A 57,165-nucleotide genomic window follows, 5' to 3' on the forward strand; every position below is an offset into this window, starting at 1 on the left:
CCAGCTGTTCGAAGGAGTCGAGGATCGTGGTGATCCCCTCCTTGACCCCCTTGATGTTGCGGGCGAGCTGGTAGCGTCCGTCGTCCCACTCGGAGTGGAAGTGGTCGGCCGCGTTCTGGAAGACGCCGGGCCCGATGTTGTCGAACCCCCCGGCGGGCTCCTTGTCGTCGGCCTCGGTGAACGCCTCGTGGATCCGGGTGAGGTGGGATTTCAGTTCTTCGAGGTCGTCGATCGGGATGTAGACGGTCATGTCGATGCGGCTCCTTCCCGAAGGGGCGTCCGCGCCGGGAGGCCGGCGCGGACGGGGACCACTACTGCACCTGGGCGCACTTGCTCTGGTTGCAGTCGATGACGACGAGCGGGGAGTAGTCGGCGGCCGAGACGATGATCCGCGCGGTGGTGAACTGTCCCTCGCCGGTGGGCTTGGCGAACTCCAGGGGACCGAATTCGAAGGTGGTGCCGCTGACGGCGCCGGCGGAGACCTGCTCCATGTCGATGACGCTCTTGTCGGCGGCGTGGTTGTACCTGAGGATGTCGACGTAGGCGCCGCCGGCGGGCACCTCGACGGTGCCCTTGTGGATCATGGAGGCGTCGTCCCAGGTGGCGGAGCCGGCGATCGTGCTGCCGGTGGCCGCGTTGGTGACGTCGTAGGTGACGGTGGCGGGCTCGGGCTCGGCGGGGGCCGCCGCGGCCGGGACCGCGGCCAGGGTCAGGCCGGCGAAGCCCAGACCGGCCACGGCCAGGGCGCGAAGGGTGGTCGAAATACGCATTGCCAGCTTTCCAGAAGTTCGGGGAAGGATGAATGCGCGTGGGACCCGCGATGGGGAGGGTTCCCGGGGGATGTCCACTCCGGGATCAGGGGATGAGGACCCTGGCGGATTTTACCAGGATTCCCTTTCTGCGCCGATGTTTCCCCCTTTTCTAGACCCACCGTTTTCCCATGAGGGCCATCGCCAACCTCTCCCTCCGCACACACCACGGTGCGTCACGGGTCACACTTCACATACCCTGAGGCTGCACGGACCGAATCCGGTTCTCTACTATCACCGTCATGAGGGTGCCCGAGAAGAACGCGAACGCGTCGCAGGACGGAACCACCTCCGGCGCGGAGTTCCCGCCGGCCACACGCGACCGTTGGCGTGAGCTCGTGGCCGGGGTCCTGCGGCGTAGCGGGCTCGACCCCGACACCTCCCCCGGCGCACCCGAGGACCTGCTGGCCACCACCACCTATGACGGGGTGGTCCTCCGCCCGCTCTACACCGAGGAGGACGGGCTCGACTCCGGCTATCCCGGGCTTGCCCCCTTCACCCGTGGACGCCGGCCGCAGGGGGCCGTCACCGACGGCTGGGACGTCCGGCAGGCCCATGCCGACCCCGATCCCGGGGTGACGCGCCGCGCGATCCTGGCCGACCTCGAAAACGGCGTGTCCTCGCTGTGGCTCGTCACCGGCGAAGGGGGTGTCGCGGTCGACGACATCGGGGAGGTGCTCACCGACGTCCTGCTCGGCGTCGCCCCCGTCACCCTGGACGCCGGCGCCGACTACGTCACCGCCGCCGACGCCCTCCTGGCCGCGCACGCCGACGACGGCGTCCCCGCCACGGCCGTCACCGGCAACCTCGGCATCGACCCCATCACCGTCGCCGCCCGCTCGGGCGAACCCGCCGACCTCGACACGGCCGCCCGGTTCGCGGTCGAGAAGGCGGCCGACCACCCCTCCCTGCTGCTCGTCACCGTCGACGCCACCCCCTATCACGAGGCCGGCGGCTCCGAGGCCCAGGAGCTCGGCGCGGCCATGGCGTCCGGAGTCGCCTACCTGCGGGCCCTCACCGGAGCCGGGATGGACCTCGCCGAGGCCGCGGCGCGGCTGGAGTTCCGCTTCGCCGCCACCGCCGACCAGTTCCTGACCATCGCGAAGCTGCGCGCCGCCCGCGCCATGTGGAACCGGGTCACCGAGGTCTGCGGCCTGGCCCCGGCCCAACGGACGATGCGCCAGCACGTGGTCACCTCGGCCGCGATGATGACCCGGCGCGCCCCCTACGTCAACGTGCTCCGCACGACCCTGGCCTGCTTCTCCGCGGGGGTCGCCGGCGCCGACGCGATCACGGTCCGCCCCTTCGACTCCGCGCTGGGCCTGCCCGACCCCCTGGCCCGGCGGATCGCCCGTAACACCCAGTCGCTGCTGGTCGAGGAGGCTCACCTGGCCCGGGTCACCGACCCCGCGGGCGGCTCGTTCTACGTCGAACGGCTCACCGCCGACCTGTACGCGCGGGGGTGGGCCTTCTTCCAGGAGCTGGAGGGCGCCGGCGGCATGGTCCGCGCGCTCGCGGACGGCGTGCTCGCCGAGCGGATCGAGGAGGTGTGGCGGCAGCGCCGCGCCAACCTCGCCCACCGCCGCGACCCGCTCACCGGTGTCAGCGAGTTCCCCGACCTGGCCGAACCCGTACTGGAGCGCCGGCCCGCCCCCGCGCGGCCCACGGGGCCCGGCGCGCTGCCGCAACGGCGCTACGCCGAGGACTACGAGACGCTGCGCGCCCGCTCCGACGCCCACCTCGCCCGCACCGGGGAGCGTCCCCGGGTGTTCCTGGCGACGCTGGGCCCGCTCGCCGCGCACACCGCCCGCGCCGGTTTCGCCGCGAACCTGTTCGCCGCGGGCGGGATCGAGCCGGTCCGGGCCGGCGTGGTCGACGGGGCCGACGAGCTCGCCGCGCGCTTCCGCGACAGCGGGACCACCGTGGCCTGCCTGTGCTCCAGTGACGCGGTCTACGCCGAGCAGGCCGCGGCGGCGGCCCGGGCGCTACGGGAGGCGGGGGCCACCCGGGTCCTGCTCGCCGGGCGGCCCGAGGGGACCGCCGACGTGGACGGCCACGTCTTCACCGGCTGTGACGCGCTCGGCCTGTTGGAAGAACTCTGCGACCACCTGGGGGTGGCACGATGACCCGTCCGGTGATCCCCGACTTCAGCACCGTCGCCCCGGGCACGCCCGCGGCCGGCTCCGGTGACGGGGAGCGGTGGCGCGCGGAACTCCTCGCCGCCACCGGCAAGGGGCCCGACGCCCTGGTGTGGGAGACACCCGAGGGCATCGGTGTCAAACCGCTCTACGTCCCCGACGACCGCGCCGACCTGGACTTCGTCCGCTCCTATCCGGGGATCGCCCCCTTCCTGCGCGGTCCCTATCCGACGATGTACGTCAACCAGCCCTGGACGATCCGCCAGTACGCCGGGTTCTCCACGGCCGAGGAGTCCAACGCCTTCTACCGCCGCAACCTCGCGGCGGGCCAGAAAGGGCTGTCCGTCGCCTTCGACCTGGCCACCCACCGCGGTTACGACTCCGACCATCCGCGGGTGACCGGCGACGTGGGCATGGCCGGCGTCGCGATCGACTCCATCCTGGACATGCGGCAGCTGTTCGACGGCATCCCGCTGGACCGCATGAGCGTGTCGATGACGATGAACGGCGCGGTGCTGCCGGTGATGGCGCTGTACATCGTGGCCGCGGAGGAGCAGGGGGTCGCGCCGGAGAAGCTGTCGGGGACCATCCAGAACGACATCCTCAAGGAGTTCATGGTCCGCAACACCTACATCTATCCGCCGCAGCCGTCGATGCGGATCATCTCCGACATCTTCGCCTACACCTCGCGGCGGATGCCGCGGTTCAACTCCATCTCCATCTCCGGCTACCACATGCAGGAGGCGGGGGCCACCGCCGACCTGGAGCTGGCCTACACGCTGGCCGACGGCATCGAGTACATCCGGGCCGGCATCGACGCCGGGCTGGCCGTCGACTCCTTCGCGCCGCGTCTCTCCTTCTTCTGGGCCATCGGCATGAACTTCTTCATGGAGGTGGCCAAGCTGCGGGCGGCGCGGCTGTTGTGGGCCGAACTCGTCTCGGACTTCGGCCCCGACAACCCCAAGTCGCTGAGTCTGCGCACGCACTCGCAGACCTCGGGCTGGTCGCTGACCGCCCAGGACGTGTTCAACAACGTGGTGCGCACCTGTGTGGAGGCGATGGCCGCGACCCAGGGCCACACCCAGTCGTTGCACACCAACGCGCTGGACGAGGCGCTGGCCCTGCCCACGGACTTCTCCGCGCGCATCGCGCGCAACACCCAGCTGCTCCTCCAACAGGAGTCGGGGACCACCCGGGTCATCGACCCCTGGGGCGGCAGCGCCTACGTCGAACGGCTCACGGCCGAACTGGTCGCCCGGGCCCGGGCGCACATCCGCGAGGTGGAGGAGGCCGGGGGCATGGCGCGGGCCATCGACGCCGGCATCCCCAAGATGCGGATCGAGGAGGCCGCGGCGCGCACCCAGGCCCGCATCGACTCCGGCCGCCAGCCGGTGATCGGCGTGAACAAGTACCGCCCCGCCGAGGCCGACGAGATCGAGGTCCTCAAGGTCGACAACTCCCGGGTGCGCGCGGAACAGCTGGAGAAGCTGCGCCGGCTGCGCGCCGAACGCGACCCCGAGGCGACGCGCGCCGCGCTGGAGCGCCTGACCGCGGCCGCGGCGGCCTCCTCCGACGGCGCGACCCTGGAGCACAATCTGCTCGCCGCCGCGGTGGACGCGGCCCGGGCCAAGGCCACCGTCGGAGAGATCTCCGAGGCGATCGAGAAGGTCTTCGGGCGCCACGCGGGCCGGATCCGTACCATCTCAGGGGTGTACCGCGACGAGGCGGGGACGGACTCCGCCACCATGGACTCCGTGATCGAACGGGTGGCCCGGTTCGAGGAGGACGAGGGGCGCCGTCCGCGCATCCTCGTCGCCAAGATGGGCCAGGACGGCCACGACCGTGGACAGAAGGTCATCGCCACCGCGTTCGCCGACCTCGGCTTCGACGTGGACGTGGGCCCGCTGTTCCAGACCCCGGCCGAGGTCGCGGCGCAGGCCGCCGAGGCCGACGTGCACGTGGTCGGGGTGTCGTCGCTGGCGGCCGGCCATCTGACGCTCGTTCCGGCGCTGCGCCGGGAACTGGCCGACCTGGGCCGTGACGACATCATGATCGTGGTCGGCGGGGTCATCCCGCCCGCCGACTTCGCCGCGCTGTACGAGGCGGGGGCGGCGGCGATCTTCCCGCCGGGCACGGTCATCTCCGAGTCCGCGCTGGAACTGCTGGACCGGCTGGCCGAACGGCTCGGCCACGCCTCCTGACGACCTTCGACACCTGGATCCGGATGCCCCGCACCATCGACATCGACGGCTACGTCGACGGCGTTCTCGCCGGTCACCGACCGACCCTGGCCCGCGCGATCACGTTGGTCGAATCACGCCGGCCCGACCACGCCGAGCTGGCCCAGCAGATGCTGGTCCGGTTGCTCCCCCATAGCGGCCGGGCGCACCGCGTCGGGGTGACCGGGGTGCCCGGTGTCGGCAAGTCGACGTTCATCGACGCGCTCGGCAGCCACCTCACCGGCCGGGGGCATCGGGTGGCGGTGCTGGCCGTCGACCCCTCGTCCACACGCAGCGGCGGCAGCATCCTCGGGGACAAGACGCGGATGGAACGGCTGTCGGTGGACCCCGCGGCGTTCGTCCGCCCCTCCCCCACGTCGGGGACGCTGGGCGGCGTCGCGCGCGCCACGCGCGAGACCATGGTCCTGATGGAGGCGGCCGGCTTCGACGTGGTGCTGGTCGAGACCGTGGGGGTCGGGCAGTCGGAGGTCACGGTCGCCGGCATGGTCGACTGCTTCCTCTTCCTCACGTTGGCCCGCACCGGCGACCAGCTCCAGGGGATCAAGAAGGGCGTGCTGGAGCTGGTGGACGTGGTCGCGGTGAACAAGGCCGACGGTCCCTACGCGGCGGACGCCCGCAAGGCGGCGCGCGAGTTGGCGCGGGCGTTGCGGCTGCTGCGGCCGGTCAGCCCCTCCTGGACCCCTCGCGTCCTGACGTGCAGCGGTCTGACCGGGGACGGTCTGGACGAGGTGTGGGAGGCGGTCCTGGCCCATCGGGCCGCGCTGGAGGGGACCGGGGAGCTGGCGGAGCGCCGCAGCCGCCAGCAGGTCGAGTGGATGTGGGCCCAGGTCCGCGACCGGATGATGGACCGCCTGCTGCGCCATCCGGGGGTGCGCGAGCTCGCCCCCCGCCTGGAGGAGGGGGTCCGCGCGGGCGACCTCACCGCCACGTTGGCGGCCGAGCGGCTGATCGCGGTCCTCGGCGCGGACGGCCCGGCCGCCTAGGGCGTGGGAGGACCGGGCCGGGGCGAACTCTTGACACCACCCGATGTTTTTGCAGGTCAGAACCTGTTTTGACGGAGATCTCGACGGCTTTCGGTTTGAGTTCGACGCGGCCGGGAAGCTGGTTCATCCGCGACCCCGAAACACTCTCGCGGTCCCCGTCCGGCCGCGAGAGGTGACGGGCCGGGATCATCCCCCCTTCACCGCAACGTCGAGAAGGAAGTCACGATGCCCCGCAAAGAGCAGGTTCTCTCCCCCTCTCGCCAGCCCTCCGTGCGCGACCGCGCGCGTCGCGTCCAGGACTTCCGGTTCCGTCAGGCGCGGCGGACCGTTCCCGCGGGATTCCGCAAGACCCGAACGACCCTCGACGCCATCTGGAACGCCGCCGCGGACGAGACCACGCGCACCGAGCTGCACGCGCTGTACCACGCGCTGGGCGCGGCCGAGCGAGCGCTCGCCTACGATCCCGTGTCCGCCGGCGAGCGTCTGGCCGAGCTCCGCCGGACCGTGGCCGGGCTGATCGAGGCCGACCCCACGGGGGACGACGAGGCCGCCGCGATCGCCCGCCCTGGCTATACCGGCCTGTCCGATCTGGACGCGACGATGGCCCGGCTGTTGCAGCGCCACTATGGGGCGCTCGCGGCCTAGGCGATCCCCCGCCACGAACCCCCATGGTGGGGCCGGGAGGCCGGTCCCGTTGTAGCCGCACTAATCATTCGAATAAGGATGACCGTTTCCAGGACACGCAGCGGAGCTGGACTTCCCGACCCGCTCCCCCGACACCAGACCCGACGTACCCCCCGCGCCGGGTACCGCCTCCCTCCACCATGTGGGATGGAGCCCTCCACCTCCGGAGCAATGGGACAGCTCGCCGGAGGCGGAAACTCCACATTCGGCCGATTCGTTACCCTGTCGGGAACCGACCACATCCGGTTATCAGGCGCAATCACCTCACGTGGGAAAAAATATCTGCCGCTTCTGCATTCCCGAGGCCCCCTTCGCCTAATACCGTGTGTGCCCAGAGCCTTACGGGACCCAGTGGATCCGGAACCCGCACGGCCGTGGCCGCCCCACCCAGGTGGGTCTCAGGTTCCCGTGCGACGGTGGGTCGAGCACCCAGACGGCGCACCGGCCGGATTCCACCACTGCCTTATGGTTATCAAGGGGACCCCTCGATTGACGTGGGGCCGGGAGGAGTGAACGTGCACAGGCTTGGGCTGAGCACCCGGGTCGAGAACCACAGCGTGATCGTACGGGTCGAGGGCGAACTCGACATCGCGACCGCTGGCGACCTCCAAGAGCATGTCCTGTCCGCCATCCAGACGCACGGGCCCTGGCTGATCCTTGATCTGTCCGCGTTGGACTTCATGGATTCCAGCGGCCTCAACGCCGTCATCAGCGCCTACCGCGCCGTCAACGAGCGCGACGGCAGTCTGGCACTTGCCGCGCCGAACGAGCGCGTCACCAAGGTGATCCGGCTCGTCGGTCTGCACCGCCAGGTTCCGGTCCACCGCACCGTCGCCGCCGCCATCATCGCCATGGAGGCCCTTGAGGCCAAGAAACAGGTCGGCTGACCTCCCCCGGCGATTCGGCTTCCCGGGGCGTCCCACCGCGCGGCGGTGGGACGCCCCTCCCCTGTCCGCTGCGATCCGGACACCGACACCATCGCACCGGCGGACCCCGCGGGCGTGGACGGGAGCGGACCTCCCCTTGGGGCCGCGGTGCCCGCTCTTTATCGTGGCGGGTGCCACCGGCCGGCTCTTGACGTCGGCCACGGGGCCGGACGCTTCGCCCGCTCCGCCGGGCGCCGGTGCCGGACCAGAGGCCGGCGCCGGTGTCCCGGTCATCGCCGCCCTCCGCCCACACCCTCCGAGGAGACGGTCCACCCGTTACGGCGTCCCGGCCCTGGACGGTCCTCCCGGTGTCCCTCGGTCCGTACCGGCGGGAGGAGCGCACCGCGAGCGTGGTCGCGGCGCCTCGATGGGGCTTTCGGCCCCGCCACGGGCCCGGGCGCGGTCCGCGTGGCGGCCCACCGCCTCCCCGCCCCCGTCCACGCCGCCGGCCGTTCTGGCGTTACCCGCCCCTCCACGTCGAACCGGGGATCCGGCCCACAATGGGGGCATGACCGATTCGGGTATCGAGGCCGTCGGCGCGCTGAGCGAGCCGCTGCGCCGCCGGTTGTACCGCTACGTGGTCGAGCACGGCGGGGAGGTGAGCCGGGCCGAGGCGGCCGAGGCGACCGGCGCGCAGCGCAACCTGGTCGCCTTCCACCTGGACAAGCTCGTCGAGGTGGGCCTGCTGGAGGTGACGCGGCGCAAGGTGTCGGGCCGCGAGGGGCCGGGTTCGGGCCGTCCCGCCAAGTTGTACCGCAGGTCCGCGCGCGAGCACGCGGTGCGGCTGCCGCCGCGCGACTACGAGACGGCCGCGCACCTCCTCGCCGAGGCGGTGGAGCGGCACGGGGCCGAGGAGGCCCTGTACGCGGCCGCCCGCGCCGAAGGGGCGCGCAGGGGCGCGGCGCTGGCCGACCGCGGGCACGGCCCCGCCTCCCCCGATCTGGGCGAGCTGCGCGCGCGCCTGGAGGAGGAGGGGTACGAGCCGGTCATGGAGGGGCCCGGGCTGCGGCTGCGCAACTGCCCGTTCCACTCCCTCGCCGCGGCCTTCCCTCCCCTGGCCTGTGGGATGAACCTCGAACTGCTCCGGGGACTGCTCTCGGGGGCGGGCGCGGACGACGTCACGGCGTCGATGCGGCCGGCTCCCGGGTGGTGTTGTGTCCACATCTCTAAAAACAATAAAGATTGACTTAGAAGCCGGCCCTGTGGTCTGCTCATGAGCCATGAGCGACCACCATCTGGCGCAACTCAACATCGGACTGCTCCGCGCCCCTCTCGACTCCCCCGCCATGGCCGGCTTCGTCGCCCTCCTCGATCCGATCAACGCCCTCGCCGACACCAGCCCCGGCTTCGTCTGGCGCCTGCGCGGAGAGGGCGCCGACGACGCCACGGGAGTACGCGTCTTCGGCGAGGAGATCCTGGTCAACCTGTCGGTCTGGGAGACCTACGAGGCGCTGTGGAACTTCACCTACCGCAGCGACCACCTGGAGGCGATGCGCCGCCGACGCGAGTGGTTCACCCGCATGCGCGAGGCCTTCCTCGTGCTGTGGTGGGTGCCCGCGGGCCACGTTCCCGACGTCGAGGAGGCACGCGACCGCCTCGCCCTGTTCCGCGAACGCGGCGCGTCCCCCGCCGCGTTCTCCTTCCGGGACCCGATGCCGGCCCCCTCGGCGGCCCCGCGCGCATGACCCGCCGCGCCTGCGCGTGCGCGAGCGACTACTTTCGGTAGCGTAACGGTCGTAGGTCCGCTCCCGACCCGTCTTGGAGTCCTCGCATGCGCACAAGCCCCGCTGTGATCAGCCTGGCCCTGTCCTCCCTGCTCCTGTCCGGCTGCGGCGGAGGAGAACAGGAGCCGACCCGCGAGACGACCAACACGCCACAGGCCACCGGACAGTCCCCGGGACAGCCCACGGCACAGCAGACCACCGCGGCGAGCCCGCGGCCCACGTCGATCTCGGAGACGTTCGAGGCCTACTCCGCCGGGGCCGCGGCCGTGACCTACGACGAGGAGGCCGTGCCCGCGGGCTCCCGGGTGGAGGTGAACACGGAGGCCGAGGACGGCGGCACGGCGTTCACCCTGCGGGTCTCCGGGCTGCAGCCCGACCGCGACTACGGCGCCCACGTGCACACCAAACCCTGCGGGGCCGCCCCCGACGACTCCGGACCGCACTACCAGAACGAGGAGGACCCCCAGCAGCCCTCCACCGACCCCAAGTACGCCAACCCCGACAACGAGGTCTGGCTCGACTTCACCACCGACGCCGACGGCTCCGCCGAGGTCGACACCGAGGTCGACTGGGTGCCCCGCCAGGGCGAGGCCAACTCGATCGTCATCCACGCCGAGCACACCCATACCGAACCCGGCCACGCCGGCCAGGCCGGCGACCGCCTCGCCTGCGTCAACGTCCCCTTCTAGGCCGCCCGGCGCCCTGGGCGCCCTCTGGACGCCACCGTCCCTTGCGGGAACCGGACGTGATCGCGCGGATTATCCGGGTAGCGGTCCCCGGTCTCGACGAATCCGAATCCTCTGGGGGTTACCGTCGTGCGGAGCACATCCACCGCCCTGGGCCTGGCGGCCCTGACCGCGCTGCTGCTGTCCGGATGCCAGATGGAGGAGGCGCCGCGCGACGCCGGCGCCCCTCCCGACCCCACCCCCACCGACCGGCGCACCACGGAACCCGGGGCGGTCACCGGGGACTTCCAGAGCTACAGCGAGGACGCGACCGCCGTCACCTACGACCCCGAGGCGGTCCCCGAAGGGGCCTCGGTGAACGTCTCCGTGACCTCCAAGGGGGCTCCCCCCACCATCGTCACCATGGGGATCTCCGGGCTACAGCCCGACCGCGACTACGGCGCCCACGTACACACCAAACCCTGCGGGGCCGCCCCCGACGACTCCGGACCGCACTACCAGAACGAGGAGGACCCCCAACAGCCCTCCACCGACCCCAAGTACGCCAACCCCGACAACGAGATCTGGCTCGACTTCACCACCGACGCCGACGGCTCCGCCGACGCTTCGGCCAGTGTGGACTGGGTGCCCCGCCAGGGCGAGGCCAACTCGATCGTCATCCACGCCGAGCACACCCACACCGAACCCGGCCACGCCGGCCAGGCCGGCGACCGCCTCGCCTGCATCAACGTCCCGTTGTAGGAGTCCCCGAGGCGGCCGCTCCCGCACACCGGGAGCGGCCGCCTCACACGCGCACGAGCCGGCGCAGCACCAGCCGCTCGGCAACGGTCCACACCGTGGTGGCCGCGAGGTAGAGCCCGGCCGCCAGTGGGACGAACATGGTCACCACAACCGTTATAAACGGCAGGTAGGTCATGACGGACATCCCGGGCAGCTGCTCCTGCCCGGACTGTTCGGCGCGGCGCATCGCCGGCAGGGTCAGCCACTGCCGTGACGCCCACGCGCCGGCCGCGATCACCAGGGCCACCACCCCGAACACCCACAGCCCGCTCCCACCCGCGGCGAGGACCTCGCCCGGAAGCGCGCCGAGCGGCACGCCTCCGAAGGTGCGCGCCAACAGCTCGTTGGGCCTCCCGCCGACCTCGGGAACGATGAACAGGCCGTACAGCACGATGAAGACCGGCGTCTGGGCCAGCATCGGCAGGCAACCGGCGAGGGGAGAGGTCTTCTCCTCCGTGTACAGCCGCATCATCTCGGTGCTGAGCCGCTCCGGATCACTGCCGTGGCGCGCCTGAAGTGCCCGCACCTTGGGCGCGAGACGCTCACGGGTCTTCTCCGCCCGCACCTGGAGGTAGCCCAGGGGAAGGACGAGAAGGCGGACGAGGATGGTCAGGCAGATGACGGCGGCACCGGCCGCAGCCGCCCCGAAGACGGGGGTGAGGACACCGGTGAGAGTGGTGAGAAGAATCGCGGCGAAACCGATCGCGGCCGCGATCGGAGGAATGGAGTACATGCGGAACAGGCCCCTCGGCTGGTCGGATCGGACGCAGACGGGGTGACCGCGCGGCGCGGAAAACCCGGGTTACGCGGCCACCGGGGCCGCGCCGGGGGCCCGTGGCCGGGTCTTCCCCGGGGCATCGGGATCGCGTGAGGGGATCGTCGTGGCACGGCCGGCCCGCAGCCGCGCGGCCCAGGACTGGACCTGCACGTCGAGGTGGGAGAACGGCCAGGAGGCGCACCCCCGGGCGACGACCCAGACCAGCGCCACGCCCACCGCGGTGACGGCGAACAGCGCGAAGGAGCCGATGCCCGGGGTGCCGTCGAAGAACGGGTCGGTGATTCCGGAACCGAAGAACAGGGCCTGGAAGAGCGCGTAGATGTGAGCCATCGCGCCCAGCCTCCTCCCGTCTCGGTTCACCGCCACCCTACGCGATGCCGCAACGCCCTGTCCCGCGCGGGTCCCGGCCACGGGCGGGGAAGCCCGCCCAGGCGTGGGGCCGCGTCGATGAGGGCGCGGGCACCCTTGCGCAGCAGCTCGGTGGCGACGGTCGTCCCGAGCCGGGCCGGCCGGTCGGGGTCGTCCCGGCCGCTCGCCTCGACCACGTGGCGGCCGTCGCGGGTGAAGACCATGCCGCGCAGCGCGAGACGCCCGTCAGGGGTCGTATGGCAGTGAGCGGCGATGGGACTGCCGCCATGCCCCCGTAGGTTGTGCAGCAGCATCCGTTCGGCGGTGACGTGCGTGCGGGTGACGGCGTCGTCGATCTGGTAGAGGAGGTCGACGACCGTGGTGTCGTCGACCCTGCACTGGAGTCCGGTCACGCCCGCTCCCACCGGCGGGCACATGACGTCGTGGGACAGGACCTCGCGGATCCGGTCGCCCGCGCCGAGGCGTTCGAGACCGGAGCGGGCGAGGACGAGCGCGGCGTAGTGGTCCTGTTCGTCCAGGCGGTCGAGGCGGGCGGCGACATCGCCCTGGATCTGTTCCACCCGCAGGTCCGGCCGGAGCCGCAGAAGCTGGGCGGCGCGGCGGACCGAAGAGGCCCCCACCGTGGTGCCCTGCGGGACGTCGGCGAGCGAGCGCCACGGGGATCCCGAGCGGAACACGACCGCGTCGCGCACGTCCTCGCGTGGCAGGTAGGCGCCGAAGGTGGTTCCCTCGGGTAAGGGGACGTCGCCCGGGACGTCCTTCATGGAGTGGACGGCGATGTCCACCCTTCCCTCCAGCAGGCGACGGTCGATCTCGCGGAGGAAGCCGTCCTTGCCGCCCGAGGAGGCGAAGCCGCCGTCGCGGCGGTCGATCGGGACGTCGACGCCGACGATCTGGGTGACGATGTCCGGCGCGGTCTTGACGACGAGATCCTGCACGTGGCGGGCCTGGGCGAGCGCCACGGGGGTGGTACGGGTACCGATGCGTAACAGTCCGTTCGGGGGGATCACCTTCCAACGATAGGCGCGGGAAGAGGACCCGAGGGAGGTGAACGCCCATGCCGGAATTCCCGGATGTGGCCGACGGCCATGTCCGGCCACGAGAGCGCGGCGAAACGGCGACACACCGTGTCCACCTGACGCTCTTCACGCTCGGTAAGCGGTAAACAACCTTGAGTAAAGACAGCGTCATGAACCCGAGGAGCACGCCGGTGCCGATCCGTCCCTCCCACCTCGCCACGATGTCCGCCGCCATCGCCGGGGCCGTACCCCCGCGGGCGGGCCGCGGACCGGTGACCGTCACCTACGCTTCGGGCCACCGTCAGGTCGTGGAACGGGTCGGCCGGACCCCCCTCGACCCGACCCAGGGGGGCGTGGTGGCCTTGGACGCCGGAGCCGGTACCCGCTTCTCCCTGTTCGCCTCCGGCGAGCGGGAACTCGCATCAGGCGACGCTCCCATGACCTTCGACGCCCCGCTTCCGGCGAACTCCATCATCCTGTCTTGACCCGCCCCCGACCGGCTCCCACGGGCGCCCCGGGAGCACGGAAGCGGCGGGGCCCATGTCGAGGGGGTGTGGGCCCCGCCGTCCGGCCCGGCTAGTCCCGCGACCCGACGAGGTCCGCGAGAAGCTCCACCTGGGCCGGATCCGACAGCGCGGAGCCGACCGCGGCGACACGGGCGCCGGCGTCGAGGTAGGCCGGGGCCGAACGGGCGTCCAGCCCGCCGGTCGCCACGAACCGGACCTGCGGGAACGGTCCCCGCATGGCCGAGAACCAGGCGGTCCCCAACGCGGTCGCCGGGAACGCCTTCACCCAGCGCGCCCCATGACGCAACGCCTGCTGGATCTCGCTTGGAGTGGCGACTCCCGGCAGGTGGGGCAGCCCGGCGGCGGCCGACGCGGCGAGCACGGCCGGGTCGAACCCCGGAGCGACGGTGAAAGCCGCCCCCGCCTGGGCCACCGCCGCCACCTGCTCGACCGTGATCACCGTCCCCGCGCCGACCGCCCGGCCCCGCTGCGCCCCCGCGTCGATGGCCGCCCGCAGCGACGACAGCGCCTCGGGCGTCTGGACCGGCACCTCGACCAGGTCGATGCCGAGGTCCCAGGCGCGGGACGCCAGCTCCACCGTCTCCTGCGGGGGCATCCCCCGCAGGATCGCCATGACACGCTGACCGTCGAAGATCTCGTCGAACGTCTGCGACATCTTCCTCTTCCTCACTCGTTGTCGGTTCCGGCGACCCCGGAGACCAGGGGGACCGGCATCCGCAGGTACGGCCACTCGCCGTCGTCCGCGGCGAGCATCCGCGCGCGCACCTCCGCCGACGGGAACGTGACGACGTCGCCGACGCTGCGCAACGTCACCGCGGCGGCGATGTGCCCGAGCCGCAGCCGGTCGCGGACGGGAAGGTCGCCGAGGAGGCCGTGCAGGAACCCCGCGGCAAAGGCGTCGCCCGCGCCGACGGGCTCGACGACGTCCACGCTCAGGGCCGGCACGAACGTGCGCTCGTCCCCGACGTAGCAGGTGGCGCCGTGTTCGGCGTCCTTGACGACGAGGCAGGGCACCTCCGGCAGCAGCGCGCGCACGTCGTCGTCCGTCGCGGTGCCCCACAGGCGCTGCGCCTCGTCCCGGCCGACGAAGACGACGTCGGCGGCGCGTGCGGGGGCCAGCAGCGCCGACGCCGCCGTCTCGCGCGACGGCCACAGCGCCGGACGGTGGTTGACGTCGAACGACACAAGGGGGCCGGCGTCGCGGTCCCCCATGAGGCGTTCGACGAGTTCGGCGCAGCCGCTGGACAGGGCGGGGGTGATCCCCGAGAGGTGGACCAGCCGAGCGCCGCGCAGGAGGGGCGAGGCGGCCAGTTCCGGTCCCATCGCCGACGCCGCGGACCCGCGCCGGTAGTAGTGGACCCGGGTGCCGCCGGGCGCGGGGTCCTTCAGGTACAGACCGGTGGGACGGTCGGGGTCGATCTCGACCGCTCCGACGTCGACGCCGTGGTCGGCGAGCACGGCGCAGATGATCCGTCCGAACGGGTCGTCACCGACCCGGCTCAGCCAGGCGGTCCGCCGGCCGAACTGGGCCAGTCCGCACGCGACGTTGGATTCGGCCCCGCCGATCTCCATCGCCAGGGCGGGACGTTCGACGAGGGGCGCTCCGGAGATCGGGGCGAGCAGCGCCATCGTCTCGCCGAGGCAGACCGCGTCGTAGGTCGCGGCCGGGGGAACTGCGCTGGGCATCGCGGGGTCCTCTCGTTCGCGGAACGCGGTTCGGGGCGCGGGGCACCGGCCGCCCTCGCCCGAACGGGGATTCAGGTGCGCATCATGCGCACATGCCATTGCAATATGCGCAACACATGCGGCATTATATGCATTGCGCGCTTTCGGCGACAGAGACGGAGGGGGTCTAGGTGTCCCAAACAGTGCAGCGGGCGATCCTGATCATCGAGTCCCTGGCGGCGCGCCCCCGCACCCTCGGCGAGGTCGCCGACATCCTCGGCGTGCATCGTTCCACCGCGCTGCGCCTCCTCCAGACCCTGGAGGCCAGCGGATTCGCCCGGCGCCTGGGAGACGGCCGGCACGCCGTCGGCACCCGCCTCATCGCGATCGCCCAGCAGACCCTGGAGACGCTCGACCTGCGCCCCCTGGCCTCCCCCCACCTGCGCGCGCTCCACGGCCGCCACGGACACACCATCCACCTCGCCCAGCTCATCGGCGACGAGGTCATCTACGTGGACAAGCTGGAGAGCACCGAGGGCGTGCGCATGTACTCACGCATCGGCCGTCCCGCCTCGCTGCACGCGAGCGGGGTGGGCAAGGCCATCCTGTCCTGCCTGCCCGCCGGGCGCCTGGACGAGCTGCTCTCCGGGGTGGAACTGACCGCGCACACCGCCAACACCCTGTCCACCCGCCAGGCGCTGGACGCCGAACTGGCGACCATCCGGGAACGGGGCTGGGCGGTGGACGACGGCGAGTTCGAGGACTTCACCAACTGCGTCGCCGCGCCGGTCCGCAACAGCACGGGTGACATCGTGGCCGCGCTGTCCATCACGTCGCTGCGCGTCATCGCGCCCTTGACGGAACTCGTCGACCTGGTTCCCGACCTTCTCGCCACCGCGCGCGCGATATCCCGCGAGCTCGGCTGAATTCGGTTAGATGTTCGACGCTATTCCGGCCAGGGGGCGTCGAATTCGACGCCCCCTCGCACCGGCCTGGGTCACACGACCCGACGCGCTCCCTGGTAATGGTCGTCGAAGTACCCGGACATGCTGACGATCTGCACGTCCTTTCCGGAACTCGGAGCGTGGATCATTTCCCCGTCGCCCGCGTACATTCCGACGTGGCTGGGGCCGGAGTAGAAGAAAACAAGGTCTCCCGGACGGAGATCCGTCCGGGAGACCGCTGTCCCCTCTTCGTACTGGTCATAGGTGGTCCGGCCGATCTCGATCCCGACCTGCTGGTAGGCCCACTGCACCAGGCCCGAGCAGTCGAAGGAGTCCGGGCCGGTGGCGCCATAACGGTAGGGCGTGCCGATCTTGCTCTTCGCGTGCTCCAGGGCCTGGGCCCCGAGGTCGGGTTCCGGCTCGGGTTCCGGTTCCGGCTCCGCTCCGGGCGGCGGGAAAGGATCCGAGCCGAAGGCGGAATCGGGGAACACCGTCCCCACGGGGCGGTCCACCGGGACCAGGGCGACCTGGTCCGGAGCAGGTACGGCCCCCACCTCTCCCACGGGTGCCGGTTCAGTGGATTCGGTGAAGCCGAGCGGGCGTTCGGGCGGTTCGGCCCCCGTCTGCCCCGGATGGCTCAGGGCTCCCCCATCCGGCTCGACGACCGTGCTGTGCGCCGGTCCTCCCGCCTCCGCGGACACGGGCCGCTCGACCTGACCGGTGACGGGGGTCCCACCGGTGGGAGCTTCCTCAGGGGCGTGGACGGGAGGTCCGATGTGACGGTCGGCCAGCGCCGGCGCGGCGGGGAGGAGTCCGAAGAGAACGGCCACCACCGCGACCGATAAGGTCGGCGCGAGGCTGGTTATGGACACAGACCGAATTCGGGCACGACATTGTTCGGAAGAAACGCGGAATGACATGTAAATTCCCCCGTGAACGACTGTCGAGCCGCACAGGATATGTACGGCCAGTCACCGTTGTTCAGAAGAACACACATCACCCATAACTCTCCGTTACCACGACGTTATCGGCGTGTCGGGTACCGGGACATCCGATGATTCCGCTATTGGACGACGCCACAGAGAGCGCGTCGCCACCCCACGACGCGTTTCCGACACCGGGATCCGGCCGGCGCTCCAGGCCCGGCCGGCGGATCAGCCGACCTCGGTGTCCAGACAGGCCGCGATGCAGTGCTCCAGGCGCCTGACCATGGCCGTGGGATCCTGGCCGGCCAGCGACGCCGCCCCGCCGGACCGACGCAGGACCGTGACGCCGACGAGCAGCGAGGCGACCAGCGAGGCCCGGACCCGCGCATCGGGCCCGCCGATGTAGTCGGCCAGCGGATCGATGATGGCGTTTCGCAACCGCTCCTGGTAGACCGTCTGCAGGTCGGGATCGCTGCCCGAGTGCTCCAGCGCCCGCTGGAGGGGGGTGCCCTCCTCGTTGAAACGCCGCACCATGTACTCGGCCAGCCGGCGCGGAAGCGTCTGCACGTCCCCTTCGAAGATGCCGGGGAACACCGCCTCCGAGGCGATGACCTCGGCCAGCAGGCCCCGCTTGGCACCGAAGTAGCGATTGATCAACGCCACGTTGACGCCGGCGTGGGCGGCGATCATCCGCGATGAGACCTGGGCGTACCCGGAGCTGGTGAACAGCTCGCGGGCACTGTCGAGAATGCGCTGGCGCGTCGCCTCCCGATCGCGCACCCGAGCCCGGTCGGCACAGGCCTCGGCCGCCTCCGCGCGGTTCATGTCACGGTCCCTCACTCATCGTCGGCGGTCTCTCCCCGGACACCATCCTGCGACATCCGGGCTTGGGAGCATAGCGCCCGATTTGACAAGTCAACACTGTTTACTTATACCGGTACATGATGTGACACCCCTCTTCCCTCACCCTTCTCGACGGGGAAGAGGCATGCCTGAAAGCGGAAACGGGGGCTCGGTGACAGAGTTGGGGGACCGAACGGTGCGCAAGGAGGCGTTAGCCGAAGACGCGGCGAGCTCGGGGGAGGGCGTCCCCGCCTACTCCCGGCGGCAGGTGATCGAGATCCTGATCGGTCTCATGCTGGCCATGTTGACCTCGATGCTCACCACGTCGATCGTCGGCACCGCGCTGCCGACGATCATCGGCGAGCTGGGCGGCCAGGACAAGCTTTCGTGGGTGGCCAGCGCGACGCTGCTCACGATGACCGCCTCGACCCCCCTGTGGGGCAAGCTCTCCGACATCTACGGGCGCAAACTGCTCTTCCAGATCGCGCTCGTCCTGTTCATCCTCTCCTCGGTGGCGGCCGGCTTCTCCCAGGACATGAGCTGGCTCATCGGGGCCCGCCTCGTCCAGGGCATCGGCGCCGGCGGCCTGGCCGCGCTGCCGCAGATCATCCTGGCCGACGTGGTGGAGCCCCGCGAACGCGGACGCTACGCCGGCTTCCTCGGCGCGGTGTTCGGCGTGTCGACGGTGGCCGGACCGCTGCTGGGCGGCTTCATCGTGGACAGCCCCCTCGGCTGGCGCTGGTGCTTCTTCATCACCGTTCCGGTCGCGATCGTGGCGTTCATCGTGATCCAGTGGCTGCTGAAGATGCCCCGGCGGGAGCGCGGCGACACTCGTATCGACTGGTGGGGGGCCACCTTCATCGTCGCCTCCGCGAGCTGCGCCATGCTGGCGCTCAGCCTCGGCGGCAAGGAGTTCGAGTGGAACTCCGTCCCCACCTACGCGCTCGGCGCGGCCACGCTGGTCTTCGCCGTGCTGGCCGTGGTGGCCGAGCGCCGCGCCCAGGACCCGATCATCCCGCCGCACCTGTTCCGCAACAGCACGTTCAACCTGGCCAGCCTGGCCTCCCTGCTGGTGGGCATCGCCATGTTCGGCGTCATGATCTACTTCCCGCAATACCTGCAAATTGTCAAGGGCATGACCCCGACCGAATCGGGGCTGATGACCCTGCCCATGGTCGTCGGCATGCTGGCCTCCTCGATCTCCTCCGGCATGCTGGTCAGCCGCAGCGGCAGGTGGAAGGGCTATCCGATCGTCGGCATGCTGCTGGTGGCCGCGGGCTTCGGTGTGCTGACGCTGCTCGACCTGCACTCCAGCCTCGTCCTGGTCGGCGTCGGGGTCGGGCTGATCGGGCTGGGGCTCGGTCTGTCCATGCAGATCCTCATCCTGGCGACGCAGAACGCGCTGGCGCGCACGGACATGGCGGCGGCGACCTCCTCGGTGTCCTTCTTCCGCAACCTCGGCGGTTCGATCGGGGTGGCCGCGTTCGGGGCGATCATGACGAACACGCTCACCACGGAGATGACCGATGTCGCCGCGGCGTCGGCGGAGTCCGGCGTCTCGCCGGAGGCGCTCCAGGGCGCGGCCTCGGGGTCGCCCGAGGTGATCCACGCGCTGCCCAACCCCCTCAGGGAGCTGGTCCTCACCGCGTTCAACGACGCGATGCACCAGGTGTTCCTCGTCGGCGTCCCCGTCGCGATACTCGCGTTCGTGGTGGTGCTCTTCCTCAAGCACGTGCCGCTGCGTTCGGCCCGCCCCCGCTGACCCTCCCCCTATCCCGACCCACGCCCCGGCCGGCCCCTTTATGGAGGGGTTCCGGTCGGGGCGCCGTCGTCTCAGAGGTAGCGGCGAAACCCCTCGGCGGCGTTCTCAAAGCCCATCGACCGGTAGAAGGCGTGCGCGTCCGGCCGGCTCTCGTGGAACAGCACCTCGATCTTGTAGCACCCGGCGGCGACGCAGCGTTCGACCGCGTCCTCCACGAGCGCCCGCCCCACCCCGCGCCGACGGCAGGCGCCGTCCACCACGACGTTGTCGACGATGGCCCAGGGCTGGGCGTCGTGGGTGAGGTTGGCGACCATGATCAGGTCGAGCGTGCCGATAATCTGTCCCCGCCGCTCGGCGACGAGGATCGTACGGTCGGGATCGTTCTCGATCCGGGTCCAGGACCGGACCGCGGCCGAGGACATGCGGACGGTGCCGCCCTGCGCGGGCATCGTGTCGCCCAGATCACGCAGGAGGCGCAGGATCGCCCCTAGGTCGGACCTTATGGCCGCACGGATAATCATGGCTTTCGGCATCGTAGCCGACAGCGATCCACAAGACAGACGTCAGCCCTCATCAAGGGCGCAAAAGGGCGCCGGTCCGGAGTTTCCGTGGATCTCCGGACCGGCACCCCGCAGCCCTGCTGGTCGACGTCGCCGTACCCCGGCGCCCCGATCGGGCCCGTCGCGTGGACGGCCCGGCCGAAAACGCACCCCGATGGCGCCGGGGGCGCTGCCGGCGGGTCACGGCCGGATGATGCGGACCCCTTCACCACCCTCGGGTGTGCCTGAGGTGCCCGGAGAGGACTCCGGCCGCCGGTAGATGCCCGTCATCCCCGGATCGCCGCCCACGGCTCCCTGAGGCTTGTCCCCCTCGTCCGGGGCCGGACCCGCGTAGCGGAACCCCTGGGGCCTCGGCGGGTGCTGGCGGACCGGCTGGGACTTCGGCCCGGTGGCGGGGGAGGACGCGGAGGTCTCGCCCGGCTTGAGGCGGATGGTCTCCTCCTGGTCGTCCGCCGGTTCGATCTTGATGGTGGCCTCGCCCTCGGCCGACGGGAGCTTGGCGGTGGGCTCGTCGGTGGCGGCCGGCGCCGTGGGGGCCGCGGACGCGCCAGGCCGCGCGGGGGCCTTCTGCGCGGGGGCGGGGGCCGCGGCGGGGGCGACGGGAGCGTCCTTCTTCGCCTGGCCGGCGCTCGGAGCGGGCTTCGCGCCGTCCTTGGCTTCCTTGACTTCCTTCTTCGCGGCCTCCTTGACGGACTCGGCCTCCTTGCGCGCCTCGGCGTCGGGCCGCTTCAGGTCCGCTTCGAGCGGGCCGGCGTTCTTCTCGGCGGTGAGCAGCTCGGCGAGCGTGTCGCGCATGTCCCCGAGACGGCGGACCGCCTCGGCGTGCGTGGCGGTCAGCGTCGCCAGGCGGCGGTCGGCGGTGTCGTGGATCTTCTTGGCGCGCCCCTCGGCCTCGGCGAGCTTGCGCTCGGCCTCCTGGCGGGCCTGGTCGCGCAGCTGCTCGGCCTCCTGCTTGGCCGAGGCGACCAGCTCCTTGGCCTGGTCGCGCGCGCTGCCCAGGACACGCTCGGCGTGGGCGTCGGCGTCCTTGATCCGCTTGGCGGCCTCGTCCTGGGCCGTCTTGCGGGTCTGCTCGACCTCCTTGTCGACCCGCGCCCGCTTGTCCGCGGCCTCTTCCTCGGCGATGCGCAGGATCTCGGCCATGCGCTCGCTGATCTGCTCGTGCTCGGGTTTGACCGCGGCCTTCTCGCGGGCCTCGGCCAGCTCACGGCGCAACTGCTCCATCTCGTCGTGCGCGCGGGCCAGACGTTCCTGGAGGTCGCGGATCTGGTTGTGGTTGCGGACGACGAAGTCGTCGACCTGGTGCTTGTCGTAGCCGCCCTTCCGCACGGTGGGGAAGGCGTCTTCACGGAGAAGATTCGGCAGTATCTCGGTGCTGTGTTCTTTCATGTCCTAATCAACCAGGTTGGCTACAAGACGGGGTGGAAGCCTCACCACTCTGCCTACCATCCCCATAACGGCGGGGAAACACTCGGGTGACGTTCATTTCACGTTTTTCGGACGTGTGGTCATCTGTGGCGACAGGGAGTGATGGAGTGTACGGAACGTGACACCTCGGACGGCAGAACGGGCCGGGACCATGACCCGTCCCCGGACCCGGCGGGATCGAGGGGGGCGGCCCGCGATGCCGGACCGTCGAGATCACCGGGATCGCGTTCCAACTAAGGTATGCGCGTTCTCGCACGCGCGTGGACGCTAGAGGCCATTCCGTTACCGCCCTACCGCCGCGCATCCGACTCCGAGGAGGCCCACACATGACCGGTCCACTGGTGGGGGACGCCGCGTTCGGCTCGCCCGACATCGCACCGGACGCCTGGATCGCGCCGGGGGCGGTCATCGTCGGCCGGGTGCGCATCGGCGCGGGCAGCAGCGTCTGGTACGGCTCGGTGCTGCGCGCCGACACCGAGGACATCATCGTCGGCGAGCGGTGCAACATCCAGGACCAGTGCGGGCTGCACTCCGACCCGGGCGAACCCGCGATCCTGGCCGACCGCGTGAGCCTGGGCCACAAGGCGATGGTCCACGGCGCGATCGTCGAGGAGGGGGCGCTCATCGGTATCGGCGCGATCGTCCTGGGCGGCGCGCGGGTCGGTGCCGGCGCGCTCGTGGCGGCGGGGTCCCTGGTCCCACCCGGCCGGACGGTCCCCCCCGGCACGCTGTGGGCCGGTGTCCCCGGAAAGGTGATCCGCGAACTCACCGACGACGACCGCGCGGTGTTCGCGCGCACCCCGGAGAAGTACGCCTCCTACGCCCAGGAGCACCGCGGCGTGCGCTGGCGCTGAGCGGACCAGTTCGGACGGACACTCCTTCCCTGTCTTCGTTTCATGTTCTTGCGGCCGAATCGGCTCTGAGAAACAGACATGGAACCTCTGATCGCCTCCGTTTCATTGCCTTTCAGACCAGCCTTGGAATGGAAGCAACAGATGGTTCCAGAATGGTCCCTCTGGGTCATGTGGCGGAAGGCTACTGCCACGTAGCCTTGACCGCGGAGACGGTGTGTCCTATCAGACCGCCCAGGACGTCGCGGCCGTCTCCCCGGCTCGAACCCGATTTCGATGGAGGTGGCCGCGGTGAACTCCAACCTCGATACGCGCCTCCACGACCACGTGGCGCTCGCCGAGATCGAGCTGTACTCCGAGCTGCTGACCGCCGTGGCCGCCACCGAGGGACGGCTGTCGACCGAGCAGATCGACGCGGTGCTCGGCGTCCTCCCCCAACGGCGCGCCGGCGACTCCGACGCGCACGTCCCGCTGTCGCCCGAGCCCCGGCGCCGCCGCGGACGCTGCCCCCAGCGCTCACGGCGCTGAGCCGTGGCCGGCGGCGCCCTCCCCGCGGCGGCGGCCGGGCACGGGCCGCGAAAACGGATACCGCCAGGGGACGTCGTTCCGGTACCGTCGGGCCCTCCCGCCCCGAAGGAGTCCCGGTCGTGGCACGCAAGCGCAGGGCGCCCGCACCTCCCGCCCGCATCCTGATCACCGGGGACGTCCACGGCGCGTTCGCGCTGCTGGCCGCCTGGTCGTCGGCCGTCCGCGCCTGGCTCGGCCCGCTCGACGCCATCCTGGCCGTCGGCGACGTCGAGGCCAACCGCGACGAGGCCGACGCCGCGGGCGTGCGCTCCCCCGCCGGCCACCGCGGGATCGGCGACTTCCCGCTCCTGGCCGAGGGGCTGATCGACCTGGGTGCCCCGTTGTACTTCATCGGTGGCAACCACGAGCCCTGGCCCGCCCTGGACGCGGCCGGCCCCGGGCGGTGGAGCCGGGACGTCCACTTCCTGGGCCGCGCGGGCCGCACCGAGATCGCAGGTCTCGGCGTGGCGTTCCTGTCCGGCATCCACTCGGCCCGTGTCAGCGACGCCGCCCGGCCGCGACGCGAGACCGCTCGGGAGCGCAGCTACTACACCGCCGAGGAGGTGCGGCGGGTCGGTCGGGGCGTGGGCCGCTCGGCCCCGGTCGACCTCCTGCTCACCCACGACTGGCCGGCGGGGATCGGCGCCCCCGACCGGGCCGACGCCGGCCGGCCCGAGCTACGCGCCCTGTGCGAGCGCCTGCGACCGCGCTGGCACTTCTGCGGTCACCTGCACGACCGACACCAGGCGACCATCGGCCCCACCGAGGTCGTGTGCCTCGGCCACATCCGCGACGGGGCGCCCGCCTTCGCCGTCGTCGAGCGCGACACCGGGGGCGACCTCCGGATGGTTCACCAGGTGGCGCCGCCCGACTTCCGCCCCGGGCCCGACCCCCGCCTCCTCGGGAGCGCGGTCCGGCCGTGAGCCCGCCGGCGGGCCGCGCGAACGACGAGGCCCGGACACGTGGTGACGTGTCCGGGCCTCGTCGTGTGCCGGCCGGTAAAGGCGTCAGGCGTTCTCCCGCACGGGTTCGCCCGCGGCGGGGGACTCCCCCTTGACCGAACGGAGCAGCAGCTGGGAGACGTCGACGACCTCCAGCGTCTCCTTCGCCTCGCCCTTCGACTTCTTCTCGTTGATCGCGTCACCGAGCATGACCTGGCAGAAGGGGCAGGCGGTGGAGACGGTGTCGGGGTTGGTCGTCAGCGCCTCGTCCACGCGCTCGGTGTTGATGCGCTTGCCGATGCGCTCCTCCATCCACATCCGCGCGCCGCCGGCGCCACAGCAGAAGCCCCGTTCCTTGTGCCGGTGCATCTCGACGGTCTTGATGCCGGGCACCTGCGCCATGATCTCGCGGGGCGGCGTGTAGACCTTGTTGTGGCGGCCCAGGAAGCACGGGTCGTGGTAGGTGATGTTCTCCTCGATCGGCTGGACCGGGGTGAGCCGGCCCTCCTCGACCAGGCGGGCCAGGAGCTGGCTGTGGTGAACGACGTCGTAGTCGCCGCCGAGCTGCGGGTACTCGTTGCCCAACGTGTTGAAGCAGTGCGGGCAGCTCGCCACGATCTTGGTGGCGCCGACCTCGTTGAGCGTCTCGACGTTCTGCTGGGCCAGCATCTGGAAGACGAACTCCATGCCCAGCCGGCGGGCCGGGTCGCCGCTGCACGCCTCCATGCCACCGAGCACCGCGAACTTGACGCCGGCCATGTGCAGCAGCTCGGCGATCGCCTTCGTGGTCTTCTTCGCCCGGTCCTCCAGCGCTCCGGCGCAGCCCACCCAGAACAGGTACTCGGTCCCCTCGGGGAGCTTGTCCTCGACCACCGGGACCTCGAAGTCGAGCTCCTCGACCCAGTCAAGGCGCTTCTGCTCGCTCATCCCCCAGGGGTTGCCCTTGTTCTCCAGGTTCTTCAGGAGGGTGCTCGCCTCGGAGGGGAAGCTCGACTCGATCATGACCTGGTAGCGGCGCATGTCGAGGATGTGGTCGATGTGCTCGATGTCCACCGGGCACTGCTCGACACAGGCGCCGCAGTTGGTGCAGGACCACAGCACGTCGGGGTGGATCACGCCCCCCTCCTCCTCGGTGCCCACGAGGGGCTTGCCGAGCAGGGCGAGGACGTCGTCGTGGATGTCGGGCGTCTCCTCGGTGATGCCCTGCATGAGGTAGGGCGCCTTGGCGTAGGCGTGGTCACGCAGGTCCATGACCAGCTTCTTCGGCGACAACGGCTTGCCGGTGTTCCACGCCGGGCACTGCGACTGGCAGCGACCGCACTCGGTGCAGGTCGTGAAGTCGAGCAGGCCCTTCCAGGTGAAGTCCTCGATCTTACCGACGCCGAACGGGTCCTCGTCGGGGTCGGCCTCCTCGAAGTCCAGGGGCTGGCCGTCCTTGTTCAGCATCTGCTTGGCCGGGCCCAGCGCGGGCGAGCCGTCGGCGTTGCGTTTGAAGTAGATGTTGAAGAAGGCGGCGAAGCGGTGCCAGGCGACGCCCATGGTGAGGTTGCGCGCCAGGACGATCATCCACGTCATCGAGATGATGATCTTCAGGGCCGCGGCGACGAGGATGCCCGTCTCCAGCGCGGCGGTCGGGGCTCCGGAGAACGCCAGCACCAGCGGATAGCTGAGCGCGTAGTGGAGGTTGTAGGAGTCCACGCCCTGGAGGGCGCCCTCCATGCCCCGCAGGAGCAGGACCAGCACCGGGATCGCCACGATGACGAACTCGACGAAGTAGGCCCGGGGGAAGTTGGACCCCTCGAACCGGGAGGCCCGGCCGAGCCTGCGCGGGTGACTGATCTGGCGGATCGCGATCAGCACCACGATGGCGATCAACGTGGCCCACGAGAACAGTTCGACGATGAACTCGAAGGGGGCGAAGTGCCCGATGATCGGGAGCACGAACTCCGGGTCGAAGAGCTGACCGTAGGCCTGGGCCAGCGTCGGCACCAGCAGCAGGAAGCCGAAGGCCACCCACCAGTGCGCCACCCCGATGACGCTCCACTTGAGCATTCGGGTGTGACCGACGGTCTCGACCAGCATGGTCTTCAACCGCGGCCAGAAGGGACCGAAACGGTCCGGCGCGGGTTTGCCGAGCCGCACGTGACGCACGATCTGCGCCACCGCGTACACGAACATGCCCCAGCCGGCCGCTGATATGGCCAAGGTGAAGATCACCAGGCCCCATTTCACAGCGTCCACGCCCCGCGGCCTCCCATCCTGCTGCGTCGGTTCCGGCGCTCCGCGCGCCGGGGTCAAGCAATGTTACTAGCGAGTAGCCGAGAGCGGTGAACCCCCGCACCACATTCCGACCGCACGGTCGGTGCCCCCACCTACGTTAATGAGCCCCACACTCCCCCGCGACACCACCTCACCCCACTCCACCCTCACCCCCACCTGCCCACCTTTCACCCCTGAGACGGGTCAAGGCTTTCCCGGGGATATCCCCGGGCCCGCCGTCCCTCCAGTGAGAAATCCGCGCCCCCGGGAACAAGGACGGGGATCCCCGCGTTGGACCGTATGCACACAGACTTGAGTCCGCTCGGCTCAAGTGATTTGACAGCCGAGTGGCCCAGAAGAAATACTGCGCCTGTAAGACTCAACCTTGACGGAGGACGTACTCATGGCACGTGCGGTCGGCATCGACCTGGGAACGACGAACTCGGTCGTCTCGGTCCTGGAGGGCGGCGAGCCCACGGTCATCGCCAACGCCGAAGGCGCCCGGACCACCCCGTCCGTCGTGGCCTTCGCGAAGAACGGTGAAGTGCTCGTCGGCGAGGTGGCCAAGCGCCAGGCGGTCACCAACGTCGACCGGACCATCCGGTCGGTCAAGCGCCACATCGGCACGGACTGGTCCGTCGAGATCGACGGCAAGTCCTTCAACCCGCAGCAGATCAGCGCCTTCGTCCTGCAGAAGCTGAAGAGGGACGCCGAGGCCTACCTGGGCGAAGAGGTCACCGACGCCGTCATCACGGTCCCGGCCTACTTCAGCGACGCCCAGCGCCAGGCCACCAAGGACGCCGGCAAGATCGCCGGCCTCAACGTCCTGCGCATCATCAACGAGCCCACGTCCGCGGCCCTGGCCTACCACCTGGAGAAGGAGGAGGAGGCCACCATCCTGGTCTACGACCTCGGTGGCGGCACCTTCGACGTCTCCCTGTTGGAGGTCGGCGACGGCGTGGTCGAGGTCAAGGCCACCAACGGCGACAACCACCTCGGTGGTGACGACTGGGACCAGGCCATCGTCGACTGGCTGGTCGAGCGCTTCAAGAACAGCAACGGCGTCGACCTGTCCAAGGACAAGATGGCGCTCCAGCGTCTGCGCGAGGCCGCGGAGAAGACCAAGATCGAGCTGTCCAGCTCCAGCGAGTCCTCCATCAACCTGCCCTACATCACCGCCTCCGCCGAGGGCCCGCTGCACCTCGACGAGAAGCTCACCCGCGCGGAGTTCCAGCGGCTGACCGCCGACCTGCTCGAGCGCACCAAGGCGCCGTTCCACCAGGTCATCAAGGACGCCGGGATCACCGTGGACAAGATCGACCACGTCGTGCTGGTCGGCGGTTCGACCCGTATGCCCGCGGTCGTCGACCTGGTCAAGAGCCTCACCGGCGGCAAGGAGCCCAACAAGGGCGTCAACCCCGACGAGGTCGTCGCCATCGGCGCGTCCCTCCAGGCCGGTGTGCTCAAGGGCGAGGTCAAGGACGTCCTGCTGCTGGACGTCACCCCGCTGTCGCTGGGCATCGAGACCAAGGGCGGTGTGTTCACCAAGCTCATCGAGCGCAACACGACGATCCCGACCAAGCGCTCGGAGATCTTCACGACCGCCGAGGACAACCAGCCCTCCGTGCAGATCCAGGTCTACCAGGGCGAGCGCGAGATCGCCCAGTACAACAAGAAGCTGGGCGTCTTCGACCTCACCGGCCTGCCCCCGGCGCCGCGCGGCGTCCCGCAGATCGAGGTGACCTTCGACATCGACGCCAACGGCATCGTGAACGTCACCGCGAAGGACCTCGGCACCGGTAAGGAGCAGTCGGTCCAGATCACCGGCGGCTCCGGCCTGCAGAAGGACGACATCGACAAGATGGTCCGCGAGGCCGAGCAGTACGCCGAGGAGGACCGCAAGCGCCGCGAGGAGGCCGAGGTCCGCAACAACGCCGAGTCCCTCGTCTACCAGACCGAGAAGGTCATCAAGGACAACGAGGACAAGATCCCGGCGGATGTGAAGACCGAGACCGAGAGCGCTGTCGGCGAGCTGAAGAAGGCGCTGGAGGGCTCCGACATCGAGGCCATCCGCTCGGCGAGCGAGAAGGTCGCGCTGGCCAGCCAGAAGATCGGGTCCGCCATCTACAGCCAGGGCCAGCAGGGCGGCGCGTCCACCGACGCCGGCGCCCAGGCCAACGCCGACGACGCCGACGTCGTCGACGCCGAGATCGTCGACGAGGACAACGGCAAGCGCAACGGCACCGCCTGACCACGACGCTGAAGAGGAGGCGCAGCAAATGGCGCTGCCGGACAACGACAACGGCCGCGAACAGCAGGGGCCGGTGATCCGCGACAAACGGCGCATCGATCCGGAGACCGGTGAGCTGCGCACCCCGGAGGGGGCCGCGGAGCCCTCTCCGGACTCCCCGGCGCAGGAGACGGCCGAGGAGGCCGCCCCCTCCGCCGACGGCGCGGAGATCGCGGAGTTGCGCGCGCAGCTGGAGGAGCGCACCAACGACCTCAAGCGGCTCCAGGCCGAGTACGCCAACTACCGCAAGCGCGTGGACCGCGACCGGATCGCGGTCCGCGAGCAGGCCACCGCTCAGGTGATGAGCGAGCTGTTGCCGGTGCTGGACGACATCGGCCGGGCCCGCGAGCACAACGAGCTGACCGGTGGCTTCAAGTCGGTCGGCGAGTCGCTGGAGTCGCTGGTCACCAAGCTGGGGCTGAAGAAGTACGGCGAGAAGGGCGACGAGTTCGACCCCAACGTCCACGAGGCCCTGACCCTGGTGCCCTCGCCCGAGGTGAGCGTTCCGACGGTGATCGAGGTGTTCCAGCCGGGCTACCTCGTCGGCGAGCGGGTGCTGCGGCCGGCCCGCGTGGTCGTGGCCGGTCCCACCGAGGAGCCCGCCGCCGAGGCGGCGGACACCCCGGCGGACCAGGCCGGACCCGAAGCCGCCTCCGGGGGCGAGGCCCCCGAGACCGGCACCGACCAAGAACAGAAGTGACAGGTTCCGCCCCGGGTGCCGGCGACGGCGCCCGGGGCGGTCCGCACCGGTCCGATAATCGACCCTGAGCGCAGCGAAACGGGAGAAGGCACACGTCGATGAGCACGAAGGACTACCTGGAGAAGGACTATTACAAGGTCCTCGGAGTCTCAAAGACGGCCACCAAGGACGAGATCAAGCAGTCCTACCGCAAGCTCGCCCGGCAGTACCACCCGGACGCGAACAAGGGCGACAGCACCGCCGAGGAGAAGTTCAAGGAGATCTCCGAGGCCTACAACGTCCTGTCCGACGAGACCCGGCGCAAGGAGTACGACGAGGCCCGTTCGCTGTTCGGCGGCGCCTACCGGCCGGGCGGTGCCGGCGGCGCCGGGGACTTCAACCTGGGCGACCTGTTCGGTCAGACCGCGGGGGGCGGCGGCGAACGGCTCAGCGACCTCTTCGGGGGCCTGTTCGGCAACCGTGGCGGCCGCTCGACCTCTCAGGCCCGGCGCGGCGCCGACGTCGAGACCGAGACCCGGCTGTCCTTCAGCGAGGCCGCCAACGGCGTGACCCGTTCGTTCAAGCTCACCAGCGAGGCCGCCTGCGGCACCTGTCACGGCACCGGGGCCAAGGCCGGGACCACGCCCCGGGTGTGCCCCAAGTGCGCCGGCACCGGACACGAGAACAAGAACCTGGGCGGCTTCTCGCTGTCCGAGCCCTGCAGCCAGTGCAAGGGACGCGGACTCGTCGTCGACGACCCCTGCCCCGTCTGCAACGGCAGTGGCCGCGGTACGAGCACCCGCACGATCCAGGCCCGCATTCCCGCGGGCGTCACCGACGGCCAGCGCATCAGGATCAAGGGCAAGGGCGCTCCGGGTGAGCGCGGCGGTCCGGCCGGCGACCTCTATGTGGTGGTGCACGTGCAACCTCACCCCCTGTTCGGCAGGAGCGGGGACAACCTGACCGTCACCGTCCCGGTGACCTTCCCCGAGGCCGTGTTCGGCGCCGACGTCCGGGTGCCGACGCTCAACGGCTTCCCGGTCACCGTGAAGATCCCACCGGGCACCCCCAACGGCCGCACGTTCCGCGTGCGCGGCAAGGGGGCGCAGCGCCGCGACGGGACAACGGGCGACCTGCTCGTCACCGTCGAGGTCGCGGTACCGCAGAACCTGAACGGCGAGGCCCGAGAGGCCCTGGAGAAGTTCCGCGCCGCGACCTCCGGCGAGGACCCGCGGAGCGGTCTGGAAGCACGGGCGAAGGGGGCGTAAGACCCATGAACGACCAGCTCTTCGGCGATGACAGCCCGGTCTACGTCATCTCCGTGGCCGCCGAGCTGTCGGGACTACACCCACAGACGCTGCGACAGTACGACCGTCTCGGCCTGGTCTCGCCGGGCCGTACGGCCGGTCGCGGCCGACGCTATTCGATGCGGGACATCCAGATGCTGCGCGAGGTGCAGCGCCTCTCCCAGGAAGAGGGCATCAACCTCGCCGGGATCAAACGCATCCTCGAACTCCAGCGCGAGGTGGCCGAGCTCCACGAGCACCTGTTCCACCTGCGCAACGAACTCGACGCGGCGCGCAACGCCGTGGCCAGGCGCACCGCCGGCCGGCCCGCCGGCGGCGAGCTGCTGCCGGTGCGGCGCACCCGCGTCACGATCTTCGAAACCGGTACCCGGCCTCCCGAGCAGTAGGGCCGCCTCGCCCGTCGGGCCGGGCGGCGGGCCGGGTACCGGGTGCAGACGACGTCATGGCGATTTTCGCAAGGGGGCGGCAAGGGCATGGATTACAAACTCACCCGTAAGAGCCAGGAGGCCGTCTCGGCGGCGATCCGGCGCGCGACCACGGACGGCAGTCCGCAGGTCGAGCCGGTCCACCTGCTGGCGGCCCTCCTCGCCCAGGGCGAGGGGATCATCCGGCCGCTGCTCAAGGAGGTCGGGGTCGACCCCGACGAGGTGAACCGCAGGGTCGAGGAGGCCATCGCGGGCCTGCCGAAGGCCGCCGGCGCGTCGGTGAGCGCCCCGGCCAGTTCCCGGCAGCTCATCATCTCGCTGAACACCGCGGCGCAGCGCGCCCAGCAGATGGAGGACGAGTACGTCTCCACCGAGCACCTGCTCGTCGGGCTGGCCGCGGACGGGGGCGAGGCGAGCCAGGTCCTGCGCGGGGCCGGCGCGTCCCCCGAGGCGCTCCTGGAGGCGTTCGAGCGTGTGCGCGGACACGGCCGCGTCACGTCGGAGAACCCCGAGGAGACCTACCAGGCGCTGGAGAAGTACGGCGTCGACCTGACCGCGCGGGCGCGCTCCGGCGGGCTCGACCCCGTCATCGGGCGCGACTCCGAGATCCGCAGGGTCGTCCAGGTCCTGTCACGGCGCACCAAGAACAACCCGGTCCTCATCGGCGAGCCCGGCGTGGGCAAGACCGCCGTCGTCGAAGGGCTCGCCCAGCGCATCGTGGCCGGTGACGTGCCCGAGTCGCTGCGGGACAAGCGCCTCATCTCGCTGGACCTGCCCGCGATGGTGGCGGGGGCGAAGTACCGGGGCGAGTTCGAGGAGCGGCTGAAGGCCGTGCTCACCGAGATCAAGGAGAGCGACGGCCAGGTCATCACCTTCATCGACGAGCTGCACACCGTGGTCGGCGCCGGCGCGGCCGAGGGCGCGATGGACGCCGGCAACATGCTCAAGCCCATGCTGGCCCGTGGCGAGCTGCGCATGGTCGGCGCGACCACCCTGGACGAGTACCGCGAGCGGATCGAGAAGGATCCCGCCCTGGAGCGCCGCTTCCAGCAGGTGTTCGTGGGCGAGCCGTCGGCCACCGACACCATCGCGATCCTGCGCGGCCTGAAGGGCCGCTACGAGGCCCACCACAAGGTGCAGATCTCCGACCAGGCGCTGGTCGCGGCGGCGACGCTGTCCGACCGCTACATCACCGCCCGGTTCCTTCCGGACAAGGCGATCGACCTGATCGACGAGGCCGCGTCCCGGCTGCGCATGGAGATCGACTCCCGCCCGGTCGAGATCGACGAGCTCCAGCGGGCCGTGGACCGCCTGAAGATGGAGGAGATGGCGCTGGAGAAGGAGTCCGACGCGGCCAGCCGGCAGCGTCTGGACCGCCTGCGCGCCGACCTCGCCGACAAGCAGGAGCAGCTCAACGGCCTGGTGGCCCGTTGGGAGCAGGAGAAGGCCGGCCTGAACCGGGTGGGTGAGCTCAAGGAGCGGCTGGACGCCCTGCGCGGCCAGGCCGAACGCGCCCAGCGCGACGGGGACTTCGAGGCCGCCTCGCGGTTGATGTACGGCGAGATCCCCCAGCTGGAGAAGCAACTGGAGGAGGCGTCGTCGGCCGAGGCCGAGGCCGAGCGCGAGGCCGGCGCCACGATGGTCAAGGACGAGGTCGGCGCGGACGACGTCGCCGACGTCGTGTCCTCCTGGACCGGCATCCCGGTCGGGCGCCTGCTGGAGGGCGAGACCTCCAAGCTGCTGCGCATGGAGGAGGAGCTGGGCCGGCGGCTCATCGGCCAGTCCAAGGCCGTGCGCGCGGTCTCCGACGCGGTGCGCCGCGCCCGCGCCGGCATCTCCGACCCCGACCGCCCCACCGGCTCCTTCCTGTTCCTCGGCCCCACCGGCGTGGGCAAGACCGAGCTGGCCAAGGCGCTGGCGGAGTTCCTGTTCGACGATGAGCGCGCGATCGTGCGCATCGACATGAGCGAGTACTCCGAGAAGCACTCGGTCTCGCGGCTGGTCGGCGCGCCTCCCGGCTATGTCGGCTACGAGGAGGGCGGTCAGCTCACCGAGGCGGTGCGGCGCCGGCCCTACACGGTCGTGCTGCTCGACGAGGTCGAGAAGGCGCACATCGAGGTCTTCGACACGCTGTTGCAGGTCCTCGACGACGGCCGGCTGACCGACGGCCAGGGCCGCCAGGTGGACTTCCGCAACACGCTGCTCATCTTGACCTCGAACCTGGGGTCGCAGTTCCTGGTGGACCCCTCGCTGGACGAGCAGGCCCGTGAGGACAGGGTCATGACCGTGGTCCGCTCCACCTTCAAGCCGGAGTTCCTCAACCGGCTGGACGACGTGATCATGTTCGACGCGCTGTCCACCACGGAGCTGACGAAGATCGTCGACCTCCAGGTCGACCGGTTGGCGCGGCGCCTCGCCGACCGCCGGCTGCGCCTGGACGTCACCCCCGCGGCGCGCGAGTGGCTCGCGCTCACCGGTTACGACCCGGTGTACGGTGCCCGCCCGCTGCGCAGGCTGGTCCAGTCGTCGATCGGCGATCCGTTGGCCAAGGCGCTGTTGTCGGGTGAGCTGCACGAGGGCGACACCGTCGTGGTCGACCTCGACGAGTCCAAGGACGCGTTGAGCGTCTCCCCCGCGGGCGCCGCGGCGGCGGCCTGACGGCGAGGGCCGCTCCTCTCCGAAGTGACGCTCCCGGTCTCCGACGAGACCGGGAGCGTTCGTCATACGAACGGCGGAACTGCCCGTCAACTGCCGTTTCCCTGCCGCCTCTAACTGCCGTATCTCCGAGGGGTGCCTGGTTACTGTTCGGGCATGCCAGTCCGACAGAACTCACCGAGCGGGTGCGCTCGCTCCTCATCGGCTTCGGCCGGGATCGTGGGCGACCATGGGTGAACCCGCGGTGGCCGCCACGGCCGAAGGGGGTCATCAGGGACGGACCTCGCCTTATGCGCCCGCCGATCTCGATCGGGTCCCCGCCGTGGAGGCCCTGCTGGTCCGTCTCGGACTCGGCCCGTTGGATCGGGACACCCTGTCCGCGCCTCCCGGGCGTAACCAGGTCTGGGTCGGCGAGACCCCCGTCCGGAAGGTGTTCGTCAAACGACTCGTCGGGGCCGAGCCGGACGTGCGTTCCAGGATGGCGCGCCTCATGGCCTTCCAGCGCTTCGCGGCCTCCCTTCCCCCCGGAAGCCTCCGGGTACCCGAGCTCCTGGGCTGTGACCCCGAGGCGGGCATCGTCGTCTTCGAGGGCGTCGACGGCGCCGTCAGCGGCGCGTCACTGATGGTCGACGAGGAGTTCGGCGAGGAGTTGTCGAGACTCACGGGGGAGGCGCTCGGTCTGGTACACGCCGCCACTCCTCCCGCGGACACGCTGGTCACGGAGGCTCCCCCCATCCAGCCGTCCGTGGAACTGCTCGAAGCACTGCCCTCGGTGATGTTCGACCAGCTCAGCTTCGGCGAGCTCCAGGCGTGGCAGCTGATGCAGGGCGACCCCGAACTGGCCCGTGCCGTGGCCGGGCTCCGGCGTCGAGAACAGATGGCCCCCAAGGTCCCCGCCCATTGCGACTTCCGGGTCGACCAGCTCCTGGTCGCCGACGGCACGGTGCTCATCTCCGACTGGGAGGAGTTCCGGCTGGCGGACCCCGCCCGGGACGTCGGCGGCTTCGCCGGCGAGTGGCTGTACCGCTCGGTCCTCGACATCGTGACCACGCGCGGCGGCGCCGAACCGATCGCCGACGAGCTGACCCACGAGACGGTCATCCAGCGGGGAGCCGCGAGCCTGGAACGCCTTCGCCCGCACATCGAGCAGTTCTGGCGGGGATACGTCGGTGTCCGTGGCGAGACGGTGGACGGCGAGCTCGCCGAGCGTGCGACGGCCTTCGCCGGTTGGCACCTGCTCGATCGCCTGCTCGCCGGAAGTTCCCGCACCTCCAAACTCTCCGGTATCGAACGCGCCGCCGCGGGGATCGGGCGGACCGCCCTGTTGTCTCCTGACCGGTTCGCGTCGGCGATCGGCCTGGGAAGGATGCCATGACCGTCACCGTTTCCCCGCGGAAGAGCGGCACGGACCACACCGGCCGGCTCTCCCCCCGCCTGTTGCAGGCCCTCGAACGGGTCCGAATCCGTCCCGATCTTCGCGGTGCCGTCGTCGACGGCCAGGAGATCGAGGCCGATGACCACCATGACCTGCGTCGCAAGCTCTCGACGACGTTGTACGAGGTCTTCCACGCCGGACGTTCCACTGCCGGGGACGCGGTCCCCTTCCACATCCGTGATCCACGGCTCGAACGGGAACTCGCCGAGCGCGTGCCCCATCGGGAGACCGTGACGCGCGTGGTGCTGTGCAGCGACCCGGAGGTCTCCGAGACGTCGGGGCGCACGGTCGTCGTGCAACGCGACGGGGTACGGATCAGGGTCGCGGCCGACCGGATCCGGTCGGAGGGGGCCTCCGTCGGAGCCGTCGTGGACATGGTGGTCTCCCCGTGCAGGGCCGCGTTGTCCCCCGGGTTCTTCCTGGTGGACGGGACACGTTCCGTCCACTCCGCCGGCCCGATCCTGCGTCTGTACGTCCACCTGGAGAAGGCCGAGGCCGCCCTCCTCGTCTGGGAACACGTCCTGCGCCTCCTTGAGGAGAGCCAGACGCCGTACCGGGCGAAGGTGCTGTCGTCGGACGTGCTGTTCCCCCGCTCCGATGGCCTGGTGGTCTACCTGCGCCCCGACTCCGCGCACATCGCCCGGCGGATCCCCGCCCTGCTGCGCGGCGTCGATGGCATCGGGACACGGACCTCGGTCTTCGCCGTACCGATCAGCCCCGGTGTCGCCATCGCCCGGGAGCCCGAGGACCCCCGTCCCCACATGCGCGGACTGAGCTTCGGCCAGCACCGGGCCGGGGTGCTCGCCCAGGCCCTGGTGGAATCCGTCCGCGACGAACTCCCGGTGGAGGAGGTGATCGGACAACAGTTCACCGAGGCCGGAATATGCGCTTCGGAACCCGCTCGGAACATCGGCGATGCGGAATTCGCCGAAAGTTGAAACCGACACGGTTGCAGGGAGTGGGTATACACATTCCCTGTTTCCAGGTCGGCTCTCAACAGAAAAGAGCGAAAAGTGCAGAAGAACCTGGCGATCATGGAACTGATGGAGGGCTACGGGGCCTACACCGACGTGGCCGAGCTGAACATCAGCGCCGCCGCCGACGCCCCCGCGTCGATCACCGTCACCACGGTTTCGATCACCACCCTTCCCTGCATCTACGCCGCTTCCGCCGTGAGCTCCGCCCCCTGTGCGGCGTTCAGCGGCGGCGTGGCGGCCACGGTCGTCAACGGCTGCTGACCCCCCCCCCGAAAATCCCCTTTCACCCCCCACTATCACCGAAAAGGAAAAGAGCCATGGAGAAGTCCAACGAGATCATGGAATTGATCTCCGGGTACCAGACCTGGACGGACGCGGACGCGATGAACGTTTCCTCCGAGTCCGAGGCTCCCGCTGCGACGACGACCTTCTGCGCGTTCACCGTCAGCTACGCCTTCACCCGACAGACCGTCATCGACGGCTGCTGATAACCCCATGACGGCGGCGTTCCCGTGCCCTGCCGGGGACGCCGTCCACTCCCTGACCGAACGGTCGATACCAGCGCGCGACCGTTCGGCGATGTCCGCGGGCGCGGAGTCCGGCCTTCCCCGGCCCGCGCCCGCCCCCCAGGGACGGACGTGGCGGACGGAAGGACGCACAGACGCCTCACCCGGGCCCGACACGGATGCCGACGAACACATTCCGCAGGAGAGACCCGCATGGAACAGGAAGACCCGCATCGGGAGTTCAAGATCCTCCCGGAACTGCTTCAGGGCGGGAAGGGCACGATGGTGGTCATCGCCCTGCTCTCCCTCGTGTCGGCGATCGCCTCCTTGGCGTTGCCCATGGTGGCCGCCGCGCTCATCGCGGCTCTCCAGGAGGGGAAGGGGCTCTCGTCCTGGGCGGTGGCGATGATCGGCGTGGGCGCCGCGACCGCGATCTCGGGTGCGCTCTCCTCCTACCTCCTGGCGAAGCTGGGACACCGCATGCTCTACCGGGTCCGTGTCAGGACCATGCGGCACGCGCTGGGGGTGAGCCTGCGTGACGCCCGCAGGGAGGGCAGCGGCAACCTGGCCGCCCGGTTGACCGCCGACGCCTCCCAGCTCAAGAACGCGGTCGACATCGGCCCGATCCAGCTCCCCATGGCCGCTATCACGCTGCTCGGCACCCTCGTGGTCATGTGCGTCTTGGACTGGGTCCTGCTTCTCATCACCCTGGCCGCGTTCGCCGTCGCGATCGGAATCATCGCGGCCGTGATCGTCTCCCTACGGCGCAGATACCAGGCGGTGCAGAACGAGATCGGCAGTCTCTCCGAGGACTTCGTCGCGGCCTTGGACGCGCTGCCGATCATCAAGGCGTGCCGGGCCGAGCAGACGGTGGCGGGAGACCTGTCCCGAAACGCCGAACGCGTCGCGGACGTGGAGATCGGCACGGCACGGGTCGAGAGCCTGATGGTCCCGATCATCAACCTGGGACAGCAGATCGCGCTCGTGAGCGTCATCATCGGCGGAGGTGCCCGGCTGGTCGACGGTGAGCTTCCCCTCTCGTCCTTCGTCGCCTTCCTGCTCTACCTGCTCCAACTCGCCGCCCCTCTCATGATGGCGGTGTCGGGGATCGCCACGCTCCAGGCGGGCATGGTCGCGCGCAAACGCTTCAACGACGTGTTCGCGCTCCCCTTCGAGCAGACCTCGGTCCCCGCGCGCAGGAGCGTGTCCCCCTCCACCCCCTCCCCCGACGCGCCGGCCCTGCGCTTCGAGGACGTGACCTTCGGATACGACGACGCCCCGGTCCTGCGCGGTGTCGACTTCACCGTTCCACGACGCGGGCTCACGGCACTGGTCGGACTCTCGGGGGCGGGGAAGACCACCGTCCTCGGGTTGACCGAGCGCTTCATGACGCCTGACTCCGGGCTCATCACCGTGTTCGGTCGCCCCCAGGAGGCGTTGAGCGCCGAGGAGCTACGCGGCCTTCTCGCCTACGTGGACCAGGGGTTCACCCTGCTGCGTGACGACATCCGCGGCAACCTGACGCTCGGTCTGACGGCGCCTCCCTCCGACGAGGTGCTGCTGGACTGCCTGGACACGGTGGGACTCGGTGACGTGGTCCGCGCCCTTCCGGACGGTTTGGACACGGTCCTGGGCGGAGCGAACGATCTGTCCGGCGGCCAGCGTCAACGCCTGGCCCTGGCTCGGGCGCTGCTCAGCGACGCCCGGCTGGTGCTGCTGGACGAACCCACCTCGCAGCTGGACGGCGTGAACGAGCAGCGGCTCCGCAACGCCGTGGACGTCCTCGCGGTGGATCGCGCCCTCCTCGTCGTGGCCCACCGGATCTCCACCGTGCAGCACGCCGACCACGTGATCGTGCTGGGAGACGGCCGGACCGTCGCGGAGGGGACCCACGAAGAACTGCTGAAGAGCTGCCCCGAGTACGCCGATCTCGTCAGGGGGCGGTCGACGGGTGTCTCCTCATCCGTACTCGTCTGAACGATTGGGTGGCCAATGACCGAATACTCGATTCTCGCGCCCGTCGTGCCGCTGAGAGCCGAACAGCTCCTCCCCTACGCGGCGCTGGTGCAGTGGAGCGCCGCTCGTCGCCTGTGGCAGGGGCAGGCGACGGTCAGCGACCCACACCAGATGTTCACCGCTGCGGCGGTCGCCGGATTCCGGGTGCCGGTGGGCACCGGGGTCACCCTGATGCCGCTCCGGCATCCGCTGGAGGCGGCCCTCCAGGCCAAGAGCCTGGCCGTGACGACCGGGCATCCGGTGGTGGCGGGTTTCGGGCCGGGTGCGCGGGTGTTCCAGTCCAGCGTTCTGGGCCGCCCCTACGCGAGCCCGCTTCAGGCGACACGCGAATACGCCACGATCGTCAAAGGGCTGGTCTCCGGTGAGGTCGTCAACCTCGCCGGGGAGTACTTCCACTGCGAGAACGGTCTACCGTCCCTCCCAAGCCCTCCGGTCGAAGTGGGCATCGGCGTGCTACGCCCGCGTATGGCCGAGCTCGCCGGGGAGATCGCCGACGTGGCGATCACCTGGCTGACCCCGGCGTCCTACCTTCGCGACACGCTGATGCCCGCCCTGCGCGCGGGCGCGGCAAAGGCCGGCCGGCCCGTCCCCCGGGTCGTCGCCATCGTCCCCCTGGCCCTGAGCGGAGAGGGCCGCGATGGGCTCACTTTGGCGTTGACCAGCAACATGGGCCACATCTCCCTGCCCCACTACGTCGACATGCTGCGCCGATCGGGCATCCCCATCGACCCGGAGGACCCGCTCTCCGGCGCGCGCGCTCTGATCAAGGGCGACGCCTTCCTGTTCGGCGACCCGGCGACCGTGGCCGAGGGGCTGGACGGGTTCCGGGCGGCGGGCGCCGACGAGATCGTCCTCAACGTCTCCGGGGTCTGCCGGCAGTACGGGGCGAAGACGTCGCTGCTGGAGCTGGAGACGGTCTTGACCGAGGTGACGCGATGAGCGAGACCGAACCGCCCCGTTCCGAGGCCGGGGAGCGGGCCGCGCTGCTCGGGGTGCCCGAGTTCGGGGTGTCCCGGCTCCTCCTCGTCGCCACCGGCTCGGTCTCGACCGCGGACCTGCCGTTCTGGGGGACCTGGCTGCGCACCTGCTACCCCGACCTGGAGATCATGCTCGCCCTCACCAGGAGCGCCCGCCGCTTCGTCACCCCGACCGCGTTGCACGGCCGGATCAACGGGGAGGTGATCCCCGACACCTGGCCGGAGGACGATCCGCGGGCCCTGCACGTCGAACTCGCCGAGTGGGCCGAGGCCGTCCTGGTCTATCCGGCGACCCTGCACTTCACGGCCCGCCTGGCGCTGGGCCTGGCCGACAGTCCCGCGCTCCTGGCCGCCCAGTGCACGAAGGCCCCCATCGTCGTGGCCCCCGCTCTTCCTCCTGGTGGCGTGGACAGCCCCGCCTATCTGGCGCACCGCTCGGCGCTCGCCGCCCGGCCCAATGTCGTCGTCATGCCGCCACGCCCCGGCATCAGTGTGACGACAGGACGTCCGGGCGCCTGGGCTCCCGCCCTGCTCCCGCACTGTCTGGAGGCTCTGGAGCGGTTGCGCGACGCCCGGGACCCCGGCTCCCGGGAGGAGACGGACGTCAGCGGGGCCGCTTCGGAGGCGTCCGCATGACGACGCGACCCGCGGCCTCCTCCGCCGACACGCGACCGCGGCTGGTGTTCGGGACGGGGCTCCTGAGGACCTCGATCAGTCCGGCCGGGGCGGGATTCCTGTGGCGGCGTTCCCCGGGACCGCTGGCGGACTCCGCCTTCACCCCGATCGATCCGGTTCTCCGTTCCCTCGTGGAGGCGGCCACCGCGGGGAACAGCGTGGCCGTGTCCGTGGGCCGGGCGGAGGGACCGAGCAGGAGCTACCGGACAGAAGGGGTGGAATCTCTCGCCGGTCGGCTGCTACGCGCCGGACCGGACACGGATCTGGTCCCCCTGTTCAGGGGAGTCGGCCACGCCCTGCGCGCGGTGCACTCGGTGACGCCTCCGGCCGATCATCCCCTTCCCCGGATCCCCCGGGGCATGGCCCGGCTCGACACGTGGCTGTCCCGGCGCCCGGTCCACGGCTTCGCCGGGGAGGCCGCCGCCCTGGTCCACGACCGGATCGGCGCCGAGCGCTGGAGCCGGCTGTGCGCCTGGAACGAGCAGGCGCTCCACGATCCCGACCGGGTCGTGGCGCACGGCGCGCCCAGCCTGGGAGCGCTGGTCCCCGGCGTCTCGGCTCCCGCGGTCCTCCTGAGCGGAGAGGACCTGTGCCTGGCCCCCTGGACGTTCGACCTCGGTTGGGTCACCGGCGAGCTGATCGAGATCAAGTGGCAGATCGGGGGAGCCGCGCCCGCGTGGCAGGCCCTGCTGGACGCCCTCTACGAGGGGTACGGACGGACCCCGGAGAGCGCCTGGAACCGCCTGGCCGCCCTCCGCCTCGCACTGCACCTCCACGACTTCACCGCCTATGTCGGCGGCACGCCCCCCGAGGTGCAGCGGTACGCGGACTTCCTCGGATTCCTGATCGACCTGTGACAGGAGACAACGTGACCACCGCCAAGGAGCCGCACCGCTCCCGGCCCCACCGGATGACACTGGCCAACGGACTCACGGTGATCCTGGAACCCGACCCCCGGATCCCGAGGGTGGGGATCACCGTGCACTACGGGGTCGGATTCCGTTCGGAGCCGCCGGGGCGGGAGGGGTTCGCCCACCTCTTCGAACACCTGATGTTCCAGGGAAGCGAGAGCCTGCCGGACGGCCGTTTCCACGATCACGTCCACCGGGTGGGCGGCGTCGTCAACGGCACCACCCACCAGGACTACACCGACTACTACCAGGTCGTGCCGTCGGCCTCTCTCGAACAGGCGCTGTTCAGCGAGGCCGACCGGATGAGGGCACCTCGTTTCACCCCGCGCAACCTCGCCGAGCAGCTCACAGCGGTCGGGGAGGAGATCCATCAGGCGACCGTGGCCCGCCCCTACGGGGGTTTCCCGTGGCCTCTGTTGCCCCGTGCCGTGTACCGCTCCTTCCCCAACGCCCACGACGGATACGGCGACGTCGACCGGCTCCGCCGCATCACGGTGGACGACTGCGCGGACTTCTTCCAGACCCACTACGCGCCCGGCAACGCGGTCCTGACGCTGTCCGGCGGTTTCGACCCCGAGCAGGCGGTGGTACTGGTCGAACGCCACTTCGGCGACATCGCGCCCCGCCCTGTTCCCCCCGCGGTGGACCAGGCCGAACCGCCCCTGACCGAGACCCGGTGGACGTTCTGCTCCGAACCCGGTGTTTCGGGGACGGCGTTGGCGATCGGCCACCGGCTTCCCGATCCCGGAACCGACCTGGAGGGCTACCTCGCCCACCTGGTCCTCGCCCGCGTCCTGACCGACCGCCATCGGGACGCGTCCGGCAGGGCGGCGATCACCACCAGCTGCGGGTTCTTCGGAACCCTGGACGCGCGCGACCCCGACACCATGATCATCAGCGCGGCCCTGCCGGGCGGTCTTGACCCCCGGCGCATGGTGGACGCCGTCCACGACCAGCTACGGCGGTGGGCGGACGAGCCCGACCCCGGTGGCGCCGACGCGACACGCTCCCTGATCGCCGAGCACCACACACGCTACGGTGACATATGCGAGCGGAGCCGCGCCCTGGGACGCCTGGAGATCCTGTTCGGGAGGGCGGAACTCCTCGACGAGCTACCCGACCGGATCGGGAGGATCGGTCCGGAACAGGTCGCCACGGCCGCCCGCTCCCTGGCCGCCGCGCACCCGGGTGTCCTGGCGATCCGGCCGGGGACACAGCGCCTCCGGCCATCGGTCCCGACCGTTCCCGCCGCCACCGCTTCCCGGACCAGCGCCGAGGAGGTCGGCCGCACTCCGGCGGGGCCGCGTCCGCTTCCTCCCCTGGGCCCCGTCCGGACGCCGCGCCTGGACGGACTGGGCGACACCACCATCGGCGGTGTCCGGGTCGTCGCCCTGCCCGACGACCGCACGCCACTGGCCCACATCCGGCTGCGTCTCCCCCTGGGGCGGTCCGGGTGGACCGATCCCGGTGGGGTCGACGCCCTCCTGGACCTCCTGCGCGGCCGTGTCCGAGACGGTGAAACGCCGGACCGTTCCGTCTCCCTCACCACCGACGGCCAATGGATCGACGCCGCCTGCACCGCCTACCGGCAGGAGCTCGGCCCCGCCCTGGCCGTGCTCGTCGCCGCGCTGTCGGCGGAGGGGACCCCCCTCGGTCCGCCGTCCCCCTCTCCCGCGGCGCCACGCTCGCTGGAACGCCTCGCCGACGACCTGATCCGGACCCGTTGGGCGGGGCGCCCGGAGGAGGGAGCGGGGACCCGGCCGGATTCCATCGAGGCGTTACACCGCTCGATCACGCGCACGCCGGGGGGCCTGCTCGTCGTGGTCGGCGGCGGCACCGCGGAGACGGTGTTCGCGACCGCGCGAAACGCGTTGTCCCCGTGGCCCGCCCCGTCTCCCGCCGCGACGTTCCCCCCGCCCCCTCCCAGCGGTCTGTTCGCGCTGCCCCGGCCGGGGTCGGGGATCGTCCACGCCACTCTGTGCGCGGCGGAGCCCACCTCGGGGCCGGGGGAGGCCGCTCGTTATCTCGCCACCGCCGTCTTCGGTGGTTACTTCCGCTCCCGGTTGGCCGTCCGGGCCACCCGGCGTGGGGAGGCCGGGTACGTGGCGTCGGCGGGACGGGACGTGCTTCTCGATCGGTCACGGGCGTTCGTCCGTGCCACGGTCGCCCCCGAGCTCGTGGACGTCCTGCTGAACGACGTGCGGTTGGAGGCACGGCGTCTGTCGGAGGAGCCGCCGGACGAGATCGAGGTGGATGCGGCGCGTTCCTTCTGCGCCGCGCAGATGCTGTCGGCGTTCGACTCCCCCTCCCTCACCGCGGACGTGCTGCGGGCGACCGTCTCCGCCGGGCGGAGCCCGTCCTGGCTCGCGGAGCTGCCGGACGTGTTGCGCGACGTCACGGTGGCCGAGGTCGCCGCGGCCGGACGCGAGCTGTTCGGTCCGATCCCGTTGGAAGGGGTGGTGGCCGGAGAGGTCGACCCCGCCCGGTTCCCCGCATCGGTACCAGAGCCTTCCAGCGTCCCCGCCCCGCAGGGCGTTCCCCTTCTCCGATAAAGCGCGGCGGGGCATGCCACGCACGTCAGCCATGCCCCCCGGAAGCGACAACGACAGGGAAGCGATGACCACTGCCATCGAGATAACAGATCTGAGGAAGTCGTTCGGCGGCGTACCCGCCGTCGACGGCGTGTCCCTCACCGTGCAGGCCGGTACGATCACCGGCTACCTCGGCCCGAACGGCGCCGGAAAGACGACCACCCTGCGCTGCCTCCTCGGTTTGGTCGCCCCTGACAGTGGGACATGCCTGGTCAACGGGCGCCGTTACGCCGATCTGCCCAAGCCGATCACCGAGGTCGGCGCGGTACTGGAGGCGACCGGCTTCCATCCGTCCCGGAGCGCCCGCGACCACCTGGCCATCATGTGCGCGGCGGCCGGGCTTCCCCGGGCCAGGGTCGATGAGGCCTTGGGCGAGGTCGGTCTCGCCCACGCCGCGAACAAGCGGGTCGGGGGGTTCTCTCTCGGAATGCGGCAGCGTCTCGCCCTCGCCGGAGCGCTCCTCGGGCGACCGAAGATCCTCATCCTCGACGAACCCGCCAACGGCCTCGACCCCGCGGGCATCGAGTGGTTGCGCGGCTTCCTCCGGCACTGGGCCCACGAGCTCGGCGCCGCGGTTCTCGTCTCCAGCCACGTCCTCGCCGAGGTGGAGCAGACCGTGGACAACGCCATCATCATCGCCGGCGGCAGACTGGTCCGCCACGGCAGCATCGCCGACCTCACCCGGGGAGAACAGCAGATCCGGATACGGGCCCTCGGGGATTTCCGTCCCGTCTTGGAGGGCGCCGGTGCCCGGGTGACCGAGGGACCCGACGGTGTTTTGCGGGTGAAGGGCATGAGCATCGACGAGGTGGGCCGGCTCGCCCTGAACTCTCGTGTGGTGCTGACCGAGATCAGCGAGGAGCGGTACGACCTCCACCGCGTCTTCCTGGACCTGACCGACGCGCGCACGGAGGGTGCCCACTCATGACCGGCCTGGTGAAAGCGGAACTGCGCAAGTTCTTCAGTACGCGCCTGTGGTGGATCATGCTCCTGGTCGTGCTGGCGTGGACGGGGCTGGGGCTCTCGTTGTCCATCGCCCTGGCCGGCATGGAGGGGCAGCCCGCGCGGGACACCGTCGAGTTCCAGCAGATGGCGTGGATCTACGGTGGCGGGACGTCGAGCTTCACCATGATCCTCGGAATCGTCATGATGACGAGCGAGTACCGCCACCGCACCTTCAACAGCACCTTCCTGGTGACTCCCGTGCGGGGCCGCGTCATCGTCGCCAAGCTCGTCACCGGTCTGCTGGTCGGCCTGCTGTTCGGCGCGGCCGTCATGACGCTCACCGCGGCGGCCGTCATTCCCGCGACGCTGACGGCCGGCGGGGAGTTCTCCCCCTTCGCCAACGAGATCCCGCGTATGACCGCCGGCGTGGTCGCCGCGATCACGCTCTACGTCCTTCTCGGCATCGGTCTGGGCGCGCTGATCCGCAACCAGGTCGGCGCCATCATGACCGGCATCGTGTGGACCTTCCTGCTGGAGACCATCGTGGTCTCCGTCCCCGGCCTCCAGGAGTTCGGCAAGTGGACTCCCGGCGGGGTGACGACGGCCCTGTACGACACCGGGGCCGACTTCGGTTTCGGAGCGGCGGAGGTCCTTCCGATGGGAACCGCGGTGGCCCTCCTCACCGGTTACGCGCTCCTCTTCTCCCTGATCGCCTCCTTCACCACCGTCCGCCGCGACCTTGTCTGACCGGTCCTCACCCGCCCAGGAAGGCCCCTCATGGAACTCGACCCGGCTCTCTACGGCGAAGGCATCGCCGACATCTACGACCTCGTCTATCCGGCCACGCCGGAAGTCGACCACGCGGTCGATTTCGTGCAGAAGCGCTGCCGGGACAACGGGACGGTCCTGGAGTTCGGGATAGGAACGGGACGGATCGCCCTCCCCCTCGCCGAACGAGGCGTCACCGTGCACGGGGTGGACGCCTCTCAACGGATGCTGGACCGGCTGGCGGAGAAGATCACCGACCAACCGGTCACCGCCTCCCTCGGCGACTTCGCGACGGTCAGGTGCGACGGGCGGTTCGACGTCGTCCTCCTGGCCATCAACACCTTCTTCATGCTGCCGACCCAGGAACTCCAGATCGCCTGCCTGGAGAACGCCCGGCGCCATCTCGCGGAGGACGGGAAGGTCATCATCGACGTCTACGAACCGACCCGGTTCCACTCACTGGATCGGACGGACACCACGATCCAGCACCTGGACCGGGAGTCCATCCTGTTGTGCAGCCTCCAGGTGGACCGGGTCAACCAGATGGCGGCCATCGGGCAGATCCTGATGCGCTCCGGCGAGATGCACAAGACGCCGGAGATCAGCCGTTACGCCTGGCCCGCGGAGATGGACCTGATGGCCCGCATCGCGGGGCTGCGCCTCACGGAGCGCTGGGAGGACTGGCAGGAACACCGGTTCGACCACCGTTCCACCAGGCACGTGTCCGTCTACGAGGCCCAAGGCTAGACGACGGGAGGCACACCGCGGCCGGGGAGGGAGCAGCGTGCTCCCTCCCCGGCCGCGGTGTGGCGTCTACTCACTCACCGCCCCCACCCCCGTGATCGCCCCCGCCGTCCGCTCCACCGCGTCCCGAGTCACCGTCGACGACCACGCCCCCGGCTCCTCCCCGTCCGCGCACGCCCATGAAGAGCACGAACAGGAACGCCCCCAGAGCGATCACTCCGACGACCGTCACGACGGTCTCCACCATCCGAAGGTTCCTTTCAGTACGGCCTTCTCGTTACTCCCGCGCACCGGGACCCCGATGGCGGGTGGAGTGGGCGGATGCCGGTGGAGGTGCCCGCGACCGGCATCCGCCCGATGTCACACGGTGCTCTGCATGGCCTTCTCCCTGGCCTCGGCCATCCGCGACCCCGACTCCCGCTGCGCCGCCCGGCGCAACAGGATCGGGGCCACGACGAGGCCGACGACCGTCCACAGACCGAGCACCCCGGCCGTCTCCAGGTGCCGCCAGGACTCCCCGATCTCGACGGCGAGCATCGCATCGGGCAGGAAGACCGAACGCATGCCCAGACCGACCCAGTACAGCGGGAAGACCTGGGCGATCCACTGCGCCCATTCGTGTACCGCGGAGAACTGGAAGAAGATCCCCGAGATCATGGTCAGCCCCATGACCGGGATCATCAGCAGCCCCATGGTCGAGCGCGGGCTTTTGATCAGCGAACCGAGAACCGCGCCGATCGGCACGGTGGCGGTGATCCCCAGAAGGAGCACCCAGGCGAAGGTGAACCAGTCCCCCTGCGTGCCGAACGCGAAACCGTCGATGAGGAGGAAGGGCGGGAACAGGACGATGGCGGTGTTGGTGGCGGTGACCAGCAGGACGTGCACGGCCTTGCCGACGAAGTACCCCACCATCCCCTTCGGCAGCGCCTTGGCCCGCAGCAGGGTTCCGTCCTCACGTTCGGTCGCGAGGATCTGGGCGACGGTGATGATGCCGCCCATCGCGACGAGGAACCCGATGGCGCTGGCGATGATCATGGCCCCGACCGAGACCTCGGCCCCCTCGACCGTCGAGTCCTGGAGGAGGAAGGCCACCACCAGGAAGACACCGCTCGTCCCGAAGTAGTTGAACAGGTCCTGGCTGTTGGAGAAGGACTGCCGGTACTCCTCCCAGCCCCGGGACGCTCCCGCGAGGACGGCGTTCACGGTGATGTTGTTCATCGGTTCTCCTCCGCGGGCTCTGGAGTGATCTCTGCGGAGGCGTCCTGACCGTCGCGTTTGACCATCGTGATGTAGACCTCTTCCAGGTCCGCCCGGTCCACTTCGATTCCGGACACCTCGTCCCCGTACCTCTCGAAGAGGTCGCGGATGAACGTCGTGCTGTTGTCGACCGCCTCGGTGAAACGGCGTCCGCCCCGGGTCCAACTCACCCGTTGCCTGCTCTGGATCCGGGCGGCGAGCTCGCTGGCGCTTCCGTCGGCGACGATACGCCCGTCGGCCAGGATCAGGATGCGGTCCGCCAGTTTCTCGGCCTCGTCCAGATCATGGGTGGTCAACAGGACCGTGGTGTCCTCGAGATCCGACAGCCGGCGCACCAGGTCGTGGAAGTCCCGGCGCGCCTCCGGGTCGAACCCGGCCGTCGGCTCGTCCAGGAACAGGACCTCCGGACGCCCCACGATCCCGATCGCCACGTCCAGCCGACGGCGTTGCCCGCCCGACAGCGCCGCGATCCGTTTGCCCGCGTGTTCCTCCAGCCCCACCTCCCTGATCAGCTCGTCGACGTCCCACGGCCGGGGTCGGCCGGGCTCGGAGAAGGGGACGTAGAACCGGGCGAAGTGGGCCAGGAGCCGGCCGACCTCCCACCTCCCGTGGTCACGCCAGGACTGGAGCACGATCCCCAGCCGTGCCCGCCACCGTTCGTCCCCCTTCGCCGGGTCCGCCCCCAAGACCTCGACCCGGCCCGAGGAGCGGTTCCGGAAGCCCTCGAGGATCTCGATCGTCGTGGTCTTGCCCGCCCCGTTGGGGCCGAGCAGGGCCAGCACCTCACCACGCCGGGCGGTGAAGTCCACTCCCTTCAGTACCTCTGTGGGGCCGTAACTCATTCGCAGATCACGCACGTCGATGACCTTCTCCGTGGCCGGTTCTCCCGGAGAGGAACGTGTGGCACGTGGCTCTTCGTGTTCCATCCTCTGACTTTCGCTCTCATTCGTTGCGGTATGGGACGTGGGCATGGGGTGTGGGACCGGGGAAGGCGGAGTGGTCCCCCGTTCCCCCCTCCGGCCAGGGCATCGGGGCGTCGGGCACGACGGTGTGGTGCAGCGCGTGGACCAGGTTGAGCACCTGGAAACGGACGCGGTGCTGATCGGAGCGGACCAGGCCGCGGAGCAGCAGTTCTCGCAGAACACGTCCGGAGTCCGTCAGCGAGTGGCCCGTGTACTCGGCGATGCGCCCGATCGAGAAGGCGGAGCCGGATTCGCAGAGCCGGGCGAGCACAGCGCGCTGGTCCGGGTCCAGCAGCGCTATCGCCCCTTTCAGTCCTTCCTCGACCCTGTTCCTCTCCCACGTCTCGGTGAACGGGGAGAGCAGGTTCAACGGCTCCTCCGTCAGACACTGGAGGAGGACCGGGAAGTCGTAGACGGCCAGCCAGGAGGCCGCGGCCTCCAGCGCCAGCGGCAGGCCGTCGAGCCTGCGGCAGATGGCGGCGATCAACTGGACGTCCTGGTCGTGCAGGGTGAATCCCGGCCGGACCGTTCTGAGATGTTCCAGGAACAGGCGGACCGACGCCACCCGGAGCAGGTCGGCGGAGGAGCGCTGGTCCCGGACGTCGGGCAGTTCGAGCGGCATGAGCGCGAAGACCTGTTCCCCGGGGATCCCGTGGGGGCGCCCGGAGGTACTGAGGATCCGCACTTCCGGGCACTCCCCGAGGAACGCGGTGACGCGATCGTGCCCGAGCGGGAGCGAACGGGTTCCGTCCAAGACGAGCAGGACACGGCGGTCTCCGATGAGGGCGGCGAGCTCCTTTGCCCCCGCCTCGTCCTCCGGGGAGGAGACGTCGCCGAAGAGGGCGCTGATGGCCGTTCGGATCCGTCTGGGTAACCGGTCCCGTTCCTCCGAGGAGTTCCAGAGCACCGGCCAGCCGAAACCGGCGTGCAACCGGGAGGCGACCTCCGTGGCCAGGCGCGTCTTGCCCACGCCGGTGACTCCGGTCACGGTGACCAACCGGCCCCGTCCCGTCAGGAGCATCTCCTCCAGGGCCGCGACCTCGTCGTCCCTCCCCACGATCACGCCCTGGGGAGACGGCGGGGTGGTCGACTCCACGCCGAGATCACCGGCGACCTGTCCGCCGTCCTCCCCCCATCCCGCCGCCGCTTCCAGGTCCGCACGCTGACGGTCGCTCAACCGGAGTCCTTTGGCGATGAGGCGGACCGTATCCTGACGTGGGCGAATCGCCCTCCCGTGTTCCAGGTCCCGGATCGCGCGGATACTGACCGTGGAGAGATCGGCCAGTTGCCGCTGGGTGAGACCGATCCGCATGCGGTGGTCCCGAACCAAGCGGCCGAAACGCCGTCCGTCCAAAACACTCATCTTCCACGTTGGCCTTTCGTTCTGAAACGCCGAAACTGCCGTCTCTCATCATTGGGATCGCACTATCAGGGCACCATCACGCGGCCGACCAGGAGAGACAAACAACGAAGCGGATCAGAGGGGTGACTCTGCGCAATCCAGACACATGAAAGAAATCCGACAAAAGGGATGAAAGTTAATTTCGGCGCCCCACCCGACGAAGAGTCTTTGATAGCGCGGAGATAGGACGGTGATAACCAGAGAATTAGACTCTCCACTACCGTCTGGTCGCAGATAGTCACCGATCGGCAAGAAAGGTGCCCCCGTGCTCACCACAGCCCCCGGCACACAGCGGCTCGGCCCCGGCTCCGCCAACGACGACACGTGGGACTCGTGAGGCGGTGGAACGCCCTTACCCCAGGCCGATCAGCCCGGCCAGGCGTGGCTGATCGGCCGTCCCTCCAGCCGCTCGATCGCGGCCCGCACCTCGTTCATCCCTTCGCGGTCCGAGATCTGTTCACGAATGGCCAGCGACCGTTTCAGGTAGCGCAGCGCCTCGCTCGGACACCCCAGTTCCATATACACCTCACCAAGGTCGTGGAGGAGGTAGCCCTCACCGATGAGATCACCGTCCTCCTTGATGAGGTCGTAGGCCTCCCGCAGCACGTCCGCCGCCTTCCGGTCCTCCCCCCGGCACATCAGCGTCTGTCCGATACGGCGCAGTACCTGCGCCTGGCTGCGCCGATCGCGCGTCATCTCCGCGCACTCCAGCGCGCGCCGGAGATGTAGGAGCGCCTGGACGAAGTCGCCGAGCCTCGTATGAACGTGGCCGCTCAGCACCAGAGCCCGTCCCTGCCCGGGGACGTCCTCGATCCGCCGGAACTCGGTGAACGCCTGCTCGCTCAGCGCCAGGGCCCTCTCGTTGTGTCCCCGGACGTACCAGAGGAAGGCGAGGTCCCGGAGGCATTTCGCCCGGCCGAGCGGATCGCCGAGGGCGTCGAATTCCTTCAGGGCCAAGGTCAGGGCCGGAAACGCCCAGGAGTACTGACGGCGGCAGATGTGCAGGGAGGCGAGAGAGTAGGCCAGCGCGGCGATGCCCCGCCGGTTACCGGCGTTGCGGACCACCTGCTGCGCCCGACAGTTCGTCTGCTCCCACTGGTCCAGATAACCGCGTCTTTCGAACAGTGGCACCAGACTGCTGGCGAGGTCCCAGCACAGTTCGTCCAGTCCCAGGTCGGCGGCCTGGTGGACCGCCGAGCACAGGGCGTCCTGCCGCTCCTCCAGCCACTTCAGCGGCCTGTCGACGAGGTCGCCGTTTTGGGGACCGCGCGGACGCCAACGGGGATGCTCCCCCCTCAATATGAGGTAATCACCGCCATAGATGTTCCGGTTCGCCTGGTCGACCAGGGCCAGCCAGCCGCTGACCATTCGCTCGACCGCGCCGACTCTGTCGTTCTCGTCCCGCCCTTCTCCGAGCCGCTCCCGGACGAACATCCGGATGGTGCTGTGGAACAGATAATGCGGCTCCCCCGCGAGTTCGGGATCGACGACATCGAGCATCTGGGCGTCGACCAACGGGTCGAGCAGGTCCGCCGGGAAGGGACGGCCGTCCCCGAGGAGGGCGCCGGCGACCCATCCCGGGAAGTCCGCCGTCTCCACGAGGCCGAGCAACCGCAGCAGTCGCCGCGCCTGCGCGCCCAGCCCGTCATAGGTGAGGGAGATGCTCGCCCGCATGACCATGTCTCCGTGGGAGAGCTCGTCGAGCCAGCGGTGCTCGTCGGAGAGCCTTCGCACCATCGACGCCAGCGACCAGTGCGGGCGGGCCGCCAACCGGGCGCCGATGATCCGCAGAGCCAGCGGCAGGTTCCCCACGGCGGCCACGAGGGTCGCCGCCGCCTCCGGTTCCCTGGCCACCCGTTCCTCGCCCAGGACGCGGGCGAGGAGGCGTACCGACTGCTGGGAACCGAGCACGTCCGGCTCCACGACACGCGCCCCCGGGACACCGGTGAGCCTGCACCTGCTGGTCACGATCACCGCGCAACTCGCGCTGCCCGGCAGGAGCGGGGAGATCTGCCTCTCGCTGGCCGCGTCGTCGAGGAGCACCAGAATCCGCCGGCCGGCCAGCAGGCTGCGGTACATCTCAGCGCGCTCGTCCAGGCGCGCGGGGATCGCCGGGCCGGGGATCCCCAGGGCTCGGAGGAAGCGGACGAGAATGTCGGCCGGTTCGACGGGGTCCGCCCTGGTCCCTCCCAGGTCGAAGTACAGCTGACCGTCCGGAAAGCGCTCCTGGGCCAGCCGGTGGGCGACGTGCAGGGCCAGGGAGCTCTTGCCCACGCCCGGCTTGCCCACGACCACGACGACACCGACGGCCTGTTTGGGGCGCGCTTCGACGAGCGCCTTCTCGATCTCCGCGATCTCCTCCGTCCGTCCGACGAAGTCGGCCGTGTCGGGAGGGAGCTGCCTGGGGGGTGTTCCCACGGTGAACGTCGCCTCGTCGCCGCCTGGATCGGCCGGTTCCTCCGGCGTGGGTTCGAGGGCGGTGACCAGGGTGACGGCCTCCGCGGGGCGGAACAGCGCGTCACCGGCGAGGATCGCCGCCTCTGTCCGGCGTAGTTCCTCCCCGGGTTCCAGGCCGAGTTCCCGTGCCAGCAGTTCGCGTCCGGCCCGGTAGGTTTCGAGCGCCTTGGCCCTGCGCCCCGACCTGTACAGGGCCAGCATGAGCTGGGCGCGCAGCCGCTCCCGGAAGGGGTGTTCGTGCACGAGGCCGCTGATCTCCCCGACCAGCTGGTGGTGGCGGCCGAGGCCGAGTTCGAGTTCGATGTAGGACTCGATCGTGTCCAGCCTGCTCTCGTCGAGCCGGGCTCCCTTGGCCCGCAGCCCCCGGCTCTTGATGCCGCTCAGCGCCGGGCCCCGCCACAGGGCCACGGCCTTGCGGAAGCAGAGGGCCGCCTTCTCCGTCTGTCCGTCGCGTACGAGCGCCTCGGCCTCGCTGATCCGCCGCTCGTACAGACGCACGTCGACCCGTTCCTCCGGCACGCGCAGCAGGTAGCCGGGGGGCCGCGTGAGGATGGTGGCCTTGACCCCGTTGTCGGTCAGCGCCTTACGCAGCCGGGACACGCAGATCTGTACCTGGGTCCGCGCGGTGTCGGGAGGGTCTTCGTCCCAGATCATGTCGATCAGCCGGTCGACTCGCACCACCCTTCCCTGTTCCAGGAGGAGTGCGCCGAGGAGGATCTGTTGACGCCCCAGCGAAATGCGCACCGGTCCGGTCGGGCTGATGACTTCCAGCGGCCCGAGGATCTTGAAGACCTGTTCCTCTCCCCTTGCAGCGCTGATCCTGTCCTCCCGTGGTTCCCGCCCCAGGCACCCTCAATCAGGAGACATTAACTGACAAAACAGCCAAAAGCACTATAGTGAGGCTTTTTTAACGCACTTCTCGAAGGTGGAGCTCGGACACCTCTCAAGCCGGCCCCGCTCGGACTCAGGCGGCATCGCGACCGCCGGGAGTCCGCCTCCCCTGTGCCTCGACGGGGACCCGGTTACCGGAATGAGGTCTCCCGACGTGGCCACACCCGTTCCCGTCCGGAGCCGCCCCGCCCTTCACCAGGCGCAACGTCTCCCCCCTCGGAACCGGAGCGGGTCCTACCGGCCGAACCGGTCGGCACCGAGACCCCGCATGTCCGCACCTCGGTGCCGTTGTCCCCGACCGGAAACGGGATCCCGCTTTCCGGGACATGGATGACCAGGATCGCGTCCGCACTCCCCCTCGCCCTTTCCTCGCCTTCCACGCCACGACGACGGAAGACACGGGCACAACAACGATTTCCGCTCCGGGAGCGGATCCACAGGCATGACGGACAAACGTTGCAGAATCGTGAATTCGCCCCCTTGTCCTGGAAAAGAAAAAGTGGCGAAATCGCGTCGGAAGTGTTGAGAAAACGAAACCGTTTCCATTCCCGTCGTGAGACACTGCCGCACCAACGGCGTTCCTCCTCCAGACAGGAGCGAGGCCGGGTCGGGGAGGTCCGTCCTCCCTGACCCGGCCTCGGTGGTCCGCCTCGCGGAACTCAGCGCGCCGCGGACTCGATCAGGTCGGCCGCGCGCTCCACGCCGTCACGGCCCCGGATCGTCTCGCCGATCTCCTCCAGGTGGCGGCGCAGGCCCGCGTTGCCGAGGAGGGACTCGATCGCCGAGCGCATCTCCTCCGCCTGGAAGCCGTAGGTGTCCAGGCGCAGGCCGAGCCCGAGTTCGTGAACGCGCTGGGCGTTGTCGTACTGGTCCCAGAACAGCGGCAGCACGATCATCGGCTTGCCGAAGTGCAGGGACTCGGTGACGGTGTTGTTGCCCCCGTGCGTGATCACCAGGTCCGCCAGCGGCAGGATCTTCGTCTGCGGCAGGAACTCCGCCCCCCACATGTTCGGGGCGAGCTCGATCTCGTCGTGGCGCGGCCCCTTGGAGACGATGTAGCGGTGTCCGGTGCCGGCGAGGGCGTCGATGACCCGCCGCATCAGGTCCACATCGGCCGAGCCGAGCGAGCCGAGGCTGAAGTAGATGAGCGACCCGTCACCGGAGGCGATGTGGTCGGGCAGCCGGATCGGGACCCCGGTGCGCCGCACGGAGGAGTCCAGGCGGTGCCAACCGTCACCGAGCGGGCGGCGGTCCACGTAGTCGGCGATCTCGGGGTACAGGTACAGGTTGAGGTCGCCTTCGGGCATGAACTGGAGGTGGGGAAGTTCCGGCCCGCCCTGCTCACGGACGTAGGCGTTGAACGCGGTCCACATCTCGCCGTGGGTGCGCTCGAACTCCTCCCGGAACGTCTCGGCGGCGCCGTGGTCCCCCGTGGAGAGTCCGGAGAAGGGCGGCGGCACGTCGGGGCCGGGCACCTCCAGGGGGTTGCACGAGAGCATGCGGACGAAGGGCACCCCGGCGGTGGCCAGCGCGGGGAACAGCACGACGTTGTCCTCGACGATCACATCGGGACGCACCCGGGCGATGATCTCCTTCAGCTGCGGTTCGGCGTATTTGACCCCTTCGATGAGTTCCTCGTAGATGGGGCGGACCACCGTCTCCAGTTGCTGGATGGTGGGCTTGCGGAACTCGGGGGAGATCTCGGCGATGTAGTCCTTCCAGAACTGGCCGGGGTCCTGTCCCGCCGCGTCCTCGGGCGGGGGCGTGAGGTCCACGAGCTCCTCTTCGAATCCCAACGGGGCGAGCCGGCCCTTCCAGGAGGACTCGGCGGCGAAGACGACGCGGTGACCGCGTTGCCGCAGCACGTCGCCGATCCCGATGCAGTTGTTGGTCGGACCGTACGCGCTTTCGGGCATGAAGAGCACCGTCAGTTTCCGATCGGCCATCAGCCAGGGCACCACCTGTCGCTTTTAGGATAAAAAATAGCGTTTGACGCCTTTATGGGGGATTTGGAGACTTCTCCTCTACTGCGTCCCTAAGTGAGTACCAGGTTCCGCCACTCCAGCAGAAGAGGAAGCGGCAACGGAATTCGACCAATCACGGCCTTCTCGCGACGGAAACTTCACCTTTCATCCAACCGATCGACCGTTCAAGTGGCACAGATCACGGAGTCGGCCTGATCAGCGAATGCCGACCTTCTCGATGTGGTCGGCCGCGAGTTCCAGCCCGTTCCGCTCCCTGATCTCCGCGCCGATCTCACGCAGGTGCTGGCGCATCCAGGCGTTGCCCAGCAGGCGCTCCATCGCCTCGTGCAACTCCCGGAAGGTGACCCGATAGGTGTCCAGGCGCTGTCCGAATCCGAGTTCGTGGACGCGCTGGGCGTTGTCGTACTGGTCCCAGAACAGTGGGAGGACCACCATCGGTTTGCCGAAGTGGAAGGACTCGGTGACGGTGTTGTTGCCCCCGTGCGTGATCACCAGGTCCACCAGCGGCAGGATGGTGGTCTGGGGCAGGAACTCCGCCCCCCACATGTTGTCCGGCAGGCGCAGTTCCTCATGGCGCGGCCCCATGGAGACGATGTAACGGTGCACGGTGTGCTCCAGCATGTCGATGAGCCGCTGCATCAGCTCGACGTCGGCCGAGCCGAGCGATCCGAGGCTGAAGTAGACGAGCGATCCCTCTCCCTTGGCGATCTTCTCCGGGATCTCGAACGGCTCGTCGGTACGCCGGACCGACGACTCCAGACGGATCCAGTTCGGGTTCATCTCCCGCCGGTCGACGTAGTCGGCGATCTCGGGATACAGGTAGAGGTTGACGTCGGCCTCGGGCATGAAACGCAGATAGGGCAGCGGGCCGGCACCCTGGCTGCGCACCCAGCGGTCGAAGCGCTCCCACAGCGCCCGGTGGGTGCGCTCGAACTCCTCCCGGAAGATCCGCCAACGGCTGCGGTCGTTGGAGGGATAGCCGGAGAAGATCGGGGGCACGTCGACGCCCGGTACCTCCAGGGGGTTGCACGAGGCGATGCGCACGAGGGGGACCCCGGCGGTGGCCAGCGCGGGGAACAGCACGACGTTGTCCTCGACGATCACATCGGGACGCACCCGGGCGATGATCTCCTTCAGCTGCGGCTCGACGTACTGCGCCCCGTCGATCAGGGTCGCGTAGATGTCGGCGGTGACCGTGGTCAGTTGTTCGAAGGTGGAGCGGCGGAACTCGGGGGCGCGTTGGGCGACGTAGTCCTTCCAGAACTGTCCCGGCGCCTGGGATCCACCCCCCGCCGCGGGCGGTTCGAGGTCGACGAGCTCCTCCTCGAACCCGAAGGGGCGCAGTCTTCCCTTCCACGAGGACTCGGCGGCGAAGACGACGCGGTGACCGCGTTGCCGCAGCACGTCGCCGATTCCGATGCAGTTGTTGGTCGGACCGTAGGCACTTTCCGGGAAGAACAGCACCGTCAGCCCTCGAGCCCCCATGAATCGGCCTCCACAGCACATCCGCATCCAAATTATCGCCAACCTGATTCAAGTGGCTTGCGTATCAACACGTCAACATGGGGTTAGAGACACGAAACGGCAACACCAGAGGGTTTTACGACGCTTTGTCCGCTAGGATGTCCGAATTTCGGAGAAGGTCGTTAATTCAGGATCAATCCCGAACGACGAAAGTCCCCGCGAGGAGGTCCCCCAGCCTCTGGTGCCGCGGGCTGAGCAGCATGACCACCAGTCCCACCACGAGCAGGTCGACGGGGAGGAGGAGCCAGCGCACGGTCAACCGCGCCGCCGAGACGGGTCCGCCATCGGCGGAGACCGGACGGATCCCCAGCAGCCGCATCCCCGTGGTCTGCCCGCGCCCCACCCCGTGCGGCCGGATCACCCAGTACCAGGCGTGG

The 57,165-nt window shown here is 70.0% G+C and carries 52 protein-coding genes (2 of these 52 running past the window's edge); 32 read left to right on the top strand and 20 right to left on the bottom strand.

The genetic code is table 11. The features are described 5' to 3' along the window. Together B5D66_RS06330 and B5D66_RS06335 are read right to left on the bottom strand one after the other, a co-directional pair. Positions 1 to 250, bottom strand: the 5' portion of a protein-coding gene (locus B5D66_RS06330) for a hypothetical protein (protein WP_078760696.1). Its footprint begins 41 nt before the window's first position; the window shows 250 of its 291 coding nt (coding positions 1–250); it begins with the start codon at positions 248 to 250; its stop codon lies off the left edge, out of view. A gap of 61 nt (positions 251 to 311) precedes the next feature. Further along, entirely contained in the window at positions 312 to 770 is a 459-nt protein-coding gene (locus tag B5D66_RS06335) for a hypothetical protein (RefSeq protein ID WP_078760697.1), read from the bottom strand. Positions 771 to 1,051: 281 nt separating this feature from the next. Between B5D66_RS06335 and B5D66_RS06340 the strand changes: the two genes are divergently transcribed. The 9 genes from B5D66_RS06340 (at position 1,052) to B5D66_RS06380 (ending at position 10,931) form a co-directional block, all read left to right on the top strand. After that, positions 1,052 to 2,935, top strand: a complete 1,884-nt coding sequence (locus tag B5D66_RS06340) for a methylmalonyl-CoA mutase family protein (RefSeq protein ID WP_078760698.1) — start codon at positions 1,052 to 1,054, stop codon at positions 2,933 to 2,935. A gap of 8 nt (positions 2,936 to 2,943) precedes the next feature. Further along, entirely contained in the window at positions 2,944 to 5,148 is a 2,205-nt protein-coding gene (scpA, locus tag B5D66_RS06345; RefSeq protein WP_078760950.1) for a methylmalonyl-CoA mutase, read from the top strand. A gap of 23 nt (positions 5,149 to 5,171) precedes the next feature. Further along, entirely contained in the window at positions 5,172 to 6,170 is a 999-nt protein-coding gene (gene meaB / locus B5D66_RS06350) for a methylmalonyl Co-A mutase-associated GTPase MeaB (RefSeq protein WP_078760699.1), read from the top strand. A gap of 225 nt (positions 6,171 to 6,395) precedes the next feature. Then, complete coding sequence (locus B5D66_RS06355) at positions 6,396 to 6,815, top strand: hypothetical protein (RefSeq protein WP_078760700.1); 420 nt, start codon at positions 6,396 to 6,398, stop codon at positions 6,813 to 6,815. 554 nt (positions 6,816 to 7,369) lie between these two features. Beyond that, positions 7,370 to 7,741, top strand: a complete 372-nt coding sequence (locus tag B5D66_RS06360; protein WP_078760701.1) for an STAS domain-containing protein — start codon at positions 7,370 to 7,372, stop codon at positions 7,739 to 7,741. Between the two features lie 547 nt (positions 7,742 to 8,288). Then, positions 8,289 to 8,966 (top strand): helix-turn-helix transcriptional regulator, encoded by a 678-nt coding sequence (locus tag B5D66_RS06365; RefSeq protein WP_078760702.1) that lies wholly within the window; start codon positions 8,289 to 8,291, stop codon positions 8,964 to 8,966. 34 nt (positions 8,967 to 9,000) lie between these two features. After that, the gene (locus B5D66_RS06370; protein WP_078760703.1) at positions 9,001 to 9,465 is read left to right on the top strand and encodes a DUF3291 domain-containing protein; all 465 of its coding nucleotides are present in this window, start codon (positions 9,001 to 9,003) and stop codon (positions 9,463 to 9,465) included. An 86-nt stretch (positions 9,466 to 9,551) separates the two neighbouring features. Continuing rightward, entirely contained in the window at positions 9,552 to 10,193 is a 642-nt protein-coding gene (locus tag B5D66_RS06375) for a superoxide dismutase family protein (RefSeq protein WP_078760704.1), read from the top strand. A 126-nt stretch (positions 10,194 to 10,319) separates the two neighbouring features. Beyond that, positions 10,320 to 10,931, top strand: a complete 612-nt coding sequence (locus B5D66_RS06380) for a superoxide dismutase family protein (protein WP_078760705.1) — start codon at positions 10,320 to 10,322, stop codon at positions 10,929 to 10,931. A gap of 43 nt (positions 10,932 to 10,974) precedes the next feature. Here the strand turns inward: B5D66_RS06380 and B5D66_RS06385 are convergent, their stop codons facing one another. The 3 genes from B5D66_RS06385 to hemC all read right to left on the bottom strand — a co-directional run bounded on the left by B5D66_RS06385 (position 10,975) and on the right by hemC (position 13,127). After that, complete coding sequence (locus B5D66_RS06385) at positions 10,975 to 11,703, bottom strand: YidC/Oxa1 family membrane protein insertase (protein ID WP_144389995.1); 729 nt, start codon at positions 11,701 to 11,703, stop codon at positions 10,975 to 10,977. A gap of 69 nt (positions 11,704 to 11,772) precedes the next feature. Continuing rightward, positions 11,773 to 12,078, bottom strand: coding sequence for a DUF6412 domain-containing protein (locus B5D66_RS06390; RefSeq protein ID WP_078760707.1), 306 nt, complete (start codon positions 12,076 to 12,078; stop codon positions 11,773 to 11,775). 26 nt (positions 12,079 to 12,104) lie between these two features. Next, complete coding sequence (hemC, locus tag B5D66_RS06395; protein WP_078760708.1) at positions 12,105 to 13,127, bottom strand: hydroxymethylbilane synthase; 1,023 nt, start codon at positions 13,125 to 13,127, stop codon at positions 12,105 to 12,107. 200 nt (positions 13,128 to 13,327) lie between these two features. Between hemC and B5D66_RS06400 the strand changes: the two genes are divergently transcribed. Continuing rightward, positions 13,328 to 13,621 carry a hypothetical protein gene (locus tag B5D66_RS06400; RefSeq protein ID WP_078760709.1) on the top strand — a complete coding sequence of 98 codons (294 nt, stop codon included), beginning with the start codon at positions 13,328 to 13,330 and terminating at the stop codon, positions 13,619 to 13,621. A 91-nt stretch (positions 13,622 to 13,712) separates the two neighbouring features. Here the strand turns inward: B5D66_RS06400 and B5D66_RS06405 are convergent, their stop codons facing one another. Together B5D66_RS06405 and B5D66_RS06410 are read right to left on the bottom strand one after the other, a co-directional pair. Beyond that, positions 13,713 to 14,318, bottom strand: a complete 606-nt coding sequence (locus tag B5D66_RS06405) for a bifunctional 4-hydroxy-2-oxoglutarate aldolase/2-dehydro-3-deoxy-phosphogluconate aldolase (RefSeq protein ID WP_078760710.1) — start codon at positions 14,316 to 14,318, stop codon at positions 13,713 to 13,715. Positions 14,319 to 14,329: 11 nt separating this feature from the next. Next, the gene (locus B5D66_RS06410) at positions 14,330 to 15,349 is read right to left on the bottom strand and encodes a sugar kinase (protein ID WP_078760711.1); all 1,020 of its coding nucleotides are present in this window, start codon (positions 15,347 to 15,349) and stop codon (positions 14,330 to 14,332) included. Positions 15,350 to 15,519: 170 nt separating this feature from the next. Here B5D66_RS06410 and B5D66_RS06415 point away from each other — a divergent pair, with 170 nt between their 5' ends. Beyond that, positions 15,520 to 16,254: an IclR family transcriptional regulator gene (locus B5D66_RS06415; RefSeq protein WP_078760712.1), complete on the top strand. Its 735-nt coding sequence runs from the start codon at positions 15,520 to 15,522 to the stop codon at positions 16,252 to 16,254. Positions 16,255 to 16,325: 71 nt separating this feature from the next. Here B5D66_RS06415 and B5D66_RS24940 read toward each other — a convergent pair whose 3' ends face one another. After that, positions 16,326 to 17,144, bottom strand: a complete 819-nt coding sequence (locus B5D66_RS24940) for a C40 family peptidase (RefSeq protein ID WP_235000806.1) — start codon at positions 17,142 to 17,144, stop codon at positions 16,326 to 16,328. Positions 17,145 to 17,426: 282 nt separating this feature from the next. Beyond that, positions 17,427 to 18,023, bottom strand: a complete 597-nt coding sequence (locus tag B5D66_RS06425; protein WP_078760713.1) for a TetR/AcrR family transcriptional regulator — start codon at positions 18,021 to 18,023, stop codon at positions 17,427 to 17,429. Positions 18,024 to 18,186: 163 nt separating this feature from the next. Here B5D66_RS06425 and B5D66_RS06430 point away from each other — a divergent pair, with 163 nt between their 5' ends. Next, positions 18,187 to 19,803, top strand: coding sequence for an MDR family MFS transporter (locus B5D66_RS06430; protein WP_078760714.1), 1,617 nt, complete (start codon positions 18,187 to 18,189; stop codon positions 19,801 to 19,803). Between the two features lie 71 nt (positions 19,804 to 19,874). On the opposite strand, the gene B5D66_RS06435 is transcribed toward B5D66_RS06430, so the two are convergent. Then, positions 19,875 to 20,324 carry a GNAT family N-acetyltransferase gene (locus B5D66_RS06435; RefSeq protein ID WP_078760715.1) on the bottom strand — a complete coding sequence of 150 codons (450 nt, stop codon included), beginning with the start codon at positions 20,322 to 20,324 and terminating at the stop codon, positions 19,875 to 19,877. Between the two features lie 219 nt (positions 20,325 to 20,543). Further along, on the bottom strand, positions 20,544 to 21,752 hold the full coding sequence (locus B5D66_RS06440) for a coiled-coil domain-containing protein (RefSeq protein ID WP_200813545.1): 1,209 nt from the start codon (positions 21,750 to 21,752) through the stop codon (positions 20,544 to 20,546). Positions 21,753 to 22,117: 365 nt separating this feature from the next. Between B5D66_RS06440 and B5D66_RS06445 the strand changes: the two genes are divergently transcribed. The 3 genes from B5D66_RS06445 (at position 22,118) to B5D66_RS06455 (ending at position 24,132) form a co-directional block, all read left to right on the top strand. Continuing rightward, a complete protein-coding gene (locus B5D66_RS06445) occupies positions 22,118 to 22,645 on the top strand; it encodes a gamma carbonic anhydrase family protein (RefSeq protein WP_078760716.1) in 528 nt (175 codons plus the stop codon). A 288-nt stretch (positions 22,646 to 22,933) separates the two neighbouring features. After that, positions 22,934 to 23,170: a hypothetical protein gene (locus tag B5D66_RS25395; protein ID WP_200813546.1), complete on the top strand. Its 237-nt coding sequence runs from the start codon at positions 22,934 to 22,936 to the stop codon at positions 23,168 to 23,170. Between the two features lie 119 nt (positions 23,171 to 23,289). Continuing rightward, positions 23,290 to 24,132, top strand: a complete 843-nt coding sequence (locus tag B5D66_RS06455; protein ID WP_159457220.1) for a metallophosphoesterase family protein — start codon at positions 23,290 to 23,292, stop codon at positions 24,130 to 24,132. 84 nt (positions 24,133 to 24,216) lie between these two features. On the opposite strand, the gene B5D66_RS06460 is transcribed toward B5D66_RS06455, so the two are convergent. Continuing rightward, complete coding sequence (locus B5D66_RS06460; protein WP_078760954.1) at positions 24,217 to 26,328, bottom strand: (Fe-S)-binding protein; 2,112 nt, start codon at positions 26,326 to 26,328, stop codon at positions 24,217 to 24,219. 484 nt (positions 26,329 to 26,812) lie between these two features. Here B5D66_RS06460 and dnaK point away from each other — a divergent pair, with 484 nt between their 5' ends. The 17 genes from dnaK (at position 26,813) to B5D66_RS06540 (ending at position 46,313) form a co-directional block, all read left to right on the top strand. Further along, entirely contained in the window at positions 26,813 to 28,660 is a 1,848-nt protein-coding gene (gene dnaK / locus B5D66_RS06465; protein WP_078760718.1) for a molecular chaperone DnaK, read from the top strand. A 28-nt stretch (positions 28,661 to 28,688) separates the two neighbouring features. Beyond that, positions 28,689 to 29,399, top strand: coding sequence for a nucleotide exchange factor GrpE (gene grpE, locus B5D66_RS06470; RefSeq protein WP_078760719.1), 711 nt, complete (start codon positions 28,689 to 28,691; stop codon positions 29,397 to 29,399). A gap of 98 nt (positions 29,400 to 29,497) precedes the next feature. Next, positions 29,498 to 30,646 carry a molecular chaperone DnaJ gene (gene dnaJ, locus B5D66_RS06475; protein WP_078760720.1) on the top strand — a complete coding sequence of 383 codons (1,149 nt, stop codon included), beginning with the start codon at positions 29,498 to 29,500 and terminating at the stop codon, positions 30,644 to 30,646. A 5-nt stretch (positions 30,647 to 30,651) separates the two neighbouring features. After that, positions 30,652 to 31,071: a heat shock protein transcriptional repressor HspR gene (locus tag B5D66_RS06480; RefSeq protein ID WP_078760721.1), complete on the top strand. Its 420-nt coding sequence runs from the start codon at positions 30,652 to 30,654 to the stop codon at positions 31,069 to 31,071. An 87-nt stretch (positions 31,072 to 31,158) separates the two neighbouring features. Beyond that, a complete protein-coding gene (gene clpB / locus B5D66_RS06485; protein ID WP_078760722.1) occupies positions 31,159 to 33,768 on the top strand; it encodes an ATP-dependent chaperone ClpB in 2,610 nt (869 codons plus the stop codon). Between the two features lie 226 nt (positions 33,769 to 33,994). After that, on the top strand, positions 33,995 to 35,140 hold the full coding sequence (gene lxmK, locus B5D66_RS06490) for a class V lanthionine synthetase subunit LxmK (RefSeq protein ID WP_078760723.1): 1,146 nt from the start codon (positions 33,995 to 33,997) through the stop codon (positions 35,138 to 35,140). Continuing rightward, a complete protein-coding gene (locus B5D66_RS06495) occupies positions 35,137 to 36,138 on the top strand; it encodes a T3SS effector HopA1 family protein (RefSeq protein ID WP_078760724.1) in 1,002 nt (333 codons plus the stop codon). Before lxmK ends, B5D66_RS06495 begins: the two co-directional genes overlap by 4 nt. Positions 36,139 to 36,213: 75 nt before the next feature. Then, a complete protein-coding gene (locus tag B5D66_RS06500) occupies positions 36,214 to 36,438 on the top strand; it encodes an LxmA leader domain family RiPP (protein ID WP_078760725.1) in 225 nt (74 codons plus the stop codon). Positions 36,439 to 36,494: 56 nt separating this feature from the next. Continuing rightward, the gene (locus B5D66_RS25400; RefSeq protein WP_159457221.1) at positions 36,495 to 36,665 is read left to right on the top strand and encodes an LxmA leader domain family RiPP; all 171 of its coding nucleotides are present in this window, start codon (positions 36,495 to 36,497) and stop codon (positions 36,663 to 36,665) included. 231 nt (positions 36,666 to 36,896) lie between these two features. Beyond that, complete coding sequence (locus B5D66_RS06505; protein WP_078760726.1) at positions 36,897 to 38,660, top strand: ABC transporter ATP-binding protein; 1,764 nt, start codon at positions 36,897 to 36,899, stop codon at positions 38,658 to 38,660. 15 nt (positions 38,661 to 38,675) lie between these two features. Continuing rightward, positions 38,676 to 39,638: an LLM class flavin-dependent oxidoreductase gene (locus B5D66_RS06510; protein ID WP_078760727.1), complete on the top strand. Its 963-nt coding sequence runs from the start codon at positions 38,676 to 38,678 to the stop codon at positions 39,636 to 39,638. Beyond that, the gene (locus B5D66_RS06515) at positions 39,635 to 40,312 is read left to right on the top strand and encodes a flavoprotein (protein ID WP_078760728.1); all 678 of its coding nucleotides are present in this window, start codon (positions 39,635 to 39,637) and stop codon (positions 40,310 to 40,312) included. Before B5D66_RS06510 ends, B5D66_RS06515 begins: the two co-directional genes overlap by 4 nt. Further along, complete coding sequence (locus B5D66_RS06520; RefSeq protein ID WP_078760729.1) at positions 40,309 to 41,208, top strand: hypothetical protein; 900 nt, start codon at positions 40,309 to 40,311, stop codon at positions 41,206 to 41,208. The genes B5D66_RS06515 and B5D66_RS06520 overlap by 4 nt, the downstream gene beginning before the upstream one ends. 11 nt (positions 41,209 to 41,219) lie before the next feature. Then, entirely contained in the window at positions 41,220 to 43,814 is a 2,595-nt protein-coding gene (locus tag B5D66_RS25665) for a M16 family metallopeptidase (protein ID WP_200813547.1), read from the top strand. Between the two features lie 64 nt (positions 43,815 to 43,878). Beyond that, positions 43,879 to 44,781, top strand: coding sequence for an ABC transporter ATP-binding protein (locus B5D66_RS06530; protein WP_235000808.1), 903 nt, complete (start codon positions 43,879 to 43,881; stop codon positions 44,779 to 44,781). Continuing rightward, on the top strand, positions 44,778 to 45,545 hold the full coding sequence (locus tag B5D66_RS06535; RefSeq protein ID WP_078760730.1) for an ABC transporter permease: 768 nt from the start codon (positions 44,778 to 44,780) through the stop codon (positions 45,543 to 45,545). The genes B5D66_RS06530 and B5D66_RS06535 overlap by 4 nt, the downstream gene beginning before the upstream one ends. Before the next feature lie 30 nt (positions 45,546 to 45,575). Further along, on the top strand, positions 45,576 to 46,313 hold the full coding sequence (locus B5D66_RS06540; RefSeq protein WP_078760731.1) for a class I SAM-dependent methyltransferase: 738 nt from the start codon (positions 45,576 to 45,578) through the stop codon (positions 46,311 to 46,313). Between the two features lie 70 nt (positions 46,314 to 46,383). Here the strand turns inward: B5D66_RS06540 and B5D66_RS25405 are convergent, their stop codons facing one another. The 8 genes from B5D66_RS25405 to B5D66_RS06575 form a co-directional block, all read right to left on the bottom strand. Continuing rightward, entirely contained in the window at positions 46,384 to 46,557 is a 174-nt protein-coding gene (locus B5D66_RS25405) for a hypothetical protein (protein WP_159457222.1), read from the bottom strand. A gap of 113 nt (positions 46,558 to 46,670) precedes the next feature. Further along, on the bottom strand, positions 46,671 to 47,528 hold the full coding sequence (locus B5D66_RS06545; RefSeq protein ID WP_078760732.1) for an ABC transporter permease: 858 nt from the start codon (positions 47,526 to 47,528) through the stop codon (positions 46,671 to 46,673). Beyond that, complete coding sequence (locus B5D66_RS06550; protein ID WP_078760733.1) at positions 47,525 to 48,493, bottom strand: ABC transporter ATP-binding protein; 969 nt, start codon at positions 48,491 to 48,493, stop codon at positions 47,525 to 47,527. The genes B5D66_RS06545 and B5D66_RS06550 overlap by 4 nt, the downstream gene beginning before the upstream one ends. A gap of 16 nt (positions 48,494 to 48,509) precedes the next feature. Then, positions 48,510 to 49,892: an AAA family ATPase gene (locus B5D66_RS06555; protein ID WP_078760734.1), complete on the bottom strand. Its 1,383-nt coding sequence runs from the start codon at positions 49,890 to 49,892 to the stop codon at positions 48,510 to 48,512. Between the two features lie 405 nt (positions 49,893 to 50,297). Then, positions 50,298 to 53,132 (bottom strand): AfsR/SARP family transcriptional regulator, encoded by a 2,835-nt coding sequence (locus B5D66_RS06560; protein ID WP_268805207.1) that lies wholly within the window; start codon positions 53,130 to 53,132, stop codon positions 50,298 to 50,300. A gap of 806 nt (positions 53,133 to 53,938) precedes the next feature. Then, on the bottom strand, positions 53,939 to 55,195 hold the full coding sequence (locus B5D66_RS06565; protein WP_235000813.1) for a glycosyltransferase: 1,257 nt from the start codon (positions 55,193 to 55,195) through the stop codon (positions 53,939 to 53,941). A 264-nt stretch (positions 55,196 to 55,459) separates the two neighbouring features. Next, complete coding sequence (locus B5D66_RS06570; protein ID WP_078760735.1) at positions 55,460 to 56,749, bottom strand: glycosyltransferase; 1,290 nt, start codon at positions 56,747 to 56,749, stop codon at positions 55,460 to 55,462. Between the two features lie 172 nt (positions 56,750 to 56,921). Beyond that, positions 56,922 to 57,165, bottom strand: the 3' portion of a protein-coding gene (locus B5D66_RS06575) for an RDD family protein (protein WP_159457224.1). Its footprint extends 227 nt past the window's final position; 244 of the gene's 471 nt are visible here — the last part of the coding sequence; its start codon lies beyond the right edge, outside the window; its stop codon occupies positions 56,922 to 56,924.

It is taken from the genome of Marinactinospora thermotolerans DSM 45154, from assembly GCF_900167435.1.
Lineage (GTDB): Bacteria > Actinomycetota > Actinomycetes > Streptosporangiales > Streptosporangiaceae > Marinactinospora > Marinactinospora thermotolerans.

Bases quoted from the DNA above. Each gene is read 5' to 3' on its own strand.
- B5D66_RS06335 (WP_078760697.1), bottom strand. From the start codon at position 770: ATGCGTATTTCGACCACCCTTCGCGCCCTGGCCGTGGCCGGTCTGGGC.
- B5D66_RS06340 (WP_078760698.1), top strand. From the start codon at position 1,052: ATGAGGGTGCCCGAGAAGAACGCGAACGCGTCGCAGGACGGAACCACC.
- meaB (WP_078760699.1), top strand. From the start codon at position 5,172: ATGCCCCGCACCATCGACATCGACGGCTACGTCGACGGCGTTCTCGCC.
- B5D66_RS06355 (WP_078760700.1), top strand. From the start codon at position 6,396: ATGCCCCGCAAAGAGCAGGTTCTCTCCCCCTCTCGCCAGCCCTCCGTG.
- B5D66_RS06365 (WP_078760702.1), top strand. From the start codon at position 8,289: ATGACCGATTCGGGTATCGAGGCCGTCGGCGCGCTGAGCGAGCCGCTG.
- B5D66_RS06370 (WP_078760703.1), top strand. From the start codon at position 9,001: ATGAGCGACCACCATCTGGCGCAACTCAACATCGGACTGCTCCGCGCC.
- B5D66_RS06375 (WP_078760704.1), top strand. From the start codon at position 9,552: ATGCGCACAAGCCCCGCTGTGATCAGCCTGGCCCTGTCCTCCCTGCTC.
- B5D66_RS06385 (WP_144389995.1), bottom strand. From the start codon at position 11,703: ATGTACTCCATTCCTCCGATCGCGGCCGCGATCGGTTTCGCCGCGATT.
- B5D66_RS06390 (WP_078760707.1), bottom strand. From the start codon at position 12,078: ATGGCTCACATCTACGCGCTCTTCCAGGCCCTGTTCTTCGGTTCCGGA.
- B5D66_RS06405 (WP_078760710.1), bottom strand. From the start codon at position 14,318: ATGTCGCAGACGTTCGACGAGATCTTCGACGGTCAGCGTGTCATGGCG.
- B5D66_RS06410 (WP_078760711.1), bottom strand. From the start codon at position 15,349: ATGCCCAGCGCAGTTCCCCCGGCCGCGACCTACGACGCGGTCTGCCTC.
- B5D66_RS06425 (WP_078760713.1), bottom strand. From the start codon at position 18,023: ATGAACCGCGCGGAGGCGGCCGAGGCCTGTGCCGACCGGGCTCGGGTG.
- B5D66_RS06430 (WP_078760714.1), top strand. From the start codon at position 18,187: ATGCCTGAAAGCGGAAACGGGGGCTCGGTGACAGAGTTGGGGGACCGA.
- B5D66_RS06435 (WP_078760715.1), bottom strand. From the start codon at position 20,324: ATGATTATCCGTGCGGCCATAAGGTCCGACCTAGGGGCGATCCTGCGC.
- B5D66_RS06440 (WP_200813545.1), bottom strand. From the start codon at position 21,752: ATGAAAGAACACAGCACCGAGATACTGCCGAATCTTCTCCGTGAAGAC.
- B5D66_RS06445 (WP_078760716.1), top strand. From the start codon at position 22,118: ATGACCGGTCCACTGGTGGGGGACGCCGCGTTCGGCTCGCCCGACATC.
- B5D66_RS06460 (WP_078760954.1), bottom strand. From the start codon at position 26,328: ATGTTCGTGTACGCGGTGGCGCAGATCGTGCGTCACGTGCGGCTCGGC.
- dnaK (WP_078760718.1), top strand. From the start codon at position 26,813: ATGGCACGTGCGGTCGGCATCGACCTGGGAACGACGAACTCGGTCGTC.
- grpE (WP_078760719.1), top strand. From the start codon at position 28,689: ATGGCGCTGCCGGACAACGACAACGGCCGCGAACAGCAGGGGCCGGTG.
- dnaJ (WP_078760720.1), top strand. From the start codon at position 29,498: ATGAGCACGAAGGACTACCTGGAGAAGGACTATTACAAGGTCCTCGGA.
- B5D66_RS06480 (WP_078760721.1), top strand. From the start codon at position 30,652: ATGAACGACCAGCTCTTCGGCGATGACAGCCCGGTCTACGTCATCTCC.
- clpB (WP_078760722.1), top strand. From the start codon at position 31,159: ATGGATTACAAACTCACCCGTAAGAGCCAGGAGGCCGTCTCGGCGGCG.
- lxmK (WP_078760723.1), top strand. From the start codon at position 33,995: ATGGGTGAACCCGCGGTGGCCGCCACGGCCGAAGGGGGTCATCAGGGA.
- B5D66_RS06495 (WP_078760724.1), top strand. From the start codon at position 35,137: ATGACCGTCACCGTTTCCCCGCGGAAGAGCGGCACGGACCACACCGGC.
- B5D66_RS25400 (WP_159457221.1), top strand. From the start codon at position 36,495: ATGGAGAAGTCCAACGAGATCATGGAATTGATCTCCGGGTACCAGACC.
- B5D66_RS06505 (WP_078760726.1), top strand. From the start codon at position 36,897: ATGGAACAGGAAGACCCGCATCGGGAGTTCAAGATCCTCCCGGAACTG.
- B5D66_RS06510 (WP_078760727.1), top strand. From the start codon at position 38,676: ATGACCGAATACTCGATTCTCGCGCCCGTCGTGCCGCTGAGAGCCGAA.
- B5D66_RS06515 (WP_078760728.1), top strand. From the start codon at position 39,635: ATGAGCGAGACCGAACCGCCCCGTTCCGAGGCCGGGGAGCGGGCCGCG.
- B5D66_RS06520 (WP_078760729.1), top strand. From the start codon at position 40,309: ATGACGACGCGACCCGCGGCCTCCTCCGCCGACACGCGACCGCGGCTG.
- B5D66_RS06530 (WP_235000808.1), top strand. From the start codon at position 43,879: ATGACCACTGCCATCGAGATAACAGATCTGAGGAAGTCGTTCGGCGGC.
- B5D66_RS06535 (WP_078760730.1), top strand. From the start codon at position 44,778: ATGACCGGCCTGGTGAAAGCGGAACTGCGCAAGTTCTTCAGTACGCGC.
- B5D66_RS06540 (WP_078760731.1), top strand. From the start codon at position 45,576: ATGGAACTCGACCCGGCTCTCTACGGCGAAGGCATCGCCGACATCTAC.
- B5D66_RS25405 (WP_159457222.1), bottom strand. From the start codon at position 46,557: ATGGTGGAGACCGTCGTGACGGTCGTCGGAGTGATCGCTCTGGGGGCG.
- B5D66_RS06545 (WP_078760732.1), bottom strand. From the start codon at position 47,528: ATGAACAACATCACCGTGAACGCCGTCCTCGCGGGAGCGTCCCGGGGC.
- B5D66_RS06550 (WP_078760733.1), bottom strand. From the start codon at position 48,493: ATGGAACACGAAGAGCCACGTGCCACACGTTCCTCTCCGGGAGAACCG.
- B5D66_RS06555 (WP_078760734.1), bottom strand. From the start codon at position 49,892: ATGAGTGTTTTGGACGGACGGCGTTTCGGCCGCTTGGTTCGGGACCAC.
- B5D66_RS06565 (WP_235000813.1), bottom strand. From the start codon at position 55,195: ATGCCCGAAAGCGCGTACGGTCCGACCAACAACTGCATCGGGATCGGC.
- B5D66_RS06570 (WP_078760735.1), bottom strand. From the start codon at position 56,749: ATGGGGGCTCGAGGGCTGACGGTGCTGTTCTTCCCGGAAAGTGCCTAC.